At 47.3% G+C, this 50,735-nt stretch carries 40 protein-coding genes and 3 tRNA genes; 25 read left to right on the plus strand and 18 right to left on the minus strand.

Going from position 1 to position 50,735, the window contains the following annotated elements; all coding sequences use genetic code 11:
- Positions 1 to 199: 199 nt before the first annotated feature.
- The 3 genes from COV52_00965 to COV52_00975 are packed head-to-tail and all read right to left on the minus strand — an operon-like array spanning position 200 to position 6,416.
- On the minus strand, positions 200 to 526 hold the full coding sequence (locus tag COV52_00965; GenBank protein ID PIR11988.1) for a hypothetical protein: 327 nt from the start codon (positions 524 to 526) through the stop codon (positions 200 to 202).
- Positions 527 to 528: 2 nt separating this feature from the next.
- On the minus strand, positions 529 to 4,656 hold the full coding sequence (locus COV52_00970) for a hypothetical protein (protein PIR11989.1): 4,128 nt from the start codon (positions 4,654 to 4,656) through the stop codon (positions 529 to 531).
- Positions 4,653 to 6,416: a hypothetical protein gene (locus COV52_00975; GenBank protein ID PIR11990.1), complete on the minus strand. Its 1,764-nt coding sequence runs from the start codon at positions 6,414 to 6,416 to the stop codon at positions 4,653 to 4,655. Before COV52_00975 ends, COV52_00970 begins: the two co-directional genes overlap by 4 nt.
- Positions 6,417 to 6,702: 286 nt before the next feature.
- Here COV52_00975 and COV52_00980 point away from each other — a divergent pair, with 286 nt between their 5' ends.
- Entirely contained in the window at positions 6,703 to 8,052 is a 1,350-nt protein-coding gene (locus tag COV52_00980) for a hypothetical protein (GenBank protein PIR11991.1), read from the plus strand.
- A 78-nt stretch (positions 8,053 to 8,130) separates the two neighbouring features.
- Here COV52_00980 and COV52_00985 read toward each other — a convergent pair whose 3' ends face one another.
- Positions 8,131 to 8,739, minus strand: coding sequence for a carbonate dehydratase (locus COV52_00985; protein PIR11992.1), 609 nt, complete (start codon positions 8,737 to 8,739; stop codon positions 8,131 to 8,133).
- 96 nt (positions 8,740 to 8,835) lie between these two features.
- Between COV52_00985 and COV52_00990 the strand changes: the two genes are divergently transcribed.
- From COV52_00990 to lpdA, 5 genes are all read left to right on the plus strand, one after another.
- Positions 8,836 to 13,578 (plus strand): hypothetical protein, encoded by a 4,743-nt coding sequence (locus tag COV52_00990; GenBank protein ID PIR11993.1) that lies wholly within the window; start codon positions 8,836 to 8,838, stop codon positions 13,576 to 13,578.
- Positions 13,579 to 13,773: 195 nt separating this feature from the next.
- On the plus strand, positions 13,774 to 14,472 hold the full coding sequence (locus COV52_00995; GenBank protein ID PIR11994.1) for a hypothetical protein: 699 nt from the start codon (positions 13,774 to 13,776) through the stop codon (positions 14,470 to 14,472).
- 97 nt (positions 14,473 to 14,569) lie between these two features.
- Positions 14,570 to 17,224 carry a pyruvate dehydrogenase (acetyl-transferring), homodimeric type gene (gene aceE, locus COV52_01000; protein PIR11995.1) on the plus strand — a complete coding sequence of 885 codons (2,655 nt, stop codon included), beginning with the start codon at positions 14,570 to 14,572 and terminating at the stop codon, positions 17,222 to 17,224.
- A 12-nt stretch (positions 17,225 to 17,236) separates the two neighbouring features.
- Entirely contained in the window at positions 17,237 to 18,799 is a 1,563-nt protein-coding gene (aceF, locus tag COV52_01005) for a dihydrolipoyllysine-residue acetyltransferase (protein ID PIR11996.1), read from the plus strand.
- Between the two features lie 75 nt (positions 18,800 to 18,874).
- The gene (lpdA, locus tag COV52_01010; GenBank protein PIR11997.1) at positions 18,875 to 20,332 is read left to right on the plus strand and encodes a dihydrolipoyl dehydrogenase; all 1,458 of its coding nucleotides are present in this window, start codon (positions 18,875 to 18,877) and stop codon (positions 20,330 to 20,332) included.
- 64 nt (positions 20,333 to 20,396) lie between these two features.
- On the opposite strand, the gene COV52_01015 is transcribed toward lpdA, so the two are convergent.
- Both COV52_01015 and COV52_01020 read right to left on the minus strand, forming a co-directional pair.
- Positions 20,397 to 20,918 (minus strand): hypothetical protein, encoded by a 522-nt coding sequence (locus COV52_01015; protein ID PIR11998.1) that lies wholly within the window; start codon positions 20,916 to 20,918, stop codon positions 20,397 to 20,399.
- A gap of 156 nt (positions 20,919 to 21,074) precedes the next feature.
- On the minus strand, positions 21,075 to 22,478 hold the full coding sequence (locus COV52_01020; protein PIR11999.1) for a hypothetical protein: 1,404 nt from the start codon (positions 22,476 to 22,478) through the stop codon (positions 21,075 to 21,077).
- 417 nt (positions 22,479 to 22,895) lie between these two features.
- Between COV52_01020 and COV52_01025 the strand changes: the two genes are divergently transcribed.
- From COV52_01025 to rimI, 3 genes are all read left to right on the plus strand, one after another.
- Positions 22,896 to 24,509, plus strand: coding sequence for a hypothetical protein (locus COV52_01025; protein PIR12000.1), 1,614 nt, complete (start codon positions 22,896 to 22,898; stop codon positions 24,507 to 24,509).
- A 217-nt stretch (positions 24,510 to 24,726) separates the two neighbouring features.
- Positions 24,727 to 25,467, plus strand: a complete 741-nt coding sequence (locus COV52_01030) for a hypothetical protein (protein PIR12001.1) — start codon at positions 24,727 to 24,729, stop codon at positions 25,465 to 25,467.
- Positions 25,464 to 25,913, plus strand: coding sequence for a ribosomal-protein-alanine N-acetyltransferase (gene rimI / locus COV52_01035; protein PIR12002.1), 450 nt, complete (start codon positions 25,464 to 25,466; stop codon positions 25,911 to 25,913). Before COV52_01030 ends, rimI begins: the two co-directional genes overlap by 4 nt.
- Here rimI and COV52_01040 read toward each other — a convergent pair.
- The 8 genes from COV52_01040 to COV52_01075 form a co-directional block, all read right to left on the minus strand.
- Positions 25,890 to 27,218 (minus strand): hypothetical protein, encoded by a 1,329-nt coding sequence (locus COV52_01040; protein ID PIR12003.1) that lies wholly within the window; start codon positions 27,216 to 27,218, stop codon positions 25,890 to 25,892. The genes rimI and COV52_01040 overlap by 24 nt on opposite strands.
- Positions 27,215 to 28,573 (minus strand): type VI secretion system contractile sheath large subunit, encoded by a 1,359-nt coding sequence (locus COV52_01045; protein ID PIR12004.1) that lies wholly within the window; start codon positions 28,571 to 28,573, stop codon positions 27,215 to 27,217. The genes COV52_01040 and COV52_01045 overlap by 4 nt, the downstream gene beginning before the upstream one ends.
- Positions 28,566 to 29,024, minus strand: coding sequence for a type VI secretion system contractile sheath small subunit (locus tag COV52_01050; protein PIR12005.1), 459 nt, complete (start codon positions 29,022 to 29,024; stop codon positions 28,566 to 28,568). The genes COV52_01045 and COV52_01050 overlap by 8 nt, the downstream gene beginning before the upstream one ends.
- A gap of 79 nt (positions 29,025 to 29,103) precedes the next feature.
- Positions 29,104 to 31,113, minus strand: coding sequence for a hypothetical protein (locus COV52_01055; protein PIR12006.1), 2,010 nt, complete (start codon positions 31,111 to 31,113; stop codon positions 29,104 to 29,106).
- Positions 31,110 to 31,661: a hypothetical protein gene (locus tag COV52_01060; protein ID PIR12007.1), complete on the minus strand. Its 552-nt coding sequence runs from the start codon at positions 31,659 to 31,661 to the stop codon at positions 31,110 to 31,112. The genes COV52_01055 and COV52_01060 overlap by 4 nt, the downstream gene beginning before the upstream one ends.
- Entirely contained in the window at positions 31,649 to 32,767 is a 1,119-nt protein-coding gene (locus COV52_01065; protein ID PIR12008.1) for a hypothetical protein, read from the minus strand. The genes COV52_01060 and COV52_01065 overlap by 13 nt, the downstream gene beginning before the upstream one ends.
- Positions 32,764 to 33,225 carry a type VI secretion system lipoprotein TssJ gene (locus COV52_01070; protein ID PIR12009.1) on the minus strand — a complete coding sequence of 154 codons (462 nt, stop codon included), beginning with the start codon at positions 33,223 to 33,225 and terminating at the stop codon, positions 32,764 to 32,766. The genes COV52_01065 and COV52_01070 overlap by 4 nt, the downstream gene beginning before the upstream one ends.
- A gap of 287 nt (positions 33,226 to 33,512) precedes the next feature.
- Positions 33,513 to 35,402, minus strand: a complete 1,890-nt coding sequence (locus COV52_01075) for a lytic transglycosylase (GenBank protein ID PIR12010.1) — start codon at positions 35,400 to 35,402, stop codon at positions 33,513 to 33,515.
- A 42-nt stretch (positions 35,403 to 35,444) separates the two neighbouring features.
- Here COV52_01075 and COV52_01080 point away from each other — a divergent pair, with 42 nt between their 5' ends.
- A complete protein-coding gene (locus COV52_01080; GenBank protein PIR12011.1) occupies positions 35,445 to 36,950 on the plus strand; it encodes a hypothetical protein in 1,506 nt (501 codons plus the stop codon).
- A gap of 9 nt (positions 36,951 to 36,959) precedes the next feature.
- On the opposite strand, the gene gloB is transcribed toward COV52_01080, so the two are convergent.
- A complete protein-coding gene (gloB, locus tag COV52_01085) occupies positions 36,960 to 37,721 on the minus strand; it encodes a hydroxyacylglutathione hydrolase (protein ID PIR12012.1) in 762 nt (253 codons plus the stop codon).
- A gap of 85 nt (positions 37,722 to 37,806) precedes the next feature.
- Here gloB and COV52_01090 point away from each other — a divergent pair, with 85 nt between their 5' ends.
- The 4 genes from COV52_01090 to COV52_01105 are packed head-to-tail and all read left to right on the plus strand — an operon-like array spanning position 37,807 to position 41,244.
- A complete protein-coding gene (locus COV52_01090; GenBank protein PIR12013.1) occupies positions 37,807 to 38,439 on the plus strand; it encodes a hypothetical protein in 633 nt (210 codons plus the stop codon).
- Entirely contained in the window at positions 38,429 to 38,863 is a 435-nt protein-coding gene (locus tag COV52_01095) for a ribonuclease HI (GenBank protein PIR12014.1), read from the plus strand. The genes COV52_01090 and COV52_01095 overlap by 11 nt, the downstream gene beginning before the upstream one ends.
- Positions 38,860 to 39,564, plus strand: coding sequence for a DNA polymerase III subunit epsilon (locus tag COV52_01100; GenBank protein PIR12015.1), 705 nt, complete (start codon positions 38,860 to 38,862; stop codon positions 39,562 to 39,564). The genes COV52_01095 and COV52_01100 overlap by 4 nt, the downstream gene beginning before the upstream one ends.
- 3 nt (positions 39,565 to 39,567) lie before the next feature.
- Entirely contained in the window at positions 39,568 to 41,244 is a 1,677-nt protein-coding gene (locus tag COV52_01105) for a hypothetical protein (GenBank protein ID PIR12016.1), read from the plus strand.
- A 114-nt stretch (positions 41,245 to 41,358) separates the two neighbouring features.
- On the opposite strand, the gene COV52_01110 is transcribed toward COV52_01105, so the two are convergent.
- Positions 41,359 to 42,072 (minus strand): uracil-DNA glycosylase, encoded by a 714-nt coding sequence (locus tag COV52_01110; GenBank protein PIR12017.1) that lies wholly within the window; start codon positions 42,070 to 42,072, stop codon positions 41,359 to 41,361.
- A gap of 83 nt (positions 42,073 to 42,155) precedes the next feature.
- On the opposite strand from COV52_01110, the gene COV52_01115 reads away from it, so the two are divergent.
- A complete protein-coding gene (locus COV52_01115) occupies positions 42,156 to 42,320 on the plus strand; it encodes a hypothetical protein (GenBank protein ID PIR12018.1) in 165 nt (54 codons plus the stop codon).
- A gap of 187 nt (positions 42,321 to 42,507) precedes the next feature.
- On the opposite strand, the gene COV52_01120 is transcribed toward COV52_01115, so the two are convergent.
- Complete coding sequence (locus COV52_01120; protein ID PIR12019.1) at positions 42,508 to 44,838, minus strand: ribonuclease E/G; 2,331 nt, start codon at positions 44,836 to 44,838, stop codon at positions 42,508 to 42,510.
- Between COV52_01120 and COV52_01125 the strand changes: the two genes are divergently transcribed.
- The 3 genes from COV52_01125 to COV52_01135 all read left to right on the plus strand — a co-directional run bounded on the left by COV52_01125 (position 44,837) and on the right by COV52_01135 (position 46,822).
- On the plus strand, positions 44,837 to 45,019 hold the full coding sequence (locus COV52_01125) for a hypothetical protein (GenBank protein ID PIR12020.1): 183 nt from the start codon (positions 44,837 to 44,839) through the stop codon (positions 45,017 to 45,019). The genes COV52_01120 and COV52_01125 overlap by 2 nt on opposite strands.
- Positions 45,020 to 45,242: 223 nt before the next feature.
- Positions 45,243 to 46,190: a 23S rRNA pseudouridine(955/2504/2580) synthase RluC gene (locus tag COV52_01130; GenBank protein PIR12021.1), complete on the plus strand. Its 948-nt coding sequence runs from the start codon at positions 45,243 to 45,245 to the stop codon at positions 46,188 to 46,190.
- On the plus strand, positions 46,187 to 46,822 hold the full coding sequence (locus tag COV52_01135; protein PIR12022.1) for an HAD family hydrolase: 636 nt from the start codon (positions 46,187 to 46,189) through the stop codon (positions 46,820 to 46,822). Before COV52_01130 ends, COV52_01135 begins: the two co-directional genes overlap by 4 nt.
- Here COV52_01135 and COV52_01140 read toward each other — a convergent pair.
- The gene (locus COV52_01140) at positions 46,809 to 47,213 is read right to left on the minus strand and encodes a hypothetical protein (protein PIR12023.1); all 405 of its coding nucleotides are present in this window, start codon (positions 47,211 to 47,213) and stop codon (positions 46,809 to 46,811) included. The genes COV52_01135 and COV52_01140 overlap by 14 nt on opposite strands.
- An 86-nt stretch (positions 47,214 to 47,299) precedes the next feature.
- Between COV52_01140 and COV52_01145 the strand changes: the two genes are divergently transcribed.
- The 7 genes from COV52_01145 to COV52_01175 all read left to right on the plus strand — a co-directional run bounded on the left by COV52_01145 (position 47,300) and on the right by COV52_01175 (position 50,620).
- Positions 47,300 to 47,845 carry a hypothetical protein gene (locus COV52_01145; protein ID PIR12024.1) on the plus strand — a complete coding sequence of 182 codons (546 nt, stop codon included), beginning with the start codon at positions 47,300 to 47,302 and terminating at the stop codon, positions 47,843 to 47,845.
- Between the two features lie 9 nt (positions 47,846 to 47,854).
- The gene (locus COV52_01150; GenBank protein ID PIR12025.1) at positions 47,855 to 48,052 is read left to right on the plus strand and encodes a 50S ribosomal protein L32; all 198 of its coding nucleotides are present in this window, start codon (positions 47,855 to 47,857) and stop codon (positions 48,050 to 48,052) included.
- Positions 48,053 to 48,070: 18 nt separating this feature from the next.
- Positions 48,071 to 49,123: a phosphate acyltransferase gene (locus COV52_01155; GenBank protein ID PIR12026.1), complete on the plus strand. Its 1,053-nt coding sequence runs from the start codon at positions 48,071 to 48,073 to the stop codon at positions 49,121 to 49,123.
- Between the two features lie 6 nt (positions 49,124 to 49,129).
- The gene (locus COV52_01160; GenBank protein PIR12027.1) at positions 49,130 to 50,071 is read left to right on the plus strand and encodes a 3-oxoacyl-ACP synthase; all 942 of its coding nucleotides are present in this window, start codon (positions 49,130 to 49,132) and stop codon (positions 50,069 to 50,071) included.
- A gap of 257 nt (positions 50,072 to 50,328) precedes the next feature.
- Positions 50,329 to 50,404 (plus strand) — tRNA-Gly (locus tag COV52_01165).
- Between the two features lie 40 nt (positions 50,405 to 50,444).
- A tRNA-Cys gene (locus tag COV52_01170) sits at positions 50,445 to 50,515 on the plus strand.
- A 17-nt stretch (positions 50,516 to 50,532) separates the two neighbouring features.
- A tRNA-Leu gene (locus tag COV52_01175) sits at positions 50,533 to 50,620 on the plus strand.
- The last annotated feature ends 115 nt before the right edge of the window (positions 50,621 to 50,735 follow it).

The following is a 50,735-nucleotide window of genomic DNA, read 5'->3' on the forward strand; positions in this document are numbered from 1 at the left end:
TGTTTAAAAAAGTTGCTGATATTGTTAGGTAAGAAGACGGGGAATGTGTCGTTTAGACGTGTGCAGTTTCCGAGAAAGTTAAGCGGGCCGTCACACCCTAGCGAGAATAGTGTCACAAGCGTGGCAATGGCCAGCAGAGCAAAAAAAATACCGATGACTTTTCTGGCGTGCTCCTGCCCCCAGGCGCAATGAGTACGGTTTATATGCCAAACTCAGCGGTCTCATGAGTGAGCACATCTTCTGCCGGTGGTTTCAAAAGACCCTCCAGTGTGGCCCGGCACAAGTTGCCAAAGGGGAGATGATCTGTGCAATTTAAGGCTAAAAAAAGGATGAATGCGATAATAAACAGCGCGATTAACACTCTGGCGCAGGTTACCTGGCAGACGCTGGCTTGATGAGGGGGTGGGGCGACGGGATTGCCTAACATGGGTTTATCCTTTTTGTGATTTTTGGCTATTCTAGCAGCTTTGTTTTTACTTTTCATCTGGGCGGATTGTTGAGTGAATTCAAGCGAGCTTTCCGCCATGCCTAACTACTTGGCTCAAAATTACGTTGAGCTTGATGCGCTTGTGGCGGTTTAACTGCACCGAAATAACCGACAGAATATGAAGTGGAAGTGGGTTGTGGTGGTATCGAAGCCTGCGTGCTTTTGGCTGTGGAAGTTTGAACAGCGCTCGACGCCGCTGGGGGTGGAAGACTCAAGTGAGTAGCGGCGCTGCTGGTGGCTGCTTGGCTTGGGTGCTGCACTTTATGCGCTGTTGTTGTGCGGGCGCTCAGTGCAGACTCTCGTGCTAATCTTGCAAGTGCAGCACTGGTTGCGTCAAGGTTCTGAGTGGGGGGGAGTCTTTCGGGTCTAAAAAATGGCGCACTTGGATCGAAACCTAAAACGATTTGGCTCATGTTAGCCCGTCCGCGGTTTTCATGAAAAGCTGTTCTAGCTTCATCACTCGGTTGTAGGCCCATTCTTGTTTGTAAGGTTTGGGCTGCTGTATAAGGCACAGAAGGACCCCGGGTGATTGGAGGTCTGGGGTTTCTTGGTGTGTTTGTTCTTGGTCCTTGTTTGGATTCTGGTGGTGGACTGGAGTCGTCACTTCTTGGTGATGTTGTGTGGAGAATGCCGGGTGCGGAAGGCGGTGGGGGTGGGCCGTCGTTGTTATGAAAGTCATGGTCAATTTGATTGAATAGGCGTCTGAACTTCTCGTGTAATTTCTTCTTACGCTCAGCATCTCCATGGGGACTATTTAGGTTGACTTCTGTTAATTCTTTAACATAAGCAATTAATGATAAAAGCTCTGGCTCTTCATAGTTGTATTTTATGCAGTCAGACAATGTCTGACAAAAACCGAGGAGAGCTTGAAGATTATTATGGCAAGCGTATAAGCTTTGTTCTTTGTAGATGAGGTGAGCTTTGCAATAATGTCGCCAAGCTGCTTGAAGCGCTCTTTTTTCTGGTGGAGTGTTAAGGTAGGCTTGGGCCGAAAAAATTTTGGCTAAATGGTAATGCGATCGTGCTGTGTCTGTGTGTGCATTTGATAGGCAAAGTTGCCGCATGCGCAAGGCTAAGCTGCAGACTTCCTGGGCTTCTTTTAGTAAGGGAACTTGTGCCATGCTATCGCCGGTTTTGAGTTTCGCCTGTGCTAATAACACCAAGCCGAGCCTGTCATAGAGGGTTGCGATAGTTGGGTGGTCAAAACTTTTCGGTTCTCTACCCAGATATTCATGGATTTCATGAATAGCCTTGCGCAAGCTTTTTTCTGCAAGCTCAAGTTCTATTGCTTTTTCACTCTTTGAGTTCAGTCGTTTGGCTCTTTTAAGCTGGGTGAGAGCAATACTTGCTTTGCAGGAGGCAATGTTGAAAAAATTCGGCTTTGTTCCTTCGCTAAGTTGACTTAGGCTTAATTCAAATAAGCGTTCAGCGTGATGTAAATTGTCGAAGGTCTTTTCTTGCTCTAGGAAGCAAAGACCTTCGATGTAACGAAGTTTAGCAATCATCTTTTCTGTGAGTGGCGCCCGGCCGATGACGTTTATTTCCTCAATTTGTTTGGCAATCTCTTTCAGTAGTTCTGAATTGTCTTTGGTTAGTAGTCGTTGTCGAACCAGGTTAGCTTTGGCGGTAATGTAATACATCCAGACTTCGGTGCGATTGGCGAGGCTGATTTCATTGTGGCGGAAAAGTTGCAGGCTCAGTGATCTGGCTTGCTGAGCATATTCATGGGCGGCTAGATGGTCAGAGCATTGTTGTGCGATTAAAAATTCCGCTTTTCTCAATGAAAGCTGAGCTCTTTGCGTGTTGTTGAGGGCGTTGAGTTTGTTTAAAAGGCTTTCGAGTGGCGGTAGATAAAATCGTAGTGAGGCATTTTTTTTGACGAGTATCTCGATGAGTCTAGCTAAGCTTTCGATGGTTTGATTATCCAAATGAGCAATACTGATACCATTGAGTTTTTTAACTAGATTAAATCCATGGACCCAGAACTCAGACCATAGAGCGAAATCTTGTTTGGGATGTATGGTTTCCGATGCCTTTAACAAACAGATGATGGCTTGATGAATTGATGCGTTGTCTTTGAGCGCTTCTTCAGCCAGAGTATTCGCTAGTGCAGGAGATACACTGTAATGATCACCTGTGCGATGAAGGTAAGTGGTGTATTGGGCTAGCGACTGCAGAACTTGTTTCTTTAAGGTTTCATCATTGTTCAATAGTTTGAGTAGAAAGGCTTCTGAAACATGGGTTGCGTCGAGTAACGATAGTCTCATTACATATGTGAGCGCTTCTTGAGTATCGGTGCCTTGCCAGCGTGCGTTGGCTCGCAAGGTATTAAGGATGACTTGACTAAATTCCCGGGCTCGTCTTTGACTTTGTATGTAAGAACGAATATTAATGGCATAGTTGTTTATGCACTGAATGGCCATTGAAAGTGTTTCGGGATGATGGTGGCAGTATTCGGCTAGGCTATCAATATCATTTTCATCCAAGGGGTTTCTTCTAATTTGGTTTCTGATATATTCGCGCGCTTCATTTACAGTGAACAAATCAACAGGCTCTACGGTAAAGCCATCTGGCCATAAATCACCTAGGCTACTGGAGATAATTAGCGTGGGAGATTTTGCATCAGGCTCCGGTAATAGGGATTGCAGCAGGCTTATGTCGCCGGGGTCGTTTAGATTGTTGATGTGCAGTAAGAAGCTGGCTGATGCATCTGTGAGCCATTGTCGCCATAGTGCTTTAACGGCTTCTGGATTATTTGATAAATTTCGGCAAGTCTCGCTACTGTTTTCTTGAAGCATTTTTTGCAAGGCTTGCAATAGGCCGTTTCTGGCGTCAATCGATATGTATTGTGCAAAATATGTTTTGTGGCATAGCGCTAGTCGGCTTGCTAGATTCGCTTTTTTTAGTCCCAGCATCCCCGAGAAAACTAGTCTGCTTGGTAAGGTTTGGTGGGAATATTTATGAAAGTAGCCATGGCGGTCAAGATAAGGCTCTTCTGGCTGGAGTGTTACTGCTTCAAGATTATATTCGATGGCTTCTATAACGGCTGCCAGAGGGTCTTTGGTTTCTCGCTGTCTTTCCATCATGATTTCAGTGGCAAACATTAAGTCTACGGTTTTTCTGCCAGGTGCTTGAGAAACAAACATCCGGGCGCTTTCTCTAGGGTGTCTTACTAGAGATGACGCTGTTGGTAGCCTTTGACTTACGCCGGCAAAATAATTATCAAGTGTGCAGAAGGGTTGTTCGCTTTTTTCTGACGTAAAAAGTGTTTGTAAGTAGTGTTTTGGTTTGGGTAGTGCTAATGCTAATGCTGTGCTGCCTCGATTAAGCAATACTTCCATGGTATTAGCTTGGTAGGGCTGTTCAGAAGCTGTCAGTAAGCGTTTTAAATATAGGGCTAGTTCATTTTGTATCTCAGGTGTTTTAAGCTGGTCTTCATTAAGAGTGGAGACTACTTCAAGCTGAACTTTCTGTGGTGCGTTAGAGATAATCGATGCATTGTCACTAATATTATCAAGCCTTAAAAATATTACTCCTCGGCGTTTTCCTATCACTAGATACATTCGGTGGTCACTGTATCCGCAGGGAACAACAAGGTCTGATCTCGAAGTTTGTTGAATAAAAAACTGAATAATGTTGTTCGATAGGGAGAGTAACTCGCTTTCTTTTTCTGCCGAGTCCGTCGGGTTGCTTTTATGGATCGATACGTTTTTTTTATGTATAAGGTAAGCTGAGACTAGAATTTTAATCTCGCTGAGCAAAAAATCGGCGTGATCAGTGTTATATTCTTCACTTAAATATGCGTGTAGGTAACTTGATAGTATCATAAGTAAAAATGCTTCTAACCCGGCACCTTCTATCGTAGCGATATATGCTTTTCGTTGGCTGGGGCTTAACTTTACAGCCAGTCGATATGAGGTATTGCTTGCTGTTAAAAGGCCGTCTCTGCTGATCAGTTGATTTTGCAGTTTGCTAAAGTAGTCATCAACCAGGATACCATTTAAAAAAAATTCAATTATGCTCTCTTCGTATTCTTTTAGTGCTTCTATGATTGTTTGTAAGACGACGAGTTTTTTTTCGTCTTCAGGAAGCTCTAGAAATCGTTTTCCATGGAGTTTTTCCGAAATGATTTTTTTTATATCAACTGGTTTTAAGGTGGGTGTCATCATGTGTTTCTGCTGGGTGAGCTGAAGTCGTGGTGTTCGACTCCAGCACGGATGTCAGCCTCCATTGCCTCCTCATTATCTGGTGTGATCGGTAAGCTTTTTTCAAGGTTGCTTAATGCAGTGCATAAAGTCTCTAATTGTTCTGCGCCGGGTTTTTTAGATGTTGGTAGTATAAACAGTAGCCTTATTAATAGTGATAAAGGATGGTCGATGGCCTCATAGTTTTCAGTTTTTGGGTGTTTTCTGAGTTTGGTTCGCCTTTCAAGTTGTTCAGTTTGTTCGTTCCAACGAAATAATGGGAAGCGCTGGTGTTCTTTGTAAAAACCACGCACCTTTCGGTAATGCTCATGTTCGACTATCATTCGTTTTAGTGACTGTATTTGCTCTTCACCTTTTTGATGATCATAGCCACTATCAGTTTTGTGGCATTCATGGTCATTTATTGCTTGTTTTAGTTCCGCTTGTTTTTTTGCTTCATCAGGATGTTTGTAATGCTTGTATCTAGCCTTAAAATTTCTCCAGTTTGTCTTCGTTGGTTCGTGAGGTGTGTATCGTAGAGGTTCATTGATGTCGAGGGTTTGCCGTGGGTTAGTATAAGCTTGATACACCTGTTCAAGACCAATTTGGCAAGCTTTATCTAGATAAACTCTATTTTTTTCTGTGGAAGGTTCGTAATTACAGCGATCACCCATAATGAAATAAGGTGTCTCTGGGTCTGCATCGTTAAAGGCCACTAAGCCATTTTTACCGTCAAGCTCATGCTGGCACCAGGACAGAAGGCCGGCGGTTTTGGGGCCAGCGTTTGGAAGCTCGGCAAGCTTTCTCCTTGGGGTGCGCATATGGCCTGAAGAGCCTAGGTCTTGTAGGAAGTGTTGTGCGGCCATTTCGTACTGCTCGGCCAATGAAAATAGCCGTGCAATCTCATCTGTATTCTGGGCTTTGCTAGCTGCTATGGCTGTTTGAATTGCAAGAGCATGGCCTGCTAGATAGGCATGCCTTGCCTCTTCGCCGAAGTGATCCAGGTTGTTTTTGGCCAGTTCAACGTATTGGCTTTCAAGAAAATTCGCAGAGCCTTCTGGCAGGGTAACGTAGGCCCAGCGGGCATTGTTAGGTCCTGACATAAGTTTGAGCTTTGCTTTTATTTTGCTTGGGCTATCGCTTTTATTTCGCGCAATAACACCTGCTTCGCTTCGGATCCCTTTAAGAATCTTATCGCGTGTTTCTGGGCTGCCTGTTTCAAGTGTGCTGAAGCTTGCTTTAAATCGTGCTATTCGGTCTCTTTCTGTGGCGCCCATGGAAATCGGTTCACCAGGTATACCATAATGGTCTCCAAAAAGCGCAGACACTTCGCCGGGCGAATAGGGGTGTGCGTTTGGACTGAAAAGCGCGCAGTTTCTGCGGTGGTCGATGCCAACAGTGTTGGCAGCCTTCATCATTTCTCGAAGCGTTATGAACTCGGCGTCGTTTTCGTGTGACTTTAAATAAGCCATATAGGCCGTGTCACCTATCATGGAGTGTTCACCGGAAGCAAAGCTTCTAGGTTCGTCTCGTCTCATTTGCGCTGAGTGTTGAGTTGACAGCGGGGTAAGTTCTTCAGGGGAGACGAAATAAAGCTCATCGTCTAGTGTGCCTGGTTCGCCGAGAGTTTCAAGGCCGCGGGTTGGGTCGGCTTTTAGAATATCACGTTCAGTTACGTGGTGGGTGTGATACAGTGGTTTGTTTTCTTCCGGCGGTGGTGTTTGTGTGTTGTCAGGCAACGCCATAGTCTCTCTCCTTGATAACTTGATCGTAGTCTATGAACGAAACCTTAAGGAAACCTTAAAGGCATCTTTCGAAATTCAACTTGCTGCGATAAACTGTGCAAAATTTTCCTCAAAGCTTGTCTCGTACTTGATGCGGGATGCTCGTTTATTAGCTATAAACTGCGCTTTTTCGTCAAATTTTGCTGCGTTTCTCTTGGCGATTTGAATTTCTAGAGGCGCCTTTAAATACATTGATTTGGTGCAAACTTTAATTCATAGTCGGCGATGATGAGTGGAGCTATAAGTCATGATCACCTACACCGAACTAGACATTGCACAAATTTTATCCATCAAGCCTGATCGGGCATTTCGTTTTACGGGTGTGGAGCACGATTCTCGTGCCAACTTGGTCGGCAAGTTATTTGTGGCGATCAAAGGCGAACGAGCTGATGGGCATGATTTTTGTCAGGCGGCTAAAGACCAGGGGGCCGCAGCCTTGTTGGTTGCGCATGCTGTAAACGTGGATTTGCCTCAGATCATTGTGAGCGATGTGATTAAAGCGCTGGGAAAACTTGCACAAGCTTGGCTCGCGCACTGTGGTGTGAAAGTCTGTGCGATCACAGGTTCAGCCGGTAAAACCTCGGTGAAGAATATGACGGCGAGCATTCTGAGTGCAGCGTTTGGTGCTGAGTGCGTATTTGCCACGCCGGGTAATTTTAACAGCGATATTGGTTTGCCGTTGGCGTTGTGCCAGCTTTCACCTTCGCAAGAGTATGCTGTGCTCGAAATGGGGATGAACCGTTTTGGCGAGATCGATTACCTGTCTCGCTTGGCCAAGCCGAGTGTGGCCTGCATTAATAATGTGTTGCCGGTGCACACAGCAGGTGTGGGCGGTATTGAAGGCGTGTTGAAAGCCAAGTCTGAGATTTTTAACGGCCTTCGAAAAGACGGTATCGTGATTATTAATCATGAGAATCGTTATGCGTCTGACATTAAACAAAGAACCGCAGCGTTTGGGCAGACGGTATTTGGTTTGTCGCCGGATTTAGATGTCTATGCGAAAGCGCTTCACATTGGCCCTCGTGGCACGCAGTTTGAGTTGTGTATACAGTCAGAGGAGTGCGTGTCGGTCAATTTGCCTTTTCCTGGCGAGCACTATGTGTTGAATGCCTTAGCTTCGGCCAGTTGCGCGCGAGCACTGGGCGCTAGTTTATCCTCGATTAAGGCCGGCCTAGAGGGCGCGGTACTTGAAAAACATCGCATGATGTTTTTAACAGGGCCGAATGGCGCGACGATTATTGATGATTGTTATAACGCTAATTTTGAAGCGGTATTGAAAAGCGCTGAAGTTTTGCTCTCACAAGCCGGTGAGCCCGTGTTGGTTTTGGGTGATATGGGTGAGATTGGTGACGATGAACAAGCGGTGCATGCAGAGCTCGGCAAGCGTTTGAAAGCGATGGGACTCAAAACGCTTTTGTGTTGTGGCCGATTAACCCAGTTTACAGCGCAAGCGTTTGGTGAAGGTGCTCAGCATTTTGATAGCAAGGCAGGTTTGCTTGAGACTTTGCCTGCCTATTGCCATAACAACGCAGTTTTGCTTTTTAAGGCCTCGCGCAGCCAGCGTTTTGAAGAGCTTGTTGATCCGCTAAGTTCGTAACAGACCCTATTAATTCCTAGGAATTTTTGTGAAGTATTCATCTTGATCTGCCTTTACTCAGGCTACACAAGACGGTTTCTACAGGCTATCTAGTGAGGTGAAGGCGTGCTGTTTTTCATCGTAAGCCAGCACCGTGCCGGTTTCGATGTCAAAGAACCACAGGTGAACTTTAAGCTTGCCTTCGTCAATGCGAGACTTGATCCAGGGGAAGCTTAGACAGTTTTGATAAGAATTAAATAGGGCTTTTTGGGCGAAGCGATCGGTGTTTCTTTCAGTTTCATCGTTATCGATGACCGAGACCCAGTTGGAGATGAAATCGTCTTGGTGCAGACTCTCTTCATGGAGTCGTGCATTCATGCCGCCACATTGGGCGTGACCTAAGATGACCAAATGCTTCACGTTTAAATAGCAAATGCCAAACTCGAGCGCAGCGCTGGTGCCGTGGTGGCGATCGTCTTTTTCATACGGCGGTATGATATTGGCCACGTTACGCACGATGAATAGATCACCCGGATCGGCTTGTAAAATGAGTGCGGGATCCACGCGAGAATCGCTGCAGGCCACGACCATGATGTCCGGATTTTGGCCGCGGTGGGCCAGGCGCAGCATCGTGTCGTTATCGCCTTCGACGTATTTCTGGCGAAAGCGGGCGTAACCGGCTTGGATTTTTTTGAATGATTTTTTCATAGGCTTGATCATAGAGTCATCTTCTGGTCTGGGCAAGGGTTAATATTACCTTAATCTAATTGGCCTATTATTCACCACCACTAAACAAAATAATAAATGGCCATGTTTGGATTAAAACAATTTTTGAAGCGCTGTGCTCGCATTTTTAGTTCCTCTAAGGGTGAGCTTAAGTGTGTGGCGCATTTTACTGATATCTTTACTTCGAAAGAGTTTGAATCTCTACGTTTGGAGTACATGGACGCACTTTTAGAACAAGCTTTTTTGTTTTTTTCTCGGCATAGCAAGCGTGAAATTGATGGGGCAATGCTTGATCGAGTTTTGGGTCAGCCACATTTGTTCAGCGAGTTGGTGTCAGACCTTATCCCTATAGCTCAGTCTATGCTTTTGCTGGATCGCTCATCGGCTGTATTAGTTTCGTATGAATTTCTGCGTTCATTGAGCAGTGGTGCCCCCGTTATTTCTGAGACCTTTCTTAAATTTTTAACGCTTCGTGCCGCGTTTAATCCCAATTTTGCTCGGAATTCTATTGTCGCGGGTATGGGCATGCTGATGAACGCTATGGAAATACTGCCTGTGGGTGGCGTTCTTGTTCTTGCATCGCCTTTTTTCTACAACTTGACTCAGCAGCGGCGTTTTCATGCCAAGAAATTAGAGCAAATTGATGAGCTTTTAAAGAGTGTATTGAAGATCGAAACACTGGACGAAGAAATAATCAATGCGGTGAGGTGTATTGCTAGTGTCACTGAAAGTGTGGGTGAGAGAAAAAAGTGCGACGCTTTGCAGCTTTTGCTTCACTGGCCAGTGGTCAAGGATCACCCGTGGCTTCGCTATGCGATTGAGTTTTTATTAAATCAGCACGAAAATGCACTAGATATGGATCGAGTGTTCTCTTCTCTTGAAAAAAAGCAGCCCAATTTTTTAAGTTGTTTTGATCTTAAGTTCACGCGGGAAGTGGGCAAGTGTTATGTCCTGAAATCGGGGCGCTTAATGAGTGTTCGTAATGCCCATCTTGAAAGTTATGAGGATTTTGATGAGTCTCAGATCGAATCACTTCAGAAGCTGATTGAAAACGGTGTTTTCTCGAGCTCACTCTCATGGTTTTGCCAATATGTATTTATGTGGGCTTTGATGAATCGCTTGGAAGAAATGATGGCGAGCTTTCAGCAACGTAGCGATAAAGAAAAAATTGAAGCAGTGAGGGCGCTCTTGGCTAGCATGCGGGCTTGCCCATTTTTTAACTTTGATTTACAACCACCTTTCAATCGAAACGAAACCAGTATCGATCGAGAGAGTATTTTTATCTATAGGCGCTTAGAGCAGTTAACCCTGCGAGCGAAAAACCTTGAGGCACGATGCCGTGGCGCGATGGAGCTTGATCACCATGCCGGTGATTACGTTGATCACTCGTTTGCTTATGTGTATCGCGGTGGAAATCTTGTTGAAAATCCGGCAGAAATCGCGGCTATTTTATGCCGTCAAGCAGGCACTTTGGATGAAGCCGATTCAAAGCTTGATCTTGAACGTTTTGCTTTGTCTGCTGAAGCGCTCAGTGGGCTTGAGGGTGATGTATTTCAAGCATTGCTTGGGTCGTTTCCGGCTTCAATCTTGGTGAGTCAGGCGTTGTTACTGAGACTCGAGCGTGATATTCGTGATACGCTGTTTATTTCAAGCGAATTGGTTAAGCGATATAAGCCCATGATTTTGGCACTTGATCAAAGCGCTCATCATGCTTTGTTTCAATACTGTTTAAATCCGGAAAAACTCGAAAAACAACAAGTGGCATCGCTCACTAAGGCTAATGTTTTATTAGCGTTTGGAGCGGGCCTTTATCTGGGTTTAGATGGTCGTGTTTGGAAGGCGGGTCAGCTTGATGAATCTGTTTCTGTAAGCATTGAAATCCAATCGGTAAGCGACTTGCTTAGTTTGCTGACGTTACTAGAATTAAAGCCACATCATTTAATGTTGAGGAAACATTGCATCGAGGCACTTTGTTCAAAATGTGGTTTTGATCTCTTGACGATTAAAGCTTATGAGCACTTGTTAAGACTTGCGGAAAAAGTTGGTGATGATGCTTTTAGGAAAGTCAAAGATCATCTGCACGGTTATCTTGTTCGCTCTCGCAACCCCGAGGATATCAAGCGCATGCTTGTCATCTTTCAGGATAGTGTGCGAGAAGGGTTGATCAGGCGCTGGATTGCTCTCTATCAAGAGATGGGGCGACATGAAGAAGCATTGCAGTGTGCAACCGAATATCAATGTGAGCTTGGTGATCTTGGCTATGAGAGCTGTGGCGAATTTTATTATCACTCAAAAAGTGGCGTATTATTTAAGCGCTTTGGGCGAAGCTTTCAGTGTGTGAATAATGTTCAGAGCTTGGGATTAAGCTCAGAATGTTTGGCTCAGTCTTTATCGGATCCTCTATTAAATCAGTGGGCTTTAAGGCTTGAGGCTTTGCCGGGTAAGTTGCCAGAAGAGCTTTATGAGCCCTTGGTTTCTTGCCTGGAGGCGCCGTGTCACACGCACCATGATTTGCTTGATCGCTTGTTAGCGGCAGGTCGACGTGAGCTGTTAAGCTACTGTGCGGGCAGATACTTTATGTCGCTAAGCGATCCTCGATATCAGCTAGCATTTAATTATTTGTTTGATGAAAGTACCCCGGTCACTGAAAGGCTCGGCAAGCGACTTGCCAACAATCTTTTGATTCTTCCATCTGGTGCGGTGTACCGATTTAACGAGCGAGCTATTTCAGCGCTTGATTTTTCAAGACCAGGTATTTTGATCGAATTTTTAAGTATTTACGCTACTGCGGTAAGGTATGGATCACAACCGCTTCGTGTGCTTGAGTTGATGGATCAGGCAATTTCTTCAGAGCGCTTGAGTCACTTAAAGGCTCGGCATTGGTTTGATCTATTGAGCATGAAGTCTGAGTGTGTCAATAAGGTCTTAGCTAAAGCTGTGCGGTCTTTTTTTCAGGCGTGTTTTCAAGACCCCGACTTTTCTGGTATTGAGTTGTCATTGCTTCCAGAGGCGTTCAAGTTTGAGGGTGTGCTGGATGACATTTTGCTTGAACGATTAAAACGCGGTGAATTTTCGCTTTTGTTTAGGCTAGGCGCTTTCGGGTCGTTGTGCTCTGATGAGTTTTTTAAACAAGTTTCGATTCGGTTTGTCTCAGATATTTCAACTGAAGAAGTCGCGGTTTTACGCGATGTTTTGATGCAGTGGCTTTTTCAGGGTGAAACCCTTGCTTCGCTCATGACTAAGCTGAAAATGCTTGATACTAAACCCAAAGAGGTTTTGGCAGGCAATGTCATTACCGAATTTCAAGAGAGGGGTGATCATGTTTCTGCGCTACATATTATTAGCGAGTATGGCTTTGCTTTTGAGGGCTTTGGGTATGCTCGCTCCGGACGGTTTGCTTATGAAACATCAAACGGCGGTTTGTTTTCTATGCCTGAATACAATCCCGTCGATTTTTCATCTGAATTTTTTGATAAGCTAAGTCTTGAAGATTGGCATGCGCTTTTTAGGGTGTGTTCAGCGAAGTGGAATCCACAATTAAATTTCCCTAAAAGGTATTTTGATTTGCTTGTGAAAGAGGCTGGTTATGCTGCAGTTTCGCTTGAGCTTTTGCCTGAAGGATTTAAAGAAGCTCAGCTTGTTGGTTCGTATCTAAAGGATCTTTGTCTTTCTGATCGCTTTGAAGCTTTTAAAGGCATGTATAAAGTATTTTCTGGCTGTCTTTCGGAAGGATTCTCTTCACAACTTTTTGCAACCGGCAAGGCACTAAAGGCAAATCGAGAGCTTCTGTCCGCTTTATGCGAAGCTGGGTGTTTAAAACGTGTGCTTGATCGCGCCAACTATTTTGTAAGCCCTGAGGGTTCGCTTGTGTATTTTGATGGATCGGTGGTCTCTGATGTTAATGTCGATAAGTTAGAAGACCCCCTGCTTTTGCTTGCTCTGAGCCGTTGCCGAGCGCTGTCCTGGCAACTCCCGTCGATTAATAAACGTTTGGGTTTTTTATTTAGGGCTTACTTGTACCGTTATTTTAATGGCGACACTCACGGCCGTATTGCTTGTCTGGAATGGATTTCCAGATTGGGTGCTAGCAAAGCTTGTGTAAAAGGTGGGCTGCTTCGGCGTTGGCTTGCACACACGATAGATTTTTCCTGCGATATAGATATTGAGTTGCATTTCAGTGAATACTCTTTTGAGATTTCTTTGGCCTTAAAAAAAGCGGGTTTTGAAGCTAGCAAATTTGTGCCTGGCTTGTGGCGCAATCAAAAGTTGAAAATTGATCTTATGATAAGTTTTGGTTCCTCCGTTTGTCCGTCAAAAATCTTTACTGTTAATGAAGTGGTTATGCCGTTGAGCAACTTCCTCATGTTTGCTAAATTCGACCCTAGACCAGATTTACCGATAACGTTTGAGGCTATTAACGAAGCAGTACTTAGCGATCTTTCTGGAAAAACATTGTCTAGCATAGACCAGAGTGTTGAGCTTGACGTAAGCGGAAAGCTTATTTTATTTTTCTTAACATTGCGCTACCACTTGGAAGAAGGGTTTGGTTTTTCTCCTGAGTTATTGCTTATGCTGAAGGCTTGGCTTGATTCTATTACAGAGCTTACCCCGGATCAGCGCGATACACTGAATGTTAAGTTCGGTGAGCTTACTGTTGCAGCGCGAGGGGTTGAAGTATTAAGGCCGTTGCTGGACGGCTTGGGTTTTTCTCCTTTTTTCAGGCGCCACGGTTATTTTTTGCCCGAAGCACCGGCTCCCCTTATCGATACTCAGCCGGGCAATGCCGATGTCGATCAGGCTGGGCGGGGTCATAATGCCTGATCTTGATCCAAGACTTGAACGTATTATTCAACGTAGGTCCCGGAGCCTACGGCGCGACTAACTTTAACGCGCTTTCTTCTAAGCGCCGCTTTCTCGGCGAATTGTGCCACGTTTCTCTTTGAAATTTGAATTTCTAGAAGCGCTTAATATTAGTTTAAGAATGATTTGATCTAATGGGTAAAATGAAAATGAGAGGTGATTTTTGTGCCGGGCAATGCCAACTCTAACTCGGATTCTGGTAGGGGTTCAATCAAAGATCCTATTGTAGACATTATTCAGCGACGGTCGCGCGCACCAGGGATAGACGAATCCGGGGGCAGGCAGCCCGTGCTAGCTGGTGTATCGCCTACGCCTATACCTATGGATCCCTCTGCCTTGGGGCTTCGCTTAGCTTCTATTGCTTTTAGGGAGGTAGAAGAAGTTGCCATGCCTAGAGTGCCCAAAGCGAGGCGGATTGCTCAGGAGGATAACGCCTTTAGGGCGGCTCCAATGGCTTTTTCTCAGTCTGGGCCTGAAGAAGCTACTTTGAATGGCTCGCGGGTTCGTCTGATGGCATGCATGGCTGCAGAATTGCCCACTATTAAGTTTAAACTTAATCAGCTTTTGAGTTCGATCGTTAATTTTTTTGAGAATCTGGAGAGGGAGCCTGTTGGGCTTTTTTTGTTTGAAAGCGTGTTTAAGGAATCTCAAGACGCACTGGATTCGATTCAAGATCGACTGGTGGGCTTTCTTTGTATTTTGATGTCGGAGCAGCAGCTCTGTCCGCTCAGCGCTTATTGCGGTGTTTTGCTTTGTCAGGTAGGCGTGGTTCGTCAAGAGCTTAGTCGGAGAGCAGCCATTCTAAACGCTCTTTCGGGTGTTGACGCCCCGCCGCCTGCAAATCCGCGCCTATGATAAAACAAAACCTGGCACTTAAATCATTAAAAACCCCTGGAGAGCTCGGAATTTGGCTGCTATCCTTAAGCTCATTGCACAGTTGTGAGATGAGGCCATGGCAAAAGAACATAACGATATTAACCCTCAAGAAACGCAAGAATGGATTGACGCGCTGGACGCGTTGATCCAAGTCAACGGCAAAGAGCGCGCTGAATATATCATCAACAGCCTCATGCAAGCGGCTCGTGAGCGCGGCGCTAATCTGCCTATGTTGCTCGATCAGCAGTTGCCTTATGTGAATACCATTTCAGAAGACGAGCAGCCAAGCTACCCCGGTAATCGTGAGATTGAAAAACGCATCGGTCAGATCATGCGCTGGAATGCGGTGTGCATGGTCTTAAAAGCCACGCACATTGCCAAAGAGCTCGGCGGCCACTTAGCCACTTTTGCCTCTTCGTCTGTGCTCTACAGTGTGGCTGAAAACCATTTCATGAAAGCCGATGACCTTATTTTTTATCAAGGGCATGCTTCACCCGGTATGTACTCTCGTGCATTTATCGAAGGCACCTTGAGCGAAGAACAACTCTCACATTTTCGTCAAGAAGTGGGTGTTGATGGTTTATCATCATATCCGCACCCTTGGTTGATGCCGGAATTTTGGCAGTTTGCCACGGTGTCTATGGGCTTAGGCCCGATTCAGGCGATTTACCAAGCGCGCTTTCTAAAGTATTTGCAGCACCGCGAGATGATAGAAGACACGGGTCGACGCGTGTGGTGTTACTGTGGTGATGGCGAGATGGATGAGCCAGAATCGCTGGGTGCGATTCATATTGCCGCTAAAGAAAAGCTCGATAATTTATGCTTTGTGATTAACTGTAATTTGCAGCGTCTCGATGGTCCGGTACGCGGTAACGCGAGCATTGTGCGTGAACTGGAGTCGGTGTTCACCGGTGCGGGTTGGAATGTGATTAAGGTGCTTTGGAGCAGTGATTGGGATCAATTGCTCGCCAAAGATAAGAGCGGCTTATTAATGAAACGTTTGGCCGAAGTGGTCGACGGTGAATATCAAACCTATAGCGTGAAAGACGGGGCGTATATTCGCGAGCATTTTTTCGGTAAATACCCTGAGTTGCTGGCCTTGGTGGAAGACATGAGTGATGCAGAGCTCGCGTCATTGCGCCGCGGTGGTCACGATGTGTTTAAAGTTTATGCGGCGTATGATCGTATGCAAAAATTGAATAATGGCCGACCCACCGTGATTTTAACCCACACGGTTAAAGGCTTTGGTTTGGGTGTGTCAGCCGGCGAAGGTCGCAATGTCGCACACAACACTAAAGTGATGACGCTAGAAGAATTGCAGGCGTTTCGCGACAAGCACGAAATCCCGGTTAAATTTAACAGCTTGGATGATATTCCGTTTTACTTGCCGCCTAAAGACAGTGATGAAATTCGTTACGTACAAGAGCGTCGCCACGCACTGGGAGGGCCCTTGTTTCATCGTCGGCAAGCCTCAAAGCCATTGAATGTGCCGCCGTTATCAGCGTTTGCAAAGCAGCTAGAAGACTCAGGCGATCGTGAGATCTCATCGACGATGGCGTTTGTGCGTGTCTTAAACACCATTTTCCGTGATAAAGAACTGGGCCCGCGAGTGGTGACAATAGTGCCTGACGAAAGTCGTACGTTTGGTATGGAAGGTTTGTTCCGACAATACGGTATTTACTCGGTTGTGGGGCAGTTGTATGAGCCGGAAGACAAAGAACAAGTGATGTATTACAAAGAATCGCAAACCGGTCAGATCTTCGAAGAAGGTTTAAATGAAGCCGGTGCGATGTGTTCTTGGATTGCTGCGGGTACTTCTTATAGCACCAATGATGTGCCGATGATTCCGTTTTACATTTATTATTCCATGTTTGGTTTTCAGCGCACAGGCGATTTGGCTTGGGCAGCCGGTGATATGCGTGCACGTGGGTTTTTGATTGGTGGTACTGCCGGTCGCACAACACTTGCGGGTGAAGGTCTTCAGCACCAAGATGGCCATAATATTATTTTTGCGGCCACCATTCCAAACTGCATCAGTTACGATCCCACTTACAGCTATGAAATGGCGGTGATCGTTCGTGAAGGTTTGCGCCGTATGTGCGAAGAACAAGAATCGGTGTTTTATTACATCACTGCGATGAATGAAAACTACCATCACCCCGCCATGCCAGAAAGCAGTGAAGAAGGTATTCTCAAAGGCTTGTATCTGCTGAATGAAAATAAAACGCGCTCGAAGCTTAAAGTGCAGCTCTTAAGCAGCGGGGCGATTTTAAATGAAGCGATTAAAGCGGCCGCGATGATTGAAAAAGATTTTTCTGTGAAAGCCAACGTGTGGAGTGCGACGAGTTTTAATGAGCTTGCGCGTGACGGGCGTGATGTGGCGCGCTGGAATCATTTAAACCCCGATAAAAAACCTCGCTTGAGTTATGCTGAGCAATGTTTAAAAGGGCACGAGGGTCCTGTGATTGCTGCGACAGATTATATCAAAGCCTATGCGGATCAAATTCGCGAGTTTGTGCCAGCGTATTATGTGGTATTGGGCACGGATGGTTTTGGTCGCAGCGACACACGCCAAAAATTGCGTCAGCATTTTGAAGTGAATGCCAATTACATTGCCTATCATGCGATTAAAGCTTTAGTCGATGAAGGCAAGCTCGATGTGAAAGATGCGCTCAAAGCGCGCAAGCTCTATAGCATCGATCCCGATAAATTAAATCCACTGTATGCGTAAGGGGATGAGAGTATGAGTCAAGTGTTTGAAGTAAAAGTGCCAGATATCGGCGGTTCTGAAAACGTTGAGGTGATTGAGGTTTTGGTTAAATCCGGCGATGCGGTGAAAGCCGAAGATTCGCTGCTAACGTTAGAAAGCGATAAAGCCACGATGGATGTGCCCGCACCCAAAGCCGGTGTGATTAAAGACATCAAGATCAAAGTGGGTGACAAGGTTTCGGAAGGCAGCTTGATTATGACGATGGATGCTGAAGGCGAGGTAGATGAAGCTAAAAAATCTGAAGATAAGCCGGCTGAGAAAAAAGCCGCGCCTGAAAAAGCCAGCACTCAAAGCGAAACGGCATCAGATATTACCTTGCCTGATTTGGGCACGGATGATGCGGTTGAAGTGATTGAAGTGCATGTCAAAGCCGGCGACAGCGTGAAAGCCGAAGCGGCGTTGCTGACATTGGAAAGCGATAAAGCCACGATGGACGTACCGGCACCGCGCGATGGCGAGATTCAAGCCATCAGTATAAAAGTGGGCGATAAAGTGAAAACGGGCCAAGTGATCGGCCAGATGAGCGGTGCCCCGGCCGACCAGACTGGGAAACCTAAAGAAGATAAAGCGCAAGCGGTACCGGCGGCTCAAGAAAAGCCGGCGGAAAAAGCCGAAGCACCCGCGTCGGCTTCATTGAATCAAGGTAATGTGTACGCAGGCCCTGGCGTGCGTCGATTGGCCAACGAGCTCGGTGTGAACTTGGCGAGTGTTTCGGGCACCGGTCCCAAAGGCCGTATTTTACGCGAGGATTTAACAGGCTTTGCTAAACAACGAATGACCTCAGGTGGTGGCGCTGGCTTGAGCTTGGCCGAAGCCCCGGTGGTGGATTTTGCAAAATTCGGTGAGGTGGAAACCCAAGCACTATCGCGCATTAAAAAGCTATCCGGCAAATTCTTGCACCGCAACTGGGTCACCATCCCGCATGTGACACAGTTTGACGAAGCGGATATCACCGATTTAGAAGCGTTTCGTCAGGCGAATAAAGCCGTGGCCGAAAAGCAAGGTGCAAAACTCACGCCGCTAGTGTTTATTATGAAAGCCGTGGTGGCCGCGTTGAAAGCGTATCCGCAATTTAATGCCTCACTCGATGCTAGCGGTGAAAACTTGGTATTGAAAAAGTACTTCCACATCGGTGTGGCGGTCGATACGCCTAATGGTTTGGTCGTGCCCGTGATTCGTGATGTGGATCAAAAAGGCTTTGTTGAGTTGGCTAAAGAGCTGGCGGAGTTTTCGAAAAAGGCGCGCGATGGCAAGTTAACGCCGGCTGATATGCAGGGCGGCTGTTTTTCGATTTCAAGCTTGGGTGGCATTGGTGGCACGGCTTTTACACCGATTGTGAATGCGCCAGAAGTCGCGATTTTGGGTGTGTCGAAATCTGACATTAAACCTAAATTTATCGACGGCGAGTTTAAACCACGATTGATGTTGCCGCTGAGTTTATCGTATGATCACCGCGTGATTGACGGTGCGGATGCCGCACGCTTTGTGGTATATTTGGCGCAAGCCTTGGAAGATATGCGTAGAGTTTTATTATAACGTCATTGCGAGTGCAGCGAAGTAATCTCAGGAATGAACAGGAAGATTGCCGCGTCGAGTTACACCTTCCTCGCAATGACACACGAGAATCATCCCTATAACAGGAGAAAAACAGTGAAGACAGTCAAAACAGAAGTGGTGGTATTAGGCAGTGGCCCTGGCGGTTACTCGGCAGCGTTTCGCGCAGCTGACTTAGGCAAAAAAGTGGCGTTGATCGAGTTTCATGACACCCTGGGTGGTGTGTGTTTAAATGTGGGTTGTATCCCATCAAAAACCTTATTGCATGCAGCGAAAGTGTTGGATGAAGCCAACCATATGGCTGAGCATGGCATCAGCTTTGGCAAGCCTAAAATTGAGCCTAAGAAATTAGTCGCCTACAAAGAGTCCGTCATTGGCAAGCTCACGGGTGGTTTGGCTGCCATGGCGAAAATGCGCAAAGTGGAGTGGGTGAAAGGTTACGGTAAATTCACAGGCCCCAATACGATCGTTGCAGAAGATCACGAAGGCAACAAAACGGAAGTGACGTTTGAGCAGTGTATTATTGCCGCAGGTTCTCGCCCGGTAAAACTGCCGTTTATCCCTGAAGACAGCCGTATTTTTGATTCCACGGGCGCTTTAGAGCTCAACGACATCAAAGGCAGCTTGTTGGTGATTGGTGGTGGTATTATCGGTTTGGAAATGGCGACCGTGTATTCGACTTTGGGTGCCGAAGTGTCGATCGTTGAGTTTATGCCACAAATTGCAGGCAGTGCCGATGCGGATATGGTTAAGCCTTTGCATAAAGTCATGAGCCAGAAGTGCAAAGACATTATGCTTGAAACGAAAGTCACGAAAGTGGAAGCGAAAAAAGACGGGATTTATGTGACCTTCGAAGGCAAAAATGCACCGGATAAAGCCCAGAAATTTGATCAAGTCTTGGTGGCGGTGGGTCGTATTCCTAACGGTAAAGAAATTGCCGCCGATAAAGCCGGTGTGAATGTGGACGAGCGTGGTTTTATCGCGGTCGATAAGCAACTGCGCACGAATGTGAATCATATCTTTGCTATCGGTGACATCGTGGGTCAGCCGATGCTGGCGCATAAAGCCGTGCACGAAGCGCATGTGGCGGCCGAAGTGATTGCCGGTGAGAAGCATTTCTTTGATCCGCGTTGCATTCCATCCGTGGCCTACACAGACCCAGAGCTTGCGTGGGTGGGTGTGACTGAGCGCGAAGCCAAAGAAAAAGGCATTGAATACGGTGTGGGCGTGTTTCCTTGGATCGCCAGCGGTCGCTCGCTTAGTCAAGGTCGCGAAGAGGGGTTGACCAAGGTCTTGTTCGATAAAAACAATCGCATCATCGGTGCGGCCATGGTTGGCCCGAATGCCGGTGAGTTGGTGGCAGAGGCTGCGCTCGCGATTGAAATGGGTTGTGATGCTGAAGACATTGCGCTGACCATTCATCCACACCCAACATTGTCAGAGTCGGTGGGCTTGGCCACGGAAATGTTCACAGGTTCGATCACGGATTTAATTCCGAAGAAGAAAAAGAAATAATTGACTCGTTAAAATAAAAAACCCGGCTGATGCCGGGTTTTTTATTGATTGCTTCGTGCTCGGTTTAAGACGATTGAGTCCAGTTGCTTGAGTCGATGTAAATCGTTTTATAAGCTGCGCCGTTGTTTGGTACGGCGAAGTTGTACTTGTATTTTTTAGTTGTGCCGTCAGCTAACGTAATGGATTTAGTGACATTAGCTGCTCCATCATTTTCGTCCCAGCAAAATTCTTGAGATTGGTTCTTATCAACTTCATTCGTTTTATTATATGTGCCTTTAGAGCTCTGGGCGTAGGCATTTACGTAGAATGGCTGGTCGTGTTTTGAAGAGCCTTGTACTGAAAAGCCATATTGACCGGGTGAGCAGGCAAGCGCTGCCAATGGCAAAGTTACGGTAGCAAATACGCATAAGTTTATAAAATTGAATACTGATTTTTTCATAAAATTCCTTATTGGTTTTATAATGTAAGAGCCACCGATTCTATCATTTTTTTGTTCAATTATAAAGCATAATGTTTGTGGAGCCGCCACCGCGATAATCTCAGACAGTAGTACAAGCAAGGCGCCGATAATTAAGGCTTTTTCCATGGTGCTGAGTTTTTTCCAGCGTGAGCTGCTGCTTGTGGTGCACCCAAAAAAGCCAGCGCATCGATTATCTGGAACGCGGAGTTGAGAAGGTATCGGCGCCGGCCATTTTTTATCCTTATGGTTTTTTAAAGATGATAAAATGGAAACCTTTTGGTTTTATGACGATTGCAGTGCTTCGTGGATTTGCTCGAACAGATACCCCATGTGCACGCGGTTAGTTAAATCCAGGCGTTGTGTGTTGATTTTTAGCACTGGTTTGTCGTGGTAGCCGCATTTGCACACGTCTTCGGGGTAGGTTTTGTAGAGTTTGCTCAAGGCTAAAATTTCACGGAAGGTCCAGCCGCCGTTCATCTCCATTTCACGGGCACGCTGTTGGATACGCTGCCAGGCTTGTTCGGCACTGCCTTGTAGCACAATTAGCAAGTCAGACGAGGGCAGTTCTTTATTTTTCGCGTAAAACTCGGTGCTTAGTAGGTCGAGCTCATCGGCGGTGAGGTAGCCATCTTGGTAAAAGAGCTGGCAAAAGACTAAGACGTCTTCGGCCAGGCTTCGGTCTTTCACGTAGCTTCTATCGCCGGCTTTACCGATGCGGCGGTGTTCCGTGCGGAGCTTTAAAAAGTGACGCTGTAGGTCATAGCAATAGCGCTTTTTGTCATGTAAAAACTTGCCTAGCAGCGGGTTTTTTTCCGGGTCTTCGTACAAGGCATTGATGCGCAAGCTCTGGTGCATGAGCGTGGTGACCGTGGATTTACCGAGGCCCACATTGCCCGCAACCGTGATCAAGCTCGGGTGTTTTTTGAGATATTCTTCAAGCTGGCGCTCAGCTTCCACGGCGCGAATGGCGGCTGTGGTCTCTGGCAGCTTTACCCATTCTTGGATACCGGGGGTGGTGATGCGCAAATTCAGCGCTTTGATTTTATCAACAATTTGGTTAGCCACTTCTTCCATGCGCTCTAAAAGACGGTCTTCACGGTTCGTGTCGATGATCATCACAGGGCAGGTGATGTGCTTGCGCACAAAGTTCTCGTACAAGTCATTTAAGAGGCTTAAGTACTCGCGGCTGATCAGCTTTTCGCTATCGCGACCCCGCTTGGCGATCCGCTCTAACAAGCTGTCCACATCCGCGCGTAGGTAGATCACAAAATCGGGTTGATCGATGTGTTCGGTGAGCAGATTATAGCTGCGCTGATACGCGCGAAACTCTTCTTCGGTCATGTGGCCGATAACTTTTTGCGCTTTACCAAAGACGTGGAAATCTTCAAAAATCGTGCGGTCTTCCAGCACAATGCCGCGGGCCTGGTCGATCTTGGCTTGGCGCTTGAGACGCCCGTTTAGAAACTCGATTTGGGCCATGAAGGCGTTGTGTGCAGGGTCCTTATAAAAAGCATCGAGCACGATGTGATCGAATTCTTCTTGGTAGGTGTGGATTTCTTCATCACCATCCAGAGTCGGAAACGAGCTCAGCAAAATCTTGCTCAAAGCGGGCGATTTGAGGTTGTTGACGAAAGTGGACTTGCCTGCGCCAATATTGCCGATAATCCCGATGCGTAAGTTTTCCATGTTGACCCTTTTTTGTCCTATTTTGGCGCGTTGTTTGGCGACGAAAAATAGTACCAGGGTAGGGATCAAAAGCAAGTTTGGATGTGCTCTGGCACGTAGCAAGTCGTAATCTAGCCTGCGTTGAGCGAAGCGATAACCCGGGTTTTTATTTCCCCGGGTTAACGCCTGTCTTCGCTGCCGCTTCGACGAGGCTCAACGCAGGCTACATTTTGTCGCTAATGCCATTGCGAGCGAACGCCAGTGAGCGCGGTAATCTGGTCCATTAATCTTGAGATTGCTTCGTCGCTTCGCTCCTCGCAAAGACGGTTGCTACTTTTGCTAGTAGCCTTGGATTGTTTTTCCGTATTTTTTACGGTGTTTGACTTTTTGATGTTGTATTAAAATAGGACAACTTTAACAAAAACAAGGTTATCTACTATGACAAACTATCATCCCGCTTTGCCTTCATCAGAACAAGCTGTAAACAACTATGACGATGTCTTTTCTGATCATGTGCCCGTCATGGCTCAAGTCCCGACCAACTTTACGAATAAGCCTTTGAATATCATTTCTTGGAATGTGTTGGAGTCTGATGCTGCTCATGGGATGTCTGCTTTTAAAAGCCCTGGCGCTCGATATGGTGAAACCGTTGAGCAAACTGACGCCCGCCATCAAAGAATAGCCTCGGCGCTTAGGAAAATGGTTGGGCAGCAGCCGGTTTCGTTTGTGGCCTTGCAAGAGATCATGGCGGACGGTGAGCTCTTTAGAAAAATTGCCGCTGAGCTTGGAGACGAGTGGGCATGTTATGAATCTGATGGCAAAAAGGTCGATCAGGGTGCCTGTGTTGTTTTTTATAAGAAAGCTGAGTTTGCCCCTGTGGATCAAGCCGATTGCTCAATTTGGAAGGGTGCGGGTATGTCGAGCCTGTTTCAGGCAAATGGTAGTGACTGGCATGTTCAGCTGAATAATGTTCATGCCGAGTACTCACGTTACTCAAAAGCCCATGAGGCTAATATTCAGCGCTTGCTGGATGTGGATAGGCCTGCGCCAGATCGGAACCTACCGATTGTGATAGGTGACTTTAATGCCTGTATGCTTTCTGAGGATAGGCGCCCTCAGAATATTGCCACCAGTGCGACGCCTGCTAATTTTACCGGCACGGAGAAGCAAGGCGCTTGCGCGGTTGACGGCTGTCTTTACGGTTACGATGTTCAACGAGCGGCCATAAAACACATGAACCCTGAGACAGGCTTGGCGTTTGACCCGCAAGCTTTGAGTGTTGAGACGCTTGCGCCTGAACAGCGAGAAGAGCTTTCGCGTTGGTGGTGTGCGGTATCGACGCCACAAGAGTATGAGGCTGCTCAGATTGACTTGTCGCGTTTTCCTGAGTATCAGCGTTTGCTTCAAAAGGCTTTCGATGATCAAATTCATTTTCAGGTGAGTATTGCCGGTAATGCCTTAAACGAGCGAGGTATTGCGCTAACGATTGATAATAGTTTCGCTTCAGCTCTGCAGGACTGGGCTCAGGTAAAACGCTTTGCAGACAATCCTTTCGTGCTTGACCATGTGGATCATAATGCTAGACCTTTACACATCGTTTATGTTGCTGAGTGTCACTACAAAACATTCACTCAGTTTATTGATGATGCATTGCTTCTTAAAGCCTTTAAAACCATTTATAGCGCCCTACAAGAAGCACAAAAAGGCCCTAAGACAAATTGGTTGAAAACGCTTGAAGGTCAATCGTTTACTGAACAATTACGTTTAGTGCGAGAGCATAGTCAAAAAAACGGTAGTCGTACTCAGCGTGCGTACGAATTGGCTAGATCTCATCGCTGGAATGCAACGCCTGATAATACAGAACTATTTAAAGCGATTTATCAAACTGCGTTTGAAAAATCACGCGGCGCTAAGCGATCGAATTTGATTGAAGGCCCCAGTATTTTTAGGTCAAAAACACTGGCTAAAAAGCTTGTTAGTGATAACCGCGAGTTAAATATGAACGATAGCTATGCGCAGAGAGTCACAGCGGCTTTTAAGTCCGGAAAATAAAAACCGGGATTATCTCTCGCCACAGCACTTACAGTGCGACGGCGGATCAATCCAGGCTACCAGCTAATGTTATTGCGAGCGAGCGCTAGTGAGCGCGGTAATCTGGTCCATTAATCTTGAGATTGCTTCGTCGCTTCGCTCCTCGCAAAGACGGTTGCTACTTTCCTTAAGTTTCTAACCGCTTGACAGCCCGTCGCTTCTGCGCAAGGCTTGCGCTATGAAATGGGTTTTTTACGGTATTGTCATTGTTTTGTTTTTCGGGCCGCTGTGGGTTTTACTCACAGGCCAGGTGGACTTGAGCACGCATTGGCAGCGTGCCGATCGAAGCCGTGTGAATATCGCACCGCTGCCACAAGATCACCCGGCTGCCTTGGTGCAAGTGTATGCCGCACGTGCCTATCATTGGCGTGGCTTGTTTGCTGTGCATTTGTGGATTGCGGTCAAGCCTCAAAATGCCACTGAGTATACGATTTATCAGGTCATTGGCTGGAACCTCTATCGCCATCAGCCGGCCTTATCGGTCACTCGTGGGATGCCGGATCGTCGCTGGTTTGGTCATAAGCCCTTCATTGTTGAGCAAATTGGCGGTGAAAACGCCACAGCCGCTATTTATAAGATTGAGCAAGCCGTTGGAAGCTACCCTTATAAAAATACCTATCGAACTTGGCCTGGGCCAAATAGCAATACCTTTGTAGCGTATGTGCTACGCCGTGTGCCTGAGCTCAGTGCAGCGCTGCCTGCCACGGCAATCGGTAAAGATTATTTGGAAAACGGTAGGCTTTATGCTCAAAGCCCGAGTAATACCGGCATTCAATTTTCGCTGTTTGGTCTTTTGGGCTTTCATCTGGGCTTGGCTGAGGGCTTAGAGTTTAATGTCTTGGGTTTGAGTGCAGGTGTTGATCTTTTGCGTCCGGCCTTGAAGTTGCCCAGCATTGATCGATTGGGTGTGGGGCGATGATGACGTTTGTTGATGCCGTGCCAACTGCAGCGCAGATTCAAGCTTGTGTGGCCATTGATGCAAAGGTGCAAATTACGCCGTGGTCACTGGCGAAATTTGAATCTTCATTTGCTCAAGACTGTTTTCTATTACTCTGTGAAGGGCAGGCTGTGCTTGCGTACTGTATTTGGCGTGAGGTATTGGATGAAGCTGAACTTTTGACGATAGCGGTTCATCCTGATTATCAAGGGCAGGGCTTAGCGAAAAAATTGTTTACCGAGATGTTGAAGCGTTGCTCTCAGAAAGGTATTCAGCGCATGTTTCTGGAAGTCGTGGTGAGTAATGCGCCGGCACTCGCTTTGTACCACAGCTTGGGCTTTATTGAGCAGGGCGTGAGAAAAAACTATTATCACACCGCAAAGGGTGCTTTGGATGCGAAAGTGTTACGTCTTGAACTCAATGCTTGAACTCTTAAAATTGATCTTATTCGGTGTGATGTGTAATCGAGTGCCGGCGATGTTGACATCAATTTCTTCATCAGCGATCAGTGTGATCGTTTTGCCGTTTAAAGCCAGCGCGCTTTGAGTGTTTATCGTTAAGTTGTTTTCGGCTTCAAGTGTATAGGTTTGAGTTTGTGTGTTGATGTTGTGTGTGGAGGCTATTAGCAAGGTGTCCTCTGTGAGCTTCAGTGTGTTACTGGCGTCTGCGTTGCAAAGTTTAAAGCAAGCTTGTTCTTTAAGTGCCTGGCTTTCTTCGTCAATGCAACCGATCAGATAGGGTTGGTCAGGGTCATTGTGTAGGCAATTGACGATGCCAATGCGGTTAGCTGCTGGCTGGCTATAAAATCCTTGTTGATGGCCGCTCACTGGCATGGCGATGGGTACGGGTCGGCGAGTTTTGCGGGTATCCCATTCAAAGATCATCTCCACGGTATTGTGATGTACCGCAACAATTTTTCCGAGTGTGGCTTGTGATAAGGTGCTGGCTTGTGTTTCTCCGTGCTGCAAATCGTTTAGCGGGCAGGCGGTGATCTCGGTTTTAATGCCGAGTGTGTCTAGGCTTTGGTAATGGATGTGGGTGATCACAAGTGTTTTTTGCTCATGTGTAAAGCAAAGCCCGGGGTGCGCACGAAGGTCAAAGCTTGAGAAATAATATTTTTCAGTGTGTCTTATCCCTTGTGGGCAGGGAGAGGGGGTGTGTTTATTTCGGGCTTGTTTTAAAGCCAATTGGCAGCCTGTGGGTGTCAGGCTGAGGTTCTGTGTGGGCCAGTGATCGCTTTGCTTTTTCGCGTTGAGAGTGGGGCGATTATCCGTATGCGTATAAAAAAAGTGATAGCCGCTTTTTTGAGTGATGCGTTGAAAAAATGCTAGAGGGTTTATGTCGATTTGCGTGTGAAAATTATCGCGCAGATCGCCTTGCGTGATTTGGTCGGCTTCTTTGGGTGCGACGAGACTTAAGGCTTGTTGTAAGGTGCTGGCCTCGATGATTTGGCGATACAGTGTGTTTGGCTCGAGCATTAAAGCGGGTGTGATGATTAATTGGGTGCAGAGTGTTCGGCGCTCTGGCTGTATCATCACATCGCGCACAAAGCCTGTCAGCGAACAGCTTTGATGCTTGTGCTTGATGCTGATCGGCTGGTGTGCTTGAAAATGCTGAGTGGGAATCGAAAGCACCAGTGTAAAGCTAAAGCCATGATTGAGCGTTTGATACCCCTGAAATGTAAAATGCTCAGCATAAAAGTGTTGACCGGCGTGCTCAAGTGATAAGCTCATCGTGAACCGTTTGGAATGTCTGCCACTAAACGTAGTGAGGCGCTCAATTGTTCGAGTTGCAGCCAGGGTCTGAGCCAAGCCACCGCTTGGAAACGCCCCGGGTTGCTTTTGTCTTCCACAATATTCACACGAGCTTCAGCTAAGGGAAATTTCGATTTCAGTCGTTGCTTTACACCTGCGTTCGCATTCACATAGTTTAGTAACCACTGGTTTAGCCAGATTTCACAATCCGAGGCTTCCATAAAACTGCCGATTTTATCGCGGGCCATGATTTTAAGGTAATGCGCAATGCGAGAAGTCGCCAAAACATACGGCAGCCTTGCGGCAATGCGCTCGTTCGCAGAGGCTTCTTCGGTGTTGTAGAGTGCGGGTTTGTATAGCGTTTGTGCGCCGAAAAATACCCCGTAGTCGGTGTGCTTGTAATGGCAAAAGGGTAGGAGGCCTGCGTGACTAAGCTCAGCCTCTTGTTCGTCGGATAGGCCAACTTCAGCTGGGCAAAAGGCTTCGCCTTGTTTGCGTGGAATGATGGGAAGTCTATCAATTTTACCGCCACCTTCTCGACCGCGAATGGCTGTGGTCCAGCCAAAGCGCTGGTGCGCACGTATCATGCATTCAGCTAAGTGAAAGCTGGCATTCATCCAGCAAATATCTTGATCATTCTCGATGGTTTCATCGATGCCTTGAGTTTCTGCAGTATATTGAGGGCGTGCGATCACTCGGGGTAGTGTTAAAGTGATAAAGCGCGCGTAACGTTGCTCACGTAGACCCTGCCAGGCTGAGTGCTCAGGCCCGTTAAAAATCGGGCTGATGTGGTTGAGCTCGTTTAAGCTGCGCCAATCCTCTAGACCCAGTAAGCTGGGTTTGGCACAGGCAATGAAAGGTGCAAAGGCTTTTTCGGCAAGCTGGCCTAAATAATGCAGGCTCTGTATGTCAGGGGTTTGGTGGTCAAAGGCATAGGCGCCGATCAACACGTTAAAGGGGTGCGCGCCAGCGTGATCAAAGCCTGCAGTGTAGACTTTTTTATACAGTGTGGAGCGCTCAAGACTCACCGATCGAGCAGCTTCTTTGGATAATGCTTTTTTGCTGATATTGAATAGTTTAATGCGAATGCTCGTTGGTTGGCCTTCGTTGATGAATAGACGCTGAACACCACGGTAATTCGCCTCAAGGGATTGAAAGTCGTCATGGTGCAAAATGTCATTCACGGTGGTGTTGATTAAGGCGTTGATTTTACTCAGAGCGGCTTCTAAGCCGGAAAAGGAGGCGATGTGAGTGTGGCTTAGTGCGTGTTGTTTGCTGCTGAGTGTGTTGAGGGTTTGTTCCAGTAGAATTTGTGTGGCCTTGGCTTCAATCATCTTTTTTCTCCTGTGCGCTCAAAGCTTGGCAATGTGCGAGTATCTTACTCAGTTTTTGCTCGTCTTTGGAAGAGCGTGCGGCGGTGTCAAGCAGGCTTTGTATCTTTTGTTTGAGGGCATGTAACTTCTTTAGTTCAGGCACTTGTTTGATAATTGCCTCAGGTTCGAAGTCTGAGAGTTGCCGAAATTGAAGCTGAATATCTAATGGCGAGGCCTGATCAGACAGGGGGTGTGGAATGGATACATTCAATGAAGGCTTTAAATGTTGCATGTAGTCATTGAGCGAGTCTTCGTTCACCTCAATAAACTCACGCTCGCTGATATCGTCAACGACGGTGTGGCCAGAAAAATCGCCCATAACACCTGCGACAAAGGGCAGTTCTTGTTTGATGATGCCGTTGTCAGTTTCGACATCGTACGTGATATGTACACGCGATAGAGATGTGCTCATCGCTCCTCCAGTGGTTTTTAGTGGGAATAAAAGAAGGGTTCAATCTATCGACATTTTTTATAACTGTAAAGTTAATCACCTACCTGTTTTTCCAGGAAAAATCTTGAAGCCATTTGCAGTGTCGAATGCCGGTGAAGTTAAGCTTAATGCCGGCATATTGCCAGGTGCAGCTAGTGTTGTGTTGTGTCATTTTTCCGTGTGAAAATAAGCGAATGATGCTTTGATCACCTGTGTAATTCAAGCTGATATCGTGTTGATCAAAACGTGTGAGGGAAAGGCTGACGTTTTTGACGTGAAGCGGAAAGGTTTGGTTTGAAAATGGGCCGAAGCTATAGTGTAGGCGGTGCTGATCAAAGGCGATGGCCATCGTTTTTATTTGGTTGCTGAGGTCGATACCTGTGATCTGAATGCTTGGGGTTTTGGTATTCCATAGGCTTTGCGCGAGCTTATCAAGCGTCAAAAAATGATCATCAGGTGGTTGAAAATAGAATGAGCCATGGGTTTTTGCTGGAAGCTTTAGCTTATTTTTGAATCGCAAAAAGTGTTGTATCAGTGCCTTAAGTTTTGTGTTGGGCAAGTCGTTTTTGCTGGGTTTAAACGGGTAGTACTGTTTTCTCAGGCTTTGCAGGCTTGTTTGAAGTTTTTCCCAGCTTAATTGGTGCTGCTTAAGGCAAGCGAGGCTGATCGCTTGCCAGCGGTTAAACGTGGTTTTTTGAATAAACTGATTCACTGGAAAAGGCGCTTTTTTCGAGAGTGAGGCGAGCTTGATAAAGGGGCCGCTTTGCTCTGAGAGCGTTTTGTGTACGAGAAAGCAAGGGTTTGCTCTATCTTGCTGTGTTTTGTGTTGGGCATCGGCAAGCCTTGCTTCTTGTTGGTACAGAAATAAAAAAAGGCTTGATAGCTTGAGGTTAATGTCCGGTTTGTGGAGTGTGTACAAGCTCAAGCAGTCACGTATGGGATTCATTAAGGCTAGACCGTGTGATTGTTGAAAACGCTTTGGCCAATAATCAACGGCTTGCTCTTCCCAATATTTTTTCATGTTATCGATCGAATAGTGTTGCCCACTCAAGGCTTGGGCAATTTCAAGATTGCTTTGAAGCTCACTTTGCCAAACGTAGTAAGCTTTAGCGCTATATTTTTCAGTGTCAGGCAGGCTATTTAAACTGCTGCTATAAACGTCATCTAGCGTTAGGGTGCGTGATAGCACGCTCGATACCCAGTGCGAGTGGATTTGGCCTTCGTGGTTTGGCTGTGTGGTGTTAATCACCAAGGCTGAAAGGCTTGGGGCTTGTGGGTAATAGCGCTGAACAAAGCGCGCTAGGTTGTAGCGAAATCTCGCCTGTGTGACTCCGCTGGCTTGATTGAAATAAAGGTAGGCTAGTAAGTCGCTATAGCTAGGCTTTCTTTGTTGGAAGCTTGTCTTAAACGCCTGTTTGATGAGTGAAGCAGCGCTTTTTTTGTAGAGAGTATCGATTAAAGTTTGTGTGTTTTTAAGCGTTCGTAAGCGGCTAAGTACGGCAAAGGATTCCCAGTCTTCATTATCTTGCTTTAGTTTTACGAGTGTGGGGGTGATTTTTTGAAGCCATGTGATCGGTTGTTGCTTATCGTCCCAATCGGCGATCAGCAGCGTTTTTAGCGATGCTTCAGCTTGATGGTTTGACTTGATGTTGTTTGCCAAACTTACAACTCCAGCGCCTAGAGCAAGCAGCACAAGCATGCTTAAGCACAATTGATACAGCTGAGGCTCTTTTTGCTTTAGCCATTCTTTTAGGTATTGTCGGTGTGGTTGAGTTTTAGGCTTTGGGTTAAGTGTAATCAAGCCGCGGGTTGGCAGGCACGATGTTTCGACGATATCATCCAGATGTTTTAGTGATTCAATAACCCGCTTCTTGCTGGCGTGTAAGTAAAAGAGTGTGTGAAGTTTACGTTTAAGTTCGCCAGTATTGTTGTAGTAGAGTATTTCAGAACGAGCGATCATCGGCAGTGAGAGTTTGCGCGTGTGTAACTTTACTCGCTTTATAATGCCTGAGCCTAGTCGCTTGCAAAGTCGGTAGCTGTGTGTGATGAGTCGACGTATCAAAGAGATCATAGAATTTTCGCTTGTTGTGTGAGCTGTTTGAGCGTGTGGTTGAGACCTGGTGAGCTTACTGCAGATAAGGCAGCGATGCTTAACCATGCTGTCAGCACGATGATAAAACACAGTGCTGCAAAACGGTGAGGCTTGGCCTGTTTTAAGGTGGTCTCACGCGTTTCATCGGGAAGTAACACGTGGTGAGCTTGTTCCTGGTTTAGCTTGAGCCTCGTTAAAGGACCTTGTATACCGGCTTCAATAAATAAGGCTAGACACAAGCGTGCCAGCCGACTGAGTTGAAACCGTTTATAGTAAAGACCTGCTAAGCTTAGGCCAGGGTTGTGGTCTTGATGAAAACCGAGTGAAAAGTGGGGGTTGCTATGCCCTTGAGTTTGTAAAAGCTCGTCAAATCCTGCGCAGAGTATGGCATGGCTGTCTTTATCTATGGCTCTGCATGTTTCTAGCCAGGCTCGCACATCGTTGATGTTGATCGTGCCATCGTTGCCAAGTTGCTCAAGCCACCTCACTGTTTCGCAATAGATATCGGCATCTTTTAGTCTTGCCATACAGTGATACTCCAATCTTCTGGGGGTTTCTGTGGAAAATAGAGTGTGAGCGTGGTGGTTGCTTGCTCTGTGTCTAAATAAAACTGATACTTGCCAAGCATTGTGCTGCTAATCAGCTCAATACCCGGCAAGCCGTAGTGCACGCATTCTTTGAGCCGACTTTTTTCCTCAAGCTTTGCGTGTTTAAGTGGATCATGCTTGGTTTCTTCGTTGATGCGTAGGTAAAAAACCGCTTCTTTATCGTAATCGCTTAAGGTGACGTCAAAGTATTGCGCGTTTTGTCGCTGAAAAAGCCAGCTTTTCTCGTCGCGCATTAAAGTATGCATGCTGTGGTTGATCGCTTGGATGTAAGCCTTCAGGCTTTCAAGAATTTCTTCATGATCGTACAGGTTTTTTTGAATGGGGATATTGGCAAGCGCTGCCAGGCTTGATGCGCTGCTACGTAGCAGGCGATAGTACTCAAAAGGGTGTGAGTTTGCGTGTTCAAGTAATAAATCCAGTTGCTCCTTGTCTTTATAAAAAAAGCTCAGTGCGAGTTGCTGCTGGGTCTGTTTAATGGCATTGGGCGTTTCTTGAGGTTTTGGTGGTGGCTTAAGTGCGAGAGAGGTGATGGCTTTGTGCAGTCTTATGCAGGGTGGGCAGTACTGCGTGTTAATAAAGAAGCCTTGATCATTAATAATCTCCATTAACTTAAAGCTATTGTCTGAGCTCTCGTTTGAAAGTTGTAGCTCGATGAGACCCAGTGAAATTTCATGTTCGTCAGCGCTGTCTAAATCATTTTTAATTAGACGGCGATAGGCCTGTAATGCCTTGCTTTTATGGATGTAGAGGGTTTGTTTTGCGCTAGGCTGTAAAGAAAATGGCTTCGGCAGTGTGGCATTGTCTTGCGTATCGAAGTAGCTGCCATCTTTAAACCAGCCACTGATGCGCTCTATGATGAGTAGCCCTTCGCGCAAAGCGGCTTCGTTCACGTTCAGTGTTTCAATACCCCAGTAATACGACTCAAGCTGGCTTTGCGTTTGTCGTGTGTGGTGGCGAGTCAGTTGCTGAAAGTGTTGTGGCTTGATGAGCATGCCTTCAAGCCATAAAGGGGGTGCGGTGTTCATAGGCGACTCCAGAAGTGGTGGGTTTTTTTGATGCTTAGACTGTCTGTATTAGCGTTGATAAATAGGGTGGGCGGTGAGGCTGTGTTAATGCTCGAAAGTTTTCGCCAGTCTGCATGATTGATGCGAGCGTAATGACCGATGACGCCAAGATAAAGCGTATTGCTTTGTAGCTTTAAGGTGAGGTTTCGTGTTTGACCGGGGCGTATTTCTATGGTGGTTTTATCCAGTAGTGCATCGCCGAGTGTATTGCTTTGTATGAGTGAGCCATAGCTTTCGTTCATAAAGCTAAAGCCGCTTTTTAATTGATAAAAGCTGATGCGCAGAGGCTTTGCTTGGCCGGCAGTAGGGTTTAAATAGCTTGCGGCTGTGATCTGTATGTTTAGTTGAGGTGCGCTCTTGGGCCATAAACTACAGGCGCACAAAAACGCACACAGTGTAACGAGACAAAGGACTCGCATGTGTCTTACCAACGTAAAAGGGGAATAAAAGATGGGGTTATTCAATCATAGCCACTTTGTGTCTGTCAAGCGTCTTTGAGTATGTGGAATATAAACCTAGGCTTGTGTTGAATTTCTCGGGGATGTGTAGCAACCGTCTTTGCGAGGAGCGTAGCGACGCGGCAATCTCCAGGTTACTTCAAAAGATTGCCGCGCTCACTGGCGTTCGCTCGCAATGACATTAGCCATAAAATGTAGCCGGGATTATCGCTACGCTCAACCCAGGCTGGATAAAACGGTTGCGAGGGTTAATGCGCTGCGTAAACCCGCAAGGCTTGGCCTTTGTGCAGAACGCTTTTGCGAGTTAGGCCGTTGAGCAACATTAGTGTTTTGCTGTTCATGCCGAATTTTTTCGCGATTTTATCGAGATAATCGCCGGACTGAACATGATAGATGGTGAGTTTGCGCGTGGAACTTGTGACCTTTTTGTGAGGCTTGCTGTCACTGTGATGTGCGTCGATGTGAGCAGAAAACGCGATATACTCATGTTGCATGGGGACTTTAATGTCCATGCCAGGCTTGATGAAGTTGTGTTGAATGTGGTTAAGCTTAACGAGCACATCAGGGTTGATGTGATATTTCACGGCGATGTCCCATACGGTGTCTCCCGATTTCACACGGTAGTGATGATACGTCGGTGCCCAATAGGTTGGGTGCTTTTTATTGTGAGGTGGCCAGATGATCAGTGATGTGCCTGGGGCTACATAGTCTGAGCGCAGGCTGTTCCAGAATTTAATTTGACGCACAGACACATGGTAATGTTTTGCGATGGTCCAAAGTGTTTCGCCTTTTTTAACGGTATGGCGTGTGATGTTCATGACACGCACACGCGTGTGGCTTTCGTTAAACAAATGTTCATTGTGCAGGACGAGCTTGCTTAAGCGGTCACTGCCGGTGGGGATAAATAGCGCTTGACCTGGGTAAATACTGTTATTGTGCAGATGGTTCACTTGCCGAATCAGTGTGACAGAGGTGTGGTAGCGCTTGGCAAAGGAATCCAGCGTGTCGCCATGGCGAACCAAGGCGCGATTCCAACTGACACGGTCTTTTACAGGTAGCTTCGCAAGCTCTCGTTTGAAGCGATCCACGTGCGTGATCGGTAAAAATAATACATGCGGGCCGCTGGGGTCCGTAGCCCAGCGATTGTAGCCTGGGTTGAGTTCTGACAGCTGATCCAGGCTTAAACCTGCCATGCTCGCAGCGCGCGAAAGATCGATTTGTGTGCCGATGTTCACTTTGGCTAGATAAGGTGCGTTTTTCACCACCGGCAATTGGATCGGGTATTCATCAGGGTGAGAGATGATGGTGGCTAAGGCCAAAAGCTTCGGCACGTAGGTTTCAGTTTCGTAAGGCAGGGATAGATACCAGAACTCGGTGGGTTTGCCGGCGCGCGCGTTGCGCTTAATGGCATCTTCTACCGTGCCTTCACCTGAGTCATAAGCTGCAATCGCCAGTAGCCAATCACCATTGAAGAATTTGCCGAGGTAAACGAAATAATTCAGTGCGGCATTGGTTGAAGCGACGACGTCGCGCCGGCCGTCATACCACCAATCGAGTCGTAAGCCAAAGCCGGAGGCGGTGCCTGGCATCATTTGCCATAAGCCCGCAGCACCACTGCCGTAGTTGGTGGCATAAGGGTCATACGCGCTTTCGACCATCGGTAAGAGGGCAAGCTCGGCTGGAAGGTGGCGCTTCTTCACTTGTTGGAAAATGTAATATAAGTAGGGCGCCGCACTTTCGGCCATTTTTTGAACATATTTCGGGTTCTTCATGAACCACTTGATTTGCCAAGCCACTGCGGCATTGCTGCTGGATTCATCGGGTAAATCAAAGCTATCGCCGAGTACCGTCCATAAATTATCGGCGTCTTTGTACTGTTTTAGGTGTGTTGGCGTGCCAAAGCCTGAGGTGTAGCTATCGCTGTAACCGGCCGCGCAGCCGCCTAGCATCAGGCAGAGTGCGAATGTGAGGATGGCTGTACTAAGCCATTTTGTCCATGTCATAAGTCGGTCAGAAATCGCTACAAAAGGGCTATTCTGCATGAGAATAAGCCGTTGGGCAACGAAAACAGATGAGAATCGATGTGGGTGGTTAGGCAGCACGTGTTCGGGTTTTCTTAGTAAGAAAGCCTTAAGCATTCTCCTGTAGTTTATTCGAAAAATAGTCGTGTGAGTGTGAATATGTCTCAAGGTGCTCAAGCGCTTTTATCGTCTGTAAAAGCGGCACTGCTTCCTTCTCTTTCAGGGTGGGAGTACAAGAGAGCAGAGGTTTTCTTTAGCCTGTGTGATCAATTAGCTCAGCGTTCCCAGCGATTTGCTGAATTTGTGGTTACATTATTAGAGCGTAAGCCAGCCATTGATAACGACAATCTGCATCGGTACTTCTTAAATCGATTTGGCCGGGTTTGGCGGACTCCTTGGCTCGACATCCTGGCAGAAAAACCAGAGTTTAGACCGCTGTTTTTGAGCTGGCTTCAACAAGCAATGGCGAAGGCTTACTATCGGTCTCGACTAAGAGAAAATACGCATTTGGCACTCGGCTTGGAGACTTTTTTGGGGCGATTAGACGATTACAATGCACGTCGCTCGCTAGTTGAGTGTGCGGCTCATTACCCCCTAGATGTGAGCAGGCTTGAACAACTTAATCGGCGTATCGGGTTGGCGTCATTCGAACCTCAGCGCCCAATCGTTGCGAGTGTCCACCCTTGCGAGACAACACCTGACTTTAGCGAAGTACCTGCTGCAGCTTTGCCTTTTTTAGAGTACAACAAAACACCTTTGCCTGGTTCAGCACAGGATTGTGTTCATGCACTTCTGCCAACTAACAGCACGGAGGCGACAGCTTTAGCGAGGCACGTGAGTTTGAGCTTATACTCTCCTGGCGCAAACAAAAACCCTGTGTTATTTGAGAAGCATCGCGAGGCCTGTAAGCGGGTGGTTGAACGACTTTATACGCGGGTGTTGAATGATCCAATCTGTTCAAAAAGTGGTGCGCCCTTCAATGAGGGGCGCATCATATTTGAATCTGCACGGTGTTTAGGTCTTGAAGAGTCTCGGGATATTGACCTGAACAGTGTTCGCTACTGTGGTGCTTTGCTTGGTGGTGTGGTGACTGATGCAGCTGATTATACTGAGGCTGAGCCTGCTCGCCCCATGACTGCTCAAGAGCGGCTGATGCTCACTAGCACCTGTGATGCGCCACCGAGTTATTTTGCTCGACTTTCAGGCGCCGGCTTATTGTTTGGCTCATCTTTCGCGAAAGAAGCGCTTTCATCGAGTTTGGCGGCCGGATTTAAGCAGGCTTCTTTCCCCAAAGCTCTTGAGATACTCATCGTCGGTCTCCTTGATCTTGCTGTTAGCCTTATTTTTTTTCAACAAATGCGTTTAAGCCAATATTTTCTCAGTCTATGTGTGAACCTACTCTTTACGTACGTTCTTTCCTCTCCGGCGCAGAGCAAAATGATGCATTCGGCTCGTGCTGTCAGTCATGCTGCGATTACCTTATATTCTGCCTACGCCGATTTTCTAGCTTTTTCTGCTGCTTTTCTAGGTGCCTTGCTGGGGCGGGCTATAGGGCCCGCGGTGGCACAAGGTGTAATCACTGTATTTAATAGGATGATAGCGCCACCGGTGGTTCTTATGGCCCAACCCCCGCAACCACCCCTAGTTGGAAGTCACAACGGTTAGGGACGTTGCCTAGCTTTTGTAGTCGTTTTTCGCCGCTCGCAATGCAGTGAAAATAGCCAATGCGTCGGTAGAGCTTGCGCCGAGCTCGCAAGCCTTTTGAATGACGCTCGCCTGATCTGTGCGCAAAAAGGGGTTAATCTTTTTTTCTAGCTCGACCGTGGTGGGCAATGTCGGTAGGTCCTTTGCTCTGAGGGCTTGGCAATGGGCGATGTGCTGTTGAATGAGCTTATTCTCAGGCTCAATAAACGTCGCAAAGGCTAGATTGCTCAGCGTGTATTCATGCGTGGGGTAGAGTTGTGTGTGTTCGGGCAGCGCTTTCAAGCGATTCAGTGAAACTCGTAACTGTTCATAACTGCCTTCAAACAATCGACCGCAGCCGGCTGAGAAGAGAGTATCACCGCAAAAAACAATCTCAGCGTTCAGATAGGCGATATGATCCAAGGTGTGGCCAGGCACTTCGATCACCTTAAACGTTTTGTTGAGAACTGAAAGGCTATCGCCTTCGAGCACGGGGTGGGTGATGCCTTTGATGTCGTGGTTATTTGGCCCATACACGGCGATACCCGGAAAAGCGCTTTGCAAAGCCAAAATGCCACCTGTGTGATCGTTGTGATGGTGCGTGATGAGAATGGCCTGAAGACTGAGTGCATGGAAGTCTAAAAAGTCAAACACCGGCTTGGCATCTCCGGGGTCCACGACGACGGCTTTGCCCTCTTGGGTCATCGCCCAGATATAATTGCCCTTAAACGCTTTGATCGCTTTGATATCCATGCCCGTACCGCCCCCAAAGATTTTCTGTTCGTGGCATTGTACCGAGCTTTATGGCAAACTTCATCCAGGGCTTATAAGGGTTTGTATGAAAAAGCGTGTGGTTCACATTGAAACGAATATTGCGCTGCGTTGTGCGTCGCAATTGAATGCGAGGCACGTCTTAGTTTTGGTGGATGAATCTGATTGGCGCTTTGTTGAGACGCCGGGTTTTCAGTGTGTGTATGCAAGTACCACAAAATCCGACGGTGTACGGCCCAGTGTTTACTGCCGTTTTGATGCCTTACCGTTTGAAGCCAATGCTTTTGACTTGGTCATTTTGCCCCACGTTTTAAAAACGCAGTGCGGTTTGCGTGAATTAATGTTGTCTGTCGATCACTGCCTCAAGCCTTCAGGGCGATGTTTGTTTTTTGGGTTTAATCGATCGGAGCAGTATGAGGCGAATGCTGTGCGGCGGGCGTTGAAAGCCAAGCATTACTTGATTCATGCTTATCGAGGCTTTGAGTTGTTGCCGTTTTTAGGCGATGCTTTGTCGAATATTCTCGATGAGGTCCTCGGGCGGTATTGCCCAGTGCTTTCAGGCGCGTATTGGCTGCTTGCCGAAAAGCGTGTGCACGGTGTGACACCACTTAAAGTTAACTTTAAAACAGTGAAGCCGCCTTTGGATGTGAAAGTCAGACCCATGGCAGGGCGATTATTCCGAGAGCAAGATGAAAGTTGAGATTTTCACAGACGGTGCGTGTCGCGGTAATCCCGGGCCGGGTGGTTTTGGGGCCTTGTTGCGTTTTGGTGATCACGAAAAACGGTTAAAAGGCTATGAAGCGGATACTACGAATAATCGTATGGAGCTCATGGCCGCAATTGCGGCACTTGAAGCCTTGACCCGACCGTGTGAAATTGATTTAACGACAGATTCACAGTACGTGCGACAAGGCATTACCGAATGGATTGTGCAGTGGAAGGCGCGAGGTTGGAAAACGGCGGCGAAAAAACCGGTGAAAAATGCCGATTTATGGCAGCGTTTGGATGCCTTGGCCAGTCAGCATGCGATCGTGTGGCACTGGGTAAAAGGGCACAGCGGCCATGCTGAAAACGAACTGGTGGATCAGCTAGCCAATGAAGCAATTGATGAGGCAATGAGATGACGCGACAAATCATTTTGGATACGGAAACCACGGGCTTAAGTTTTAAAGAGGGCCACCGAGTGATTGAGATCGGTGGCATTGAAATGATTAACCGCCGTTTAACGAATAATCATTTTCATTACTACATCAACCCTGAGCGCGAAGTCGAAGCCGAAGCGTTGGCAGTGCATGGAATCACGAACGAGTTTTTGCAAGACAAGCCTGTCTTTTCCGATGTGGCTAAAGCGTTTTTTGATTTTGTCGATGGTGCGGAATTGGTGATACATAACGCGCCGTTTGACGTCGGCTTTTTAGACTTTGAGCTTGGCCGTGTTTCAAGGCAATACCCTAAACTTGCGCAGTGCTGTACGATTTTCGATACTTTAGTCTTGGCGCGTCAGCAGCATCCGGGGCAGCGTAATAGTTTGGATGCCTTGTGTAAGCGATACGGTGTGGATAACACGGATCGTGAACTTCATGGTGCTTTGCTGGATGCTAAAATTTTAGCGCAAGTGTATTTGGCGATGACCGGTGGTCAAGTTGCTTTGTTTACTGATGGTCATAAACAGTCTCAAGGTGGTGAAAGTGCTGCAACCACCCAGCAACAAAGAACGGTCGGTGAGCTTGCTGTGGTGAATGCTACTGCGCAGGAACTTGATGAGCATGAAGCGTATTTGAAACGTTTGGAAAAAAATGGCGCCGATTTGAGCTTGTGGCATTAATCCATGCGGGCTTTCTCTGTCGTTAAAAAACTCAGTCTCGCATTTCTTGCTTATCTTTTTTTAGCATTTATTTTAAGTGCTCATCTTTGGGCGCATCCCACTCAGCAATACTTTGGTTCAGGCAAAGACCCTTTGCTGTTTATTTGGATGCTGCAATGGTCGAGCTATGCTTTTGCACATCATCTCAATCCTTTCTTTTGCCCTTTTTTGTGGTGGCCCAAGGGCGTGCATTTATTAATGACTACCAATGTGCCACTGCTAGGCCTGTTGGCGCTACCGTTGACCCATATGGTTTCGGCGGTTCTGAGTTATAATATTCTGATGGTGCTCGGCCTGGCGGTTTCTGCCTCGAGTGCATTTTTATTAAACCTTGAGCTTTCGGGTCGAGCTTGGCCTTCATGGTTTGGGGGTTTGCTCTTTGGTTTCTCGCCTTTTGCGTATGTGCACTTGGCTAATGGCCATCTTAACTGGGTCACATTGTTTTTGCCGCCTTTGTTGTTATGGTTGTTGATGCGTGATTACCGAGGTCTTATTGGGCGAGTTGCTGCGGTGATTTCGGGTGTGTTCATTGTTACTTTAGCTTTTTTGGTCAGCAAGGAATTGGTGGTTTTAAGCTTCATTGTCTTGTTTTTTCTGGGCTTGTTCTCGCCACTTTTCTTGGAAAATAGGGTGGCTTACTGGAAAACTGTCGTGACGACTGCGTGGATCACTTTCTTCAGTGCGCTTGTCCTTTCGCCTTTTGTGCTGTCGTATGTTTTTTTTAAAATGTATTATTTTCATGCGCCTGTCTCTTTTTCTTTGGATTTGGCTAATCTTCTGATTCCAACGACAATGACGGCGCTTGGGCATGGCTTTATGCCTGCGATTCACCAGATGTTTACCTCTGTGATTAGTGAAAACGCGGGCTATATGGGCTTGCCATTATTGGTGCTTGCATTGCTCGCGCTGATTGAGTCACCGACTCGCCAGAATAAGCTTGCTTGGGTCATGTTAATAGTCTGTGTTTTTCTCGCCTTTGGCCCGCGTTTGCATATTTTTGGGTTGCGTATTACTTATATGCCTTGGGCGATAATGTATAAAATGCCTTTTTTGATGTATCTTGCGCCGGCACGGTTTATGATTTTCGCCTTTTTGGCGCTATCCACGTTATTAACCGCCTTTTTCTCATTGCCTTCGTTCTCTTTTCTCTTTCGTGTGGTGATGCTTGTTTTGGTGATCATGTGTTTATGGCCCAATCCGCAGGCTATTTGGATGACCAAGCCTAAACGCTATCCCTTGCTTTTGCCGAGCGCGGTGTCGCAGCGGCTGGATTCGTCTGACAATTTTTTAGTGCTCGATGAAGACAGTACTTTGTTAGGCCATATGATGCTGTGGCGGCTTCAGCCTGGCCAGCACTTTAAATTGCTCAATGGCTATTTAGGACCCGGTGCTATTTCTTCCCCTGAGGGTGTTTTCTTTTCTTACCCTGAGTATCCCTTGAAAGTAAAAGGGGCATCATTTAGCCGTTATTTGAAGCATCATCATGCGGTTATTCTGTGTGATTCACGTGACCTGGATTTGTTTAAATCATTGCTAAGTACGGTGCCATACCGTGTTGTCTATGCTAACCATATTGCTTGGATTTACCTAGGGCGTGTCCCTAAACTCATCGCTGGGCTACAAAACAAGCCAAATCGGTAAGAATAGAGGAAGCTTTTCGTTAAATATGTCCAATATTCGCCTCAAACCTTCCTCTATTTTTCCTCGATTATCTTGTTTTTCGCACCTACCGAGAGTTCAGGGACACGCCCTAGATTAAGCGTCTAAGAGTTTAAAAGGCCTAAAAAAAGCTTGAGCTTCACTGTTGTGAATGAAGCTAATATTGTACGGGTGTTCAAAGCGGTGTGTTTTGAATTGTGTCTGCTCATTAAACGCAGCTGCTTGTTCTGCAATTTTTCCGAGCAGAATCAATTCGGGTTGTTGTGGTTTAAGTGATCCAAAAATGCATTGCATAAATCGCTGCCAGTGGCGAGCTTCTTGAGTTTTTGGTCTATCAGATAAGACCAGGCTCGCGTTCAATAATAAAAAGCCATCATTTAAGAGTTGATTAAAAAGCTCTGCCAGCGTTTGTATGAGTGAGGATTTGTCGATCCTGGCAATAGCAGCTTGACTGGTGTCATCGGGGCTTAAATACTGGTGTGCAATGAGCAGCATTTTGATCAAGTTGCGCAAAGAGGTTGCGCGATTCACCGGTTTGCTTAGTCCGGATTCACTCCATAAGGTGTCGACAGCATTGTCCCAAAAAGCATAGCCATTGGCTGATTGTGCTCTCGGATAAGGTGACTCACCCAGTAGTATGTAGCGAACGTTGGGTTTTGGTAATGAAAATGCTTTGAAGAGGTTGTTTTGCCCGGGCAGCCATTCGTTTGAAGATGCCAAGTGTTTTAAGTAAGCGGGATCTAGGGTGCGCATGGCATCGTGTAGGCTGCTGTGCCAGCTTTTGTCGACTTCGTCTAAGAAAATATTCATGCAGGTATTGTTGTTGATCGGCTATCGCGGGTCAAGTACACTCTAAGCCTCATGATTTTTGTGATGCCGTGAGGAGGCTTGATATGGATAAAGCATTGTTGAATACCTTGGTTTGCCCTGTTTGCATTCAGCCTTTGGAGTATGATGAGTCCCGCCAGACCTTAAATTGCGCTCGTGATAAGCTGGCTTACCCTATACGCGATGGTGTGCCGGTGATGCTGCTGAGTGAAGCGAAGGGAGAAGTGTAGCCTGGATTGAACGCCGAAGGCGTGATAATCCGGGGGGTTGGTTAAACCCGGGTTATCGCCAATGCCATTGCGAGCGAACGGATGGTGAGTGCGGCAATCTTGCTCATTAAGCCGGAGATTGCCACGTCGCTTCGCGCCTCGCAAAGACAGTTTCTACACAAGACGATTGCTATCCTGTCCTATGTGACTAATCTTCTTTAGACTTGCTCGTCTCAATCTGCACAAAACCTTCTGCGTTTACCGCCGGTTTTTTCGGCGCGGGTGCTACTTTGGGTTTTTGCTCTACAGGCTTGCTTGCTTCAACAGCCGGCTTGTTTTCATTCACGGGTTTTTGTGGCGTTTGTGGCGCTGGCGTTTTTACCGCTTCAACTTTGGGTGCTTGATTGGGCTCGATCGGTTTTGGCGTTGGCCTTGGCGCACGTTCAGTTTGCGGTGCTGCTGATGTGGCATTCGTCGGCGTGCTGTTTAGCTGTTCATTTTCTTCCGCGCCCCTGTTTGGATTACGGTTGCCCGAGTTACTGCGGCGGCGGTACTGATTGCTGCCTTGACCTCGCTTGTTGTTACGACGACGTGGCGTTTGCTCAGCGTTTTGGCTTTGCGGAGCGGTCGTATTATTTTTACTGTCAGTGTTTTTACTGTCAGTATTTTTGCTGTCAATGTTTTGGCGGCGGTTGTTACCGTTGCTGCTTCCACCGGTTTTATTATTGTTACGCCGATTGCTTGGATTGCGAGAGCGATTGTTGCTGGTGCCGCCGCTGCGACGTTGAGATGGGTTTCTGTTGCCGTTAGCACTGCGACGTTTTTCCGGTGTTTCTTCTTCGCCGCCGAAGATTGACTTAATGAAGCCTAGTAAGCCTGTGCTCTTTTGTGGTTGGCGCGCTTTTTTCGCCGCAGGTTTTCTGCGTGTGCCGCCTGTGGGGGCGGGTGCTTGTGGCAACACATCTTTTAAGATAGCACGCTCACGCTCAGCCGGTTTTTCAAGGTAGCTTGGTGCATCGAGTGCTTCTTCAAGTCTGATTTGGTGGCTAGGCTGCATGGTTTGTCGTTTTTCACCGCGCACACGGTTAATGTGATAATGCGGTGAGGACAAGCTTGCCGTTGGGATGATGAGCGCGTGAATTTTTTGACGCTCTTCGATATTCATGATCTCTTCGCGTTTTTCGTTGAGAATGTAGGTTGCCACATCCACTGGCACATGCGCATGAACCACTTGTGTTTGTGGTTTGGATGCGTTTTCTTCTATGCCGCGCAAGATCGTGATGGCGACTGATTCAACACTTTGAATCGTGCCGCGACCGTGGCAACGTGGGCAGGCCACTTGTGTGCTTTCAGCGAGTGCTGAGCGCAAACGTTGACGTGACATTTCAAGCATACCGAAGCGTGAGATACGGCCGAGCTGCACGCGCGCGCGATCGTGAGCTACGGCTTGGCGTAGACGGTTTTCAACGTCACGTTGATGTTGGATCGGTGTCATATCGATGAAGTCGATGACAATTAAGCCGCCCAAGTCGCGCAAACGCAATTGGCGAGCAATTTCATCGGCGGCTTCAAGGTTGGTGTGTCTGGCGGTTTCTTCGATATCCCCGCCCTTGGTCGATTGCGCGGAGTTGATATCGATTGCGATCAAAGCTTCTGTGCGATCGATCACGATAGAACCACCGGATGGTAGGCGTACTTCACGTGAGAACACTTGTTCGATTTGTGTTTCAACTTGGTGGCGGGTAAATATTGGTGTGCTGTCACTGTAAAGTTTAATGCGGCTGGCTAACTCAGGACGCACCATTTCCACGTGATTTTTGATTTTGTTGTAGAGTGTTTCTTCGTCGATCAAGACTTCGTCGATATCGTCACGCAAGTAATCGCGTAGCACGCGAATGCAGATATCGCTTTCTTGGTGAATGAGGCAAGGGGCGTCGTGGCTTTCGCTGACGTTGCTGATGGCTTGCCACAGTGAAACCAAGTAATCTAAGTCCCATTGAAGCTCTTCAACCGATTTGCCAATACCGGCGGTGCGAACAATCACGCCCATGCCTTCAGGAATCGTGACTTGGCTCAATGCGTGCTTGAGCTCATCGCGCTCTTCGCCTTCAATGCGACGAGAGATACCGCCAGCGTGTGGGTTGTTCGGAATGAGTACCAAGTAGCTGCCGGCCAAACTGATAAAGGTGCTGAGCGCAGCCCCTTTGTTGCCACGTTCTTCCTTTTCGACTTGGACTAAGATCTCTTGGCCTTCTTTCAAGACGTCTTGGATTTTTAAACGTTCAACTTCTTGGTCTTCGGTCTCGCGATACGCTTCGACCACTTCTTTGAGTGGCAGAAAGCCGTGGCGTTGTTGACCGAAGTTGATGAAGGCGGCTTCTAGGCTTGGTTCAATACGTGTGACAATACCTTTATAGATATTGGCTTTCTTTTCGCCTTGGGTGGCTTGCTCGAGGATAAGTTCTTGCAGTGAGCGACCGTCGACAACGGCAACACGGATTTCTCCTGGTTGTGCCGCGTTAAATAGCATTTTATTCATGTGTTTTAGCCCTAGTTCGGGGCAAAAACTCAAGCCATCAGAGAGGGCGTTTTTTACATTTTGGGCTTATTTTTCAAAGCGTTTTAAATTCTTCGGGGCGCTGATGCCACCGTTGTTCAATTCTTTAAAAAACCACAATGATCAGCGTCGATATCATAGTGTAGGGGCGCTGATGGGTTAAAAACTTCTCTATTAAGGCTTAATATTTTCGCCTGGTTTTTAATCATTTTCGCAATATTGCGTAGTTTTTGCGCGTCATTTCTGGCAATCGGCCGTACTTCGCGCTGGAAAACTATACCGAGAGGCGGAGGTTGGGTCAAGCAAATTCGAGTCGGTGGTCCGGTGATTGACGTAGGCTTGTATCAGCGTATGATACCCGTCCTGTTTGTAAATTGTTTGATCAAATGACGCCATCAAGCCCTGCCGTGCAGTTCATTACTGTTGATGAAAATCACGCTGATCAGCGCCTCGATAATTTTCTTCGAGCCAGGCTCGGCTACGGTTTGCCCAAATCGTATATCTATCGGATTATTCGCAAAGGCGAAGTGCGGGTCAATAAGGGCCGCGCCAAGCCCGATACTCGTTTGAAAGCAGGGGATGTTGTCCGTATCCCACCGGTGCGCTTGCCATCACCGTCCGACCCTGTCGAAGTCAAGCCTTCTCAAATCCAATTATTCAATGAGCGCGTGTTGTTTGAAAATGATGAGCTATTGGTGTTGAACAAACCGGCGGGTATGCCAGTGCACGGCGGCACGGGTTTAAGTTTTGGTGTGATTGATATTGCCCGTGCGGCAAGGCCAGAGGCTAAGTTTTTAGAGCTTGTACACCGTTTGGATAAAGGCACCTCGGGGTGTTTGTTACTCGCGAAAAAACGCGCAGCCTTGTTAGACTTGCAATCACAGCTTCAATCGGAAGCCATGACAAAAACTTACCTCGCGCTAACGCGAGGCCGCTGGATCGGCGATGAATTTCTGGTTAATGCGCCCTTGTTGAAAAACCAGCTCAGCTCTGGCGAGCGCATGGTGAAAGTATCCGGTGAGGGTAAACCCTCCAAAACTATTTTTCGTGTGAAAGAAATTTTTTCAACTGCAACATTGATGTCGGCTGAATTACTCACAGGTCGCACGCATCAAATTCGTGTGCACGCAGCGTATAAGCATCACCCTTTGGCTGGTGATGATAAGTACGGTGATGAATTTTTCAACAGCTCAATGCGCAAAGCCGGCTTAAAACGCCTGTTCTTGCATGCGTATCAATTAACGTTTAATGTGGCGGGCAACGTACAGTGTGTTGAGGCACCGCTGGATGAGACTTTGTTGTCTGTCTTAAAAACTTTGAGGTTGGAAGCATGAAGTACGATTTAATCGTCTTTGATTGGGATGGCACTTTATATGACTCGGCAGCGTTCATTGTTGAGTGTGTGCAAGCTGCGGCTAAAGGCGCGAATCTGCCGGTGCCTGCTGGCGATGAGATACGCCATCATATTGGTTTAAGTTCACAAGAAGCGATGCGTCGTTTATTTCCAAATCTTTCACCCTTTCAAGTGGCTGAATTGTATAAAGCCTATCAGGCTTACATTCAAGGTAAGCATGCGCCAACTTTATTCGAAGGCAGTGAGGCTATATTGCATGACTTGCGTGATAAAGGCTATTTGCTAGCGATTGCCACCGGCAAAGGGCGGGCGGGCTTAGATCGCGATCTGAGCGAGCTTGGCATGCAGGACTTGTTTGCGATCACGCGTTGTGCGGATGAAAGCTTTTCAAAACCACACCCGCAAATGATGCACGATATCCTCGAGGCTTTGGATGTGTCACCTGAGAGAGCGGTGATGGTCGGTGATACAGAATACGATATGGGTATGGCTAAAAATGCCGGCACAGATGCGATCGCTGTCTCCTACGGTGTCCATCATATTGATCGTTTAAAAGGCACCCATGTGGTGGCTGAAATTCATGATATTAGGGAACTGCCTAGGTGTTTGTAGGTTTACCATCAGGTATTGCGATAGAAACATCACCGTATGGCTGTGCTGCGCTGGCATTATAGGCGACTTGACCTGTAACAACGGCTGTGGCTGCATCTCTTGTTCTGTCGAGCTCAATGAATGGGACTTGCAATGCTCTGTTATTGTGTACTCTGTGGCGTGCCTGTCGAGCGTGACGGCTTAAACAGAAAGCAATGGTAAATAGGAGCAACCCAGTGGCGCCAAAGCTGCCCGTGAGTCCGCCAAGACAATAAACGGCGAGCGCCGACATGAATGGCGCGCCAAGGTTGACTGCAATCGGAGTGCACGAGGCCATTGCGCCCCCGCAAAATAAGCCGGCGCTAGTGGTTAATTGCTTTTGTAGGCTGCAGCGTCTGGTGGGATTTGGCATAGAGTAGGCATTAAGTTGTTATTATGTGGGGCTATTATAGCAAGTTTTGATTAAAAATAAACCATAACGTGCTTCATTGACAAACGGTGATTTCTCGCTACAATTGCGCCTTTGATTTTTGGCGCGCTGTGGTGGATATCCAGACATTTTGTCAATCGCAGTCTGTTCTTAAGAAAAGCTTTTCAATCAATGAGTTGGAGAGGGTTTTTGAGGGCGCCGACTTGGCAGATGCTTCATTGTATGGTGCCAGCGTGGTGCTTGAAGGGCGTGTGGACCCGGACGGTCGTCGAATAATCAAAGGGCATGTTGAGGCCTGTGTGCCACAAGTGTGCCAGCGTTGTATGCAGACATTTGCCTACACGCTAAGCTCGGACATCTGTTTGAGTCCTGTGAGCTCTGATGAGCAGGCCAAAGCGCTGCCCACATCGATAGAGCCCTGGTATTGCGAATTAAGTGATGCTTTGGATCTGAGACAGATTGTTGAGGACGAAGTGATTTTAGCACTGCCGCTCTCAGCTAGGCATGAAGAAAATGATTGCCCAGTGACAGCGCGCGAGTGGCGGTTTGGCGAACAAGCGCCTGCAAAGGAGAACCCCTTTGCAAGTCTTGCCAAATTAACACGAAAACAGTAGGAGAAAATAATGGCTGTACAACAAAATCGGAAAACACGCTCTAAACGCGGTATGCGCCGTGCACACGATAGTTTGACAGGTGAAAGCCTTTCAGTGGATTCAACATCAGGTGAAAAACACTTGCGTCACCATGTGAGCAAAAACGGTTACTACCGTGGTCGCCAAGTCGTGGACAATACGCCTGATATGGCTGAAGACGACGAATAAGCATCACTGTTTTCTCACGTGAAAAACGTAACGATCGCAGTGGACGCTATGGGCGGTGACTTTGGTGTCAAAGTCACGCTACCTGCTGTCCTGCATGCTCTCGACACTTACCCCGAACTTCATATTATTTTAGTTGGCAAAGAGCTTATTCTAAAGAGCCGTTTGCGCGGTCGTCTTAGAAAATACGGCGAGCGTTTGCGTATTCACCATGCCGATGAAGTGGTTGGCATGGATGAGCTGCCATCCAAAGCCCTGCGTGGTAAAAAGAAATCGTCCATGCGATTGGCGATTAACTTGGTGCACGAAGGTGTGGCGGGTGCTTGCGTGAGCGCAGGCAATACGGGCGCCTTGATGGCCACGGCACGTTTTGTGTTGAAAACCTTGCCAGGCGTGGATCGACCCGCGATTGTTGCGCGTATTCCTTCGGGCAATAAGCAAGGTTATGTGCGCATGCTGGATTTAGGCGCGAATGTTGATTGCACGCCTGAACATCTTCAACAGTTTGCGGTGATGGGTTCGATTTTAGCGAAAGACACTGATGATATGAAAAAGCCACGCGTGGCTTTGTTGAACATTGGCTCTGAAGAAATTAAAGGAAACGAGTTGGTTCGCCAAACGAATGATTTATTGCTTGAAACCAAGGGTATCAATTATGTGGGTTTTGTTGAAGGGAATGATATTTTTGGCGATAAAGCCGATGTGATTGTGTGCGATGGTTTCACCGGTAATGTTGTATTGAAAGTGATGGAAGGTGAGGCGAGAACGATACGTGATCAAATTCGTCGCGCGTTAACTCGCAGCTTTTTCACGAAAATCGGCGCGTTGTTTATTTTACCCGCTTTGCATGAAGTTAGAAAACGCATGAGCCCCGCGCGTTACAACGGCGCGAGCCTTTTGGGTTTGCGCGGCATCGTGATTAAAAGCCATGGCAACACGACGCCTAAAGGCTTTTTTAAGGCTATCGAACGCGCTTACGCCGAAGTGGCGCGCGATGTGCCCAAACATATTTCTAGCCGAGTGCATGAGTTGCTCGAGCTTTCCAAAAAAGTGGATGCTAGCGCCGAGGAGTAAGCTTTTATGTCTTATGCGCGCATCACAGCAACGGGCGCTTATCTGCCTGAAAAAATACTCACTAATCACGATTTAGCGGCCTTAGTCGATACAAGTCATGAATGGATTGTTGAACGCAGTGGTATTTGCGAACGCCGTATTGCTGCGAGTGGTGAAACCGTTGTGAGCATGGGCGCTATCGCTGCGGGCATGGCATTAAAAAACGCAGGGCTTGTGGCTCACGATATTGATTTGATTTTAGTTGCAACGTGTTCAGCTGAGCACGCGTTTCCATCTGCAGCCTGTGGAATTCAAGCGATTTTAGGTGCGACAAAAGCAGCAGCATTCGATATTTCAGCGGCTTGCGCCGGTTTTGTGTATGCGCTCTCAACCGCTGCACAATTTATTCAAAGCGGTGGCGTAAAAAATGTTCTCGTCATAGGCAGCGAAGTGTTGTCACGCGTGGTTGACTGGACGGATCGTACCAGCTGCGTGTTGTTCGGTGACGGCGCGGGCGCGGTCGTGTTAAGCGCCGCAGAAAAACCTGGCGTATTAGCCTATGATTTGCACGCCGACGGCAAGCTTGGGTCGATATTGAGCTTGAAACAGTTCCAGCAAGACGCAGCGATTTGTATGCAAGGTCGTGAAGTGTTTAAGCACGCGGTAACACAACTCGTACGCTCCAGTGAAAAGCTTATGAAGAAAGCCGGGCTGGATGCCGACGCGATCGACTGGGTGGTACCACATCAAGCGAACAGCCGGATCATTGACATGGTCGTATCACGCTTGGGTTTGAACCCTGAGCGAGTGGTGGTGACATTGGATAAACACGCCAACACGTCAGCCGCTTCCATTCCTTTGGCGTTGCACGAAGCTGTAAGTGATGGTCGCATACAGCCGGGCCAAACGCTGTTGTTAGAAGCGTTTGGCGGTGGTTTGGTTTGGGGCGGGCTTATCCTGCAGCTTTAGGGTCGAATATTGCTTCTGCTGGCTCTGCCTCGAAGACTTCCGCGGCTTGCGCAAAATTCACATGCCTGGCTTGTCTTGGAAAAAATTGAGGCTGGTTGGCAAAGTGGACATGCCGGGTAGGGTGAGCTGGATTTTGCATAAGGTTTCTCTTTATTTTTATTGTTTTCGCCCATATTTTACCCAGGTTTTGCTTGTGAATCAAAGTCCTCGAAAAGGCTTGACAGTGTGTAAGTCTTGATTAAAATGGCAGTCCCTAAGCGGGAATAGCTCAGTTGGTAGAGCACGACCTTGCCAAGGTCGGGGTCGCGAGTTCGAGTCTCGTTTCCCGCTCCAGGTTTTTAGAAGTAGCGGTCTAACTCCGCTATTTTTTTATGGCTGGGTGGCAGAGTGGTTATGCAGCGGCCTGCAAAGCCGTGGACGCCGGTTCGATTCCGACCCCAGCCTAATTTTTTAAGTCGTCTGCCCGGGTGGCGGAATTGGTAGACGCAAGGGACTTAAAATCCCTCGGGATAATATCCCGTGCCGGTTCGACTCCGGCCCCGGGCACCATTTTCACCTTTAAATCAGTGGGTTACGAGCGCTGTTCGTAAACATTCGCTTAACCCACCTGAAGTAACGAAGTATCGATCTCATATTTAGGTGATTCAGAGAAGCGTTGCTTGCT

The organism is Gammaproteobacteria bacterium CG11_big_fil_rev_8_21_14_0_20_46_22 (assembly GCA_002796245.1).
GTDB lineage: Bacteria > Pseudomonadota > Gammaproteobacteria > UBA12402 > UBA12402 > 1-14-0-20-46-22.

Excerpts from the sequence above, each read along its gene's own strand:
- COV52_00965 (PIR11988.1), bottom strand. The coding sequence starts at position 526 with ATGGCGGAAAGCTCGCTTGAATTCACTCAACAATCCGCCCAGATGAAA.
- COV52_00970 (PIR11989.1), bottom strand. The coding sequence starts at position 4,656 with ATGATGACACCCACCTTAAAACCAGTTGATATAAAAAAAATCATTTCG.
- COV52_00975 (PIR11990.1), bottom strand. The coding sequence starts at position 6,416 with ATGGCGTTGCCTGACAACACACAAACACCACCGCCGGAAGAAAACAAA.
- COV52_00980 (PIR11991.1), top strand. The coding sequence starts at position 6,703 with ATGATCACCTACACCGAACTAGACATTGCACAAATTTTATCCATCAAG.
- COV52_00985 (PIR11992.1), bottom strand. The coding sequence starts at position 8,739 with ATGAAAAAATCATTCAAAAAAATCCAAGCCGGTTACGCCCGCTTTCGC.
- COV52_00990 (PIR11993.1), top strand. The coding sequence starts at position 8,836 with ATGGCCATGTTTGGATTAAAACAATTTTTGAAGCGCTGTGCTCGCATT.
- aceE (PIR11995.1), top strand. The coding sequence starts at position 14,570 with ATGGCAAAAGAACATAACGATATTAACCCTCAAGAAACGCAAGAATGG.
- aceF (PIR11996.1), top strand. The coding sequence starts at position 17,237 with ATGAGTCAAGTGTTTGAAGTAAAAGTGCCAGATATCGGCGGTTCTGAA.
- lpdA (PIR11997.1), top strand. The coding sequence starts at position 18,875 with ATGACACACGAGAATCATCCCTATAACAGGAGAAAAACAGTGAAGACA.
- COV52_01015 (PIR11998.1), bottom strand. The coding sequence starts at position 20,918 with ATGGAAAAAGCCTTAATTATCGGCGCCTTGCTTGTACTACTGTCTGAG.
- COV52_01020 (PIR11999.1), bottom strand. The coding sequence starts at position 22,478 with ATGGAAAACTTACGCATCGGGATTATCGGCAATATTGGCGCAGGCAAG.
- COV52_01025 (PIR12000.1), top strand. The coding sequence starts at position 22,896 with ATGACAAACTATCATCCCGCTTTGCCTTCATCAGAACAAGCTGTAAAC.
- COV52_01030 (PIR12001.1), top strand. The coding sequence starts at position 24,727 with ATGAAATGGGTTTTTTACGGTATTGTCATTGTTTTGTTTTTCGGGCCG.
- rimI (PIR12002.1), top strand. The coding sequence starts at position 25,464 with ATGATGACGTTTGTTGATGCCGTGCCAACTGCAGCGCAGATTCAAGCT.
- COV52_01040 (PIR12003.1), bottom strand. The coding sequence starts at position 27,218 with ATGAGCTTATCACTTGAGCACGCCGGTCAACACTTTTATGCTGAGCAT.
- COV52_01045 (PIR12004.1), bottom strand. The coding sequence starts at position 28,573 with ATGATTGAAGCCAAGGCCACACAAATTCTACTGGAACAAACCCTCAAC.
- COV52_01050 (PIR12005.1), bottom strand. The coding sequence starts at position 29,024 with ATGAGCACATCTCTATCGCGTGTACATATCACGTACGATGTCGAAACT.
- COV52_01055 (PIR12006.1), bottom strand. The coding sequence starts at position 31,113 with ATGATCTCTTTGATACGTCGACTCATCACACACAGCTACCGACTTTGC.
- COV52_01060 (PIR12007.1), bottom strand. The coding sequence starts at position 31,661 with ATGGCAAGACTAAAAGATGCCGATATCTATTGCGAAACAGTGAGGTGG.
- COV52_01065 (PIR12008.1), bottom strand. The coding sequence starts at position 32,767 with ATGAACACCGCACCCCCTTTATGGCTTGAAGGCATGCTCATCAAGCCA.
- COV52_01070 (PIR12009.1), bottom strand. The coding sequence starts at position 33,225 with ATGCGAGTCCTTTGTCTCGTTACACTGTGTGCGTTTTTGTGCGCCTGT.
- COV52_01075 (PIR12010.1), bottom strand. The coding sequence starts at position 35,402 with ATGCTTAAGGCTTTCTTACTAAGAAAACCCGAACACGTGCTGCCTAAC.
- COV52_01080 (PIR12011.1), top strand. The coding sequence starts at position 35,445 with ATGTCTCAAGGTGCTCAAGCGCTTTTATCGTCTGTAAAAGCGGCACTG.
- gloB (PIR12012.1), bottom strand. The coding sequence starts at position 37,721 with ATGGATATCAAAGCGATCAAAGCGTTTAAGGGCAATTATATCTGGGCG.
- COV52_01090 (PIR12013.1), top strand. The coding sequence starts at position 37,807 with ATGAAAAAGCGTGTGGTTCACATTGAAACGAATATTGCGCTGCGTTGT.
- COV52_01095 (PIR12014.1), top strand. The coding sequence starts at position 38,429 with ATGAAAGTTGAGATTTTCACAGACGGTGCGTGTCGCGGTAATCCCGGG.
- COV52_01100 (PIR12015.1), top strand. The coding sequence starts at position 38,860 with ATGACGCGACAAATCATTTTGGATACGGAAACCACGGGCTTAAGTTTT.
- COV52_01105 (PIR12016.1), top strand. The coding sequence starts at position 39,568 with ATGCGGGCTTTCTCTGTCGTTAAAAAACTCAGTCTCGCATTTCTTGCT.
- COV52_01110 (PIR12017.1), bottom strand. The coding sequence starts at position 42,072 with ATGAATATTTTCTTAGACGAAGTCGACAAAAGCTGGCACAGCAGCCTA.
- COV52_01115 (PIR12018.1), top strand. The coding sequence starts at position 42,156 with ATGGATAAAGCATTGTTGAATACCTTGGTTTGCCCTGTTTGCATTCAG.
- COV52_01125 (PIR12020.1), top strand. The coding sequence starts at position 44,837 with ATGTGTTTTAGCCCTAGTTCGGGGCAAAAACTCAAGCCATCAGAGAGG.
- COV52_01120 (PIR12019.1), bottom strand. The coding sequence starts at position 44,838 with ATGAATAAAATGCTATTTAACGCGGCACAACCAGGAGAAATCCGTGTT.
- COV52_01130 (PIR12021.1), top strand. The coding sequence starts at position 45,243 with ATGACGCCATCAAGCCCTGCCGTGCAGTTCATTACTGTTGATGAAAAT.
- COV52_01135 (PIR12022.1), top strand. The coding sequence starts at position 46,187 with ATGAAGTACGATTTAATCGTCTTTGATTGGGATGGCACTTTATATGAC.
- COV52_01140 (PIR12023.1), bottom strand. The coding sequence starts at position 47,213 with ATGCCAAATCCCACCAGACGCTGCAGCCTACAAAAGCAATTAACCACT.
- COV52_01150 (PIR12025.1), top strand. The coding sequence starts at position 47,855 with ATGGCTGTACAACAAAATCGGAAAACACGCTCTAAACGCGGTATGCGC.
- COV52_01160 (PIR12027.1), top strand. The coding sequence starts at position 49,130 with ATGTCTTATGCGCGCATCACAGCAACGGGCGCTTATCTGCCTGAAAAA.